Annotated in this window: 53 protein-coding genes and 1 pseudogene (2 of these 54 cut by a window edge); 31 read left to right on the top strand and 23 right to left on the bottom strand. The window is 25.9% G+C overall.

Annotation, left to right across the window (positions count from 1 at the left end; translation table 11 throughout):
• From BINT_RS01830 to BINT_RS01810, 5 genes are all read left to right on the top strand, one after another.
• On the top strand, positions 1–386 hold the 3' portion of the coding sequence (locus BINT_RS01830; RefSeq protein ID WP_041177169.1) for a DegQ family serine endoprotease. 1,126 nt of this gene lie to the left of the window's left edge; the window shows 386 of its 1,512 coding nt (coding positions 1,127–1,512); its start codon lies off the left edge, out of view; it ends in the stop codon at positions 384–386.
• Positions 387–602: 216 nt separating this feature from the next.
• Positions 603–3,206 carry an alanine--tRNA ligase gene (alaS, locus tag BINT_RS01825; RefSeq protein WP_014486858.1) on the top strand — a complete coding sequence of 868 codons (2,604 nt, stop codon included), beginning with the start codon at positions 603–605 and terminating at the stop codon, positions 3,204–3,206.
• A gap of 10 nt (positions 3,207–3,216) precedes the next feature.
• A complete protein-coding gene (locus BINT_RS01820) occupies positions 3,217–3,885 on the top strand; it encodes a HEAT repeat domain-containing protein (protein ID WP_014486857.1) in 669 nt (222 codons plus the stop codon).
• 30 nt (positions 3,886–3,915) lie between these two features.
• Positions 3,916–4,698 (top strand): hypothetical protein, encoded by a 783-nt coding sequence (locus BINT_RS01815; protein WP_014486856.1) that lies wholly within the window; start codon positions 3,916–3,918, stop codon positions 4,696–4,698.
• On the top strand, positions 4,698–4,955 hold the full coding sequence (locus BINT_RS01810; protein WP_014486855.1) for a hypothetical protein: 258 nt from the start codon (positions 4,698–4,700) through the stop codon (positions 4,953–4,955). The genes BINT_RS01815 and BINT_RS01810 overlap by 1 nt, the downstream gene beginning before the upstream one ends.
• A 107-nt stretch (positions 4,956–5,062) precedes the next feature.
• Here the strand turns inward: BINT_RS01810 and BINT_RS01805 are convergent, their stop codons facing one another.
• The 3 genes from BINT_RS01805 to BINT_RS01795 are packed head-to-tail and all read right to left on the bottom strand — an operon-like array spanning position 5,063 to position 7,137.
• Complete coding sequence (locus BINT_RS01805; protein ID WP_014486854.1) at positions 5,063–5,482, bottom strand: C-GCAxxG-C-C family (seleno)protein; 420 nt, start codon at positions 5,480–5,482, stop codon at positions 5,063–5,065.
• Positions 5,483–5,497: 15 nt separating this feature from the next.
• The gene (locus BINT_RS01800) at positions 5,498–6,475 is read right to left on the bottom strand and encodes a beta-ketoacyl-ACP synthase III (protein WP_014486853.1); all 978 of its coding nucleotides are present in this window, start codon (positions 6,473–6,475) and stop codon (positions 5,498–5,500) included.
• Between the two features lie 35 nt (positions 6,476–6,510).
• The gene (locus BINT_RS01795) at positions 6,511–7,137 is read right to left on the bottom strand and encodes a queuosine precursor transporter (protein WP_041177168.1); all 627 of its coding nucleotides are present in this window, start codon (positions 7,135–7,137) and stop codon (positions 6,511–6,513) included.
• Positions 7,138–7,300: 163 nt separating this feature from the next.
• On the opposite strand from BINT_RS01795, the gene BINT_RS01790 reads away from it, so the two are divergent.
• Positions 7,301–8,935, top strand: coding sequence for a tetratricopeptide repeat protein (locus tag BINT_RS01790; RefSeq protein ID WP_014486851.1), 1,635 nt, complete (start codon positions 7,301–7,303; stop codon positions 8,933–8,935).
• 83 nt (positions 8,936–9,018) lie between these two features.
• Here the strand turns inward: BINT_RS01790 and BINT_RS01785 are convergent, their stop codons facing one another.
• The 3 genes from BINT_RS01785 to BINT_RS01775 all read right to left on the bottom strand — a co-directional run bounded on the left by BINT_RS01785 (position 9,019) and on the right by BINT_RS01775 (position 12,630).
• A complete protein-coding gene (locus tag BINT_RS01785; RefSeq protein ID WP_014486850.1) occupies positions 9,019–9,951 on the bottom strand; it encodes a tetratricopeptide repeat protein in 933 nt (310 codons plus the stop codon).
• Between the two features lie 78 nt (positions 9,952–10,029).
• Positions 10,030–10,971, bottom strand: a complete 942-nt coding sequence (locus tag BINT_RS01780; protein ID WP_014486849.1) for an EFR1 family ferrodoxin — start codon at positions 10,969–10,971, stop codon at positions 10,030–10,032.
• 96 nt (positions 10,972–11,067) lie between these two features.
• The gene (locus tag BINT_RS01775) at positions 11,068–12,630 is read right to left on the bottom strand and encodes an NAD-dependent epimerase/dehydratase family protein (RefSeq protein WP_014486848.1); all 1,563 of its coding nucleotides are present in this window, start codon (positions 12,628–12,630) and stop codon (positions 11,068–11,070) included.
• Between the two features lie 181 nt (positions 12,631–12,811).
• Between BINT_RS01775 and BINT_RS01770 the strand changes: the two genes are divergently transcribed.
• A complete protein-coding gene (locus BINT_RS01770) occupies positions 12,812–13,639 on the top strand; it encodes a CAP domain-containing protein (RefSeq protein WP_041177167.1) in 828 nt (275 codons plus the stop codon).
• A 572-nt stretch (positions 13,640–14,211) separates the two neighbouring features.
• Positions 14,212–15,099, top strand: a complete 888-nt coding sequence (locus BINT_RS01765; protein WP_014486846.1) for a restriction endonuclease — start codon at positions 14,212–14,214, stop codon at positions 15,097–15,099.
• 609 nt (positions 15,100–15,708) lie between these two features.
• Here BINT_RS01765 and BINT_RS01760 read toward each other — a convergent pair.
• The 3 genes from BINT_RS01760 to BINT_RS01750 are packed head-to-tail and all read right to left on the bottom strand — an operon-like array spanning position 15,709 to position 18,738.
• Complete coding sequence (locus tag BINT_RS01760) at positions 15,709–16,383, bottom strand: SAM-dependent methyltransferase (RefSeq protein ID WP_014486845.1); 675 nt, start codon at positions 16,381–16,383, stop codon at positions 15,709–15,711.
• Positions 16,384–16,391: 8 nt separating this feature from the next.
• Positions 16,392–17,423 carry an N-acetylmuramoyl-L-alanine amidase gene (locus BINT_RS01755; RefSeq protein WP_014486844.1) on the bottom strand — a complete coding sequence of 344 codons (1,032 nt, stop codon included), beginning with the start codon at positions 17,421–17,423 and terminating at the stop codon, positions 16,392–16,394.
• On the bottom strand, positions 17,416–18,738 hold the full coding sequence (locus BINT_RS01750; protein WP_014486843.1) for a CHAT domain-containing protein: 1,323 nt from the start codon (positions 18,736–18,738) through the stop codon (positions 17,416–17,418). Before BINT_RS01750 ends, BINT_RS01755 begins: the two co-directional genes overlap by 8 nt.
• 418 nt (positions 18,739–19,156) lie before the next feature.
• Between BINT_RS01750 and rseP the strand changes: the two genes are divergently transcribed.
• The 13 genes from rseP (at position 19,157) to BINT_RS01680 (ending at position 31,514) form a co-directional block, all read left to right on the top strand.
• Entirely contained in the window at positions 19,157–20,521 is a 1,365-nt protein-coding gene (gene rseP, locus BINT_RS01745) for an RIP metalloprotease RseP (protein ID WP_041177166.1), read from the top strand.
• 155 nt (positions 20,522–20,676) lie between these two features.
• The gene (locus BINT_RS01740; RefSeq protein ID WP_014486841.1) at positions 20,677–21,369 is read left to right on the top strand and encodes a dTMP kinase; all 693 of its coding nucleotides are present in this window, start codon (positions 20,677–20,679) and stop codon (positions 21,367–21,369) included.
• The gene (locus tag BINT_RS01735; protein WP_014486840.1) at positions 21,366–22,055 is read left to right on the top strand and encodes a hypothetical protein; all 690 of its coding nucleotides are present in this window, start codon (positions 21,366–21,368) and stop codon (positions 22,053–22,055) included. The genes BINT_RS01740 and BINT_RS01735 overlap by 4 nt, the downstream gene beginning before the upstream one ends.
• Positions 22,055–23,038, top strand: coding sequence for a glycosyltransferase family 9 protein (locus BINT_RS01730; RefSeq protein ID WP_014486839.1), 984 nt, complete (start codon positions 22,055–22,057; stop codon positions 23,036–23,038). Before BINT_RS01735 ends, BINT_RS01730 begins: the two co-directional genes overlap by 1 nt.
• Before the next feature lie 30 nt (positions 23,039–23,068).
• A complete protein-coding gene (locus BINT_RS01725; protein WP_014486838.1) occupies positions 23,069–24,265 on the top strand; it encodes an aminotransferase class V-fold PLP-dependent enzyme in 1,197 nt (398 codons plus the stop codon).
• On the top strand, positions 24,258–24,677 hold the full coding sequence (locus tag BINT_RS01720) for a hypothetical protein (protein WP_014486837.1): 420 nt from the start codon (positions 24,258–24,260) through the stop codon (positions 24,675–24,677). The genes BINT_RS01725 and BINT_RS01720 overlap by 8 nt, the downstream gene beginning before the upstream one ends.
• Positions 24,678–24,835: 158 nt before the next feature.
• On the top strand, positions 24,836–25,549 hold the full coding sequence (locus tag BINT_RS01715; RefSeq protein ID WP_014486836.1) for a hypothetical protein: 714 nt from the start codon (positions 24,836–24,838) through the stop codon (positions 25,547–25,549).
• Positions 25,550–26,105: 556 nt separating this feature from the next.
• A complete protein-coding gene (locus tag BINT_RS01705; protein WP_041177164.1) occupies positions 26,106–27,044 on the top strand; it encodes a glycosyltransferase family 2 protein in 939 nt (312 codons plus the stop codon).
• A gap of 9 nt (positions 27,045–27,053) precedes the next feature.
• Entirely contained in the window at positions 27,054–27,884 is an 831-nt protein-coding gene (locus tag BINT_RS01700; RefSeq protein ID WP_014486834.1) for a hypothetical protein, read from the top strand.
• An 8-nt stretch (positions 27,885–27,892) separates the two neighbouring features.
• On the top strand, positions 27,893–28,291 hold the full coding sequence (locus BINT_RS01695; RefSeq protein ID WP_014486833.1) for a hypothetical protein: 399 nt from the start codon (positions 27,893–27,895) through the stop codon (positions 28,289–28,291).
• Between the two features lie 18 nt (positions 28,292–28,309).
• Positions 28,310–28,510 (top strand): adenylyl-sulfate kinase, encoded by a 201-nt coding sequence (locus BINT_RS01690; protein WP_014486832.1) that lies wholly within the window; start codon positions 28,310–28,312, stop codon positions 28,508–28,510.
• 57 nt (positions 28,511–28,567) lie between these two features.
• On the top strand, positions 28,568–28,909 hold the full coding sequence (locus BINT_RS01685) for a hypothetical protein (protein WP_014486831.1): 342 nt from the start codon (positions 28,568–28,570) through the stop codon (positions 28,907–28,909).
• 193 nt (positions 28,910–29,102) lie between these two features.
• Positions 29,103–31,514 (top strand): TIGR03960 family B12-binding radical SAM protein, encoded by a 2,412-nt coding sequence (locus BINT_RS01680; protein ID WP_014486830.1) that lies wholly within the window; start codon positions 29,103–29,105, stop codon positions 31,512–31,514.
• 166 nt (positions 31,515–31,680) lie between these two features.
• Here BINT_RS01680 and BINT_RS01675 read toward each other — a convergent pair whose 3' ends face one another.
• The 6 genes from BINT_RS01675 to BINT_RS01655 form a co-directional block, all read right to left on the bottom strand.
• Positions 31,681–32,196 carry a hypothetical protein gene (locus BINT_RS01675; protein ID WP_014486829.1) on the bottom strand — a complete coding sequence of 172 codons (516 nt, stop codon included), beginning with the start codon at positions 32,194–32,196 and terminating at the stop codon, positions 31,681–31,683.
• Between the two features lie 98 nt (positions 32,197–32,294).
• Positions 32,295–32,561 carry a hypothetical protein gene (locus BINT_RS01670; protein WP_014486828.1) on the bottom strand — a complete coding sequence of 89 codons (267 nt, stop codon included), beginning with the start codon at positions 32,559–32,561 and terminating at the stop codon, positions 32,295–32,297.
• A 113-nt stretch (positions 32,562–32,674) separates the two neighbouring features.
• Positions 32,675–32,824: a hypothetical protein gene (locus BINT_RS14770; RefSeq protein ID WP_014486827.1), complete on the bottom strand. Its 150-nt coding sequence runs from the start codon at positions 32,822–32,824 to the stop codon at positions 32,675–32,677.
• Positions 32,825–32,900: 76 nt separating this feature from the next.
• Positions 32,901–33,410, bottom strand: coding sequence for a hypothetical protein (locus BINT_RS01665; RefSeq protein WP_014486826.1), 510 nt, complete (start codon positions 33,408–33,410; stop codon positions 32,901–32,903).
• 22 nt (positions 33,411–33,432) lie between these two features.
• Positions 33,433–34,851: a UPF0164 family protein gene (locus BINT_RS01660; protein WP_014486825.1), complete on the bottom strand. Its 1,419-nt coding sequence runs from the start codon at positions 34,849–34,851 to the stop codon at positions 33,433–33,435.
• A gap of 19 nt (positions 34,852–34,870) precedes the next feature.
• Positions 34,871–36,295 carry a hypothetical protein gene (locus BINT_RS01655; RefSeq protein WP_014486824.1) on the bottom strand — a complete coding sequence of 475 codons (1,425 nt, stop codon included), beginning with the start codon at positions 36,293–36,295 and terminating at the stop codon, positions 34,871–34,873.
• Between the two features lie 475 nt (positions 36,296–36,770).
• Here BINT_RS01655 and BINT_RS01650 point away from each other — a divergent pair, with 475 nt between their 5' ends.
• The 3 genes from BINT_RS01650 to BINT_RS01640 are packed head-to-tail and all read left to right on the top strand — an operon-like array spanning position 36,771 to position 38,959.
• Positions 36,771–37,187 carry a secondary thiamine-phosphate synthase enzyme YjbQ gene (locus BINT_RS01650; protein ID WP_014486823.1) on the top strand — a complete coding sequence of 139 codons (417 nt, stop codon included), beginning with the start codon at positions 36,771–36,773 and terminating at the stop codon, positions 37,185–37,187.
• 10 nt (positions 37,188–37,197) lie between these two features.
• Positions 37,198–38,154 carry a S66 peptidase family protein gene (locus BINT_RS01645; protein ID WP_014486822.1) on the top strand — a complete coding sequence of 319 codons (957 nt, stop codon included), beginning with the start codon at positions 37,198–37,200 and terminating at the stop codon, positions 38,152–38,154.
• Between the two features lie 40 nt (positions 38,155–38,194).
• Entirely contained in the window at positions 38,195–38,959 is a 765-nt protein-coding gene (locus BINT_RS01640) for an HAD family hydrolase (protein WP_014486821.1), read from the top strand.
• Positions 38,960–39,118: 159 nt separating this feature from the next.
• On the opposite strand, the gene BINT_RS01635 is transcribed toward BINT_RS01640, so the two are convergent.
• The 3 genes from BINT_RS01635 to BINT_RS01625 are packed head-to-tail and all read right to left on the bottom strand — an operon-like array spanning position 39,119 to position 40,763.
• Positions 39,119–39,529, bottom strand: a complete 411-nt coding sequence (locus tag BINT_RS01635) for a hypothetical protein (protein WP_014486820.1) — start codon at positions 39,527–39,529, stop codon at positions 39,119–39,121.
• 24 nt (positions 39,530–39,553) lie between these two features.
• The gene (gene prmC / locus BINT_RS01630) at positions 39,554–40,426 is read right to left on the bottom strand and encodes a peptide chain release factor N(5)-glutamine methyltransferase (RefSeq protein ID WP_014486819.1); all 873 of its coding nucleotides are present in this window, start codon (positions 40,424–40,426) and stop codon (positions 39,554–39,556) included.
• A gap of 7 nt (positions 40,427–40,433) precedes the next feature.
• On the bottom strand, positions 40,434–40,763 hold the full coding sequence (locus tag BINT_RS01625; RefSeq protein WP_014486818.1) for a cupin domain-containing protein: 330 nt from the start codon (positions 40,761–40,763) through the stop codon (positions 40,434–40,436).
• 179 nt (positions 40,764–40,942) lie between these two features.
• On the opposite strand from BINT_RS01625, the gene BINT_RS01620 reads away from it, so the two are divergent.
• Both BINT_RS01620 and lgt read left to right on the top strand, forming a co-directional pair.
• Entirely contained in the window at positions 40,943–41,668 is a 726-nt protein-coding gene (locus tag BINT_RS01620) for a hypothetical protein (protein WP_014486817.1), read from the top strand.
• A gap of 290 nt (positions 41,669–41,958) precedes the next feature.
• On the top strand, positions 41,959–42,900 hold the full coding sequence (lgt, locus tag BINT_RS01615; protein WP_041177163.1) for a prolipoprotein diacylglyceryl transferase: 942 nt from the start codon (positions 41,959–41,961) through the stop codon (positions 42,898–42,900).
• Between the two features lie 512 nt (positions 42,901–43,412).
• Here the strand turns inward: lgt and BINT_RS01610 are convergent.
• The 5 genes and pseudogenes from BINT_RS01610 to BINT_RS01600 all read right to left on the bottom strand — a co-directional run bounded on the left by BINT_RS01610 (position 43,413) and on the right by BINT_RS01600 (position 49,625).
• Positions 43,413–45,662: a tetratricopeptide repeat protein gene (locus BINT_RS01610; RefSeq protein WP_014486815.1), complete on the bottom strand. Its 2,250-nt coding sequence runs from the start codon at positions 45,660–45,662 to the stop codon at positions 43,413–43,415.
• Between the two features lie 107 nt (positions 45,663–45,769).
• The gene (locus BINT_RS01605; protein WP_014486814.1) at positions 45,770–47,314 is read right to left on the bottom strand and encodes a tetratricopeptide repeat protein; all 1,545 of its coding nucleotides are present in this window, start codon (positions 47,312–47,314) and stop codon (positions 45,770–45,772) included.
• Positions 47,315–47,470, bottom strand: a pseudogene (locus tag BINT_RS15025) (hypothetical protein); the annotation flags it as partial.
• Between the two features lie 290 nt (positions 47,471–47,760).
• Positions 47,761–48,009, bottom strand: a complete 249-nt coding sequence (locus BINT_RS15020) for a hypothetical protein (RefSeq protein ID WP_014486813.1) — start codon at positions 48,007–48,009, stop codon at positions 47,761–47,763.
• A gap of 41 nt (positions 48,010–48,050) precedes the next feature.
• The gene (locus tag BINT_RS01600; RefSeq protein WP_014486812.1) at positions 48,051–49,625 is read right to left on the bottom strand and encodes a tetratricopeptide repeat protein; all 1,575 of its coding nucleotides are present in this window, start codon (positions 49,623–49,625) and stop codon (positions 48,051–48,053) included.
• A gap of 734 nt (positions 49,626–50,359) precedes the next feature.
• Here BINT_RS01600 and thiE point away from each other — a divergent pair.
• The 5 genes from thiE to BINT_RS01575 form a co-directional block, all read left to right on the top strand.
• Complete coding sequence (gene thiE / locus BINT_RS01595) at positions 50,360–51,061, top strand: thiamine phosphate synthase (protein ID WP_014486811.1); 702 nt, start codon at positions 50,360–50,362, stop codon at positions 51,059–51,061.
• Entirely contained in the window at positions 51,025–51,957 is a 933-nt protein-coding gene (locus BINT_RS01590) for a thermonuclease family protein (protein WP_014486810.1), read from the top strand. Before thiE ends, BINT_RS01590 begins: the two co-directional genes overlap by 37 nt.
• Positions 51,958–52,465: 508 nt before the next feature.
• Entirely contained in the window at positions 52,466–54,556 is a 2,091-nt protein-coding gene (locus BINT_RS01585) for a GmrSD restriction endonuclease domain-containing protein (RefSeq protein ID WP_014486809.1), read from the top strand.
• Positions 54,557–54,575: 19 nt separating this feature from the next.
• A complete protein-coding gene (locus BINT_RS01580; RefSeq protein WP_148258772.1) occupies positions 54,576–56,555 on the top strand; it encodes a DUF262 domain-containing protein in 1,980 nt (659 codons plus the stop codon).
• A gap of 886 nt (positions 56,556–57,441) precedes the next feature.
• On the top strand, positions 57,442–57,671 hold the start of the coding sequence (locus BINT_RS01575; RefSeq protein WP_014486807.1) for an O-acetylhomoserine aminocarboxypropyltransferase/cysteine synthase family protein. 1,066 nt of this gene lie beyond the right edge of the window; 230 of the gene's 1,296 nt are visible here — the first part of the coding sequence; it begins with the start codon at positions 57,442–57,444; its stop codon lies off the right edge, out of view.

Below are 57,671 nucleotides of genomic sequence, written 5' to 3'. Positions count from 1 at the left end.
GAAACGGAAGAGAAAGAAGCACTAAAATTACTATAGAAGCTAGAGTTGAAGATGAGGAAGTTGTTCCTACAAGACAATCTCAGAATAACTCACAAGGTAGCACTCGTTCTTGGATGGGATTAGATGTTTCTAATATCACTCCTGAAATATCTCAAAGACTTCAGATAAGAAGCAATGAGAGAGGAGTTGTAGTTCTTAATATGACTCAGAACTCAAAAGCATATCAATACGGACTTAGACCTGGAGATGTTATAAAAGCTATCAATGGCATAACAATATCAAATACTGATGATTATGACAACTTTGTAAAATCTTATGGTAATGATAAGTCCTTTACAATAACTATAAAACGAGCAAGAATGACTTATGTTATAATTATAGAATAGTGCTTTAATAAAAAGTTAATAGAAAGGAATTGCAGGCAAATGCTTGCAATTCTTTTTTTATGTTAAATACTTTATATTAATTATGTTAACTATTTTTATATTTTGTACTTGCATTCATAATTGATTTAATATATTATTAATGAAATATATTATTTGACAATTAAAATTTAAATTTTCATATATATAAATGTTCTTAAAAAATAGGAGTAGTTTATCATGACACATTTAGAATTGAGAGAAAAATTTAAAGAGTTTTTTAAAAGTAAAAAGCATGCTATAGAGAAATCATCATCTCTTATACCAATAGATGACCCTAGCCTATTATTTACAACAGCGGGAATGCTGCAATTCAAACCTTATTATGCCGGTATAAAAAAAGCACCTTATTCAAGAGTGGCTACTATACAAAAATGTTTCAGACTTTCTGACTTAGAAAATATAGGAAAAACAGCAAGACACCATACATTCTTTGAGATGTTTGGTAATTTCTGTTTTATGGGTGATTATTTCAAAAAAGAAGCTATAGAATTTGCTTGGGAATTTTCTACTCAAGTTATTAAACTTCCTATTGAAAGAATATATGTTTCTATTTATGAAAAAGACGATGATGCTTTTAAAATTTGGAATGAGCATATAGGTGTACCAAAAGAGAAGATTGTAAGACTTGGAAAGAAAGATAATTTCTGGGGACCTGCTGGAGATTCAGGAGCTTGCGGACCTTGCAGTGAGCTTTATATTGATATGGGTGAAGAGAAAGGATGCGGAAAGCCTGATTGTTTTGTTGGATGCGATTGCGAAAGATATTTAGAGTTCTGGAATTTGGTATTTAATGAATTTTTCCAAGATACTGAAGGCAATTTATCTCCTCTTCCTAATGTTGGTATAGATACAGGAATGGGACTTGAAAGATTATGCTATATTACTCAAGGTGTAGAAAGCAATTATCAAACTGATGTAATGAAGCCTATAGTTGATGCTATAGCTAAAAAATTGAATGTTAAATATGATGATAAAAATAAAACTAAAATCAATTTAATAGCAGATCACTTAAGAGCATTAGTATTCGTAATATCCGAAGGCTGTACTCCTTCTAATGAGGGAAGAGGCTATGTACTTAGAAGACTTTTAAGAAGAGCTTTAAAAACTGCAAGCGATTTAGGACATAAAGGTTCTTTCTTAAATGAAATTACATCATCTGTAGTTAATGTATATAAAGAAATATATGATTATCTTCCTAAAGAAGAAGAAAATGTAAAAAGAATATTAAAAGATGAAGAAAATAAATTCATAAATACAATATCAGCAGGTATGAATAAACTTTATGCTGTAATGGAAGAAAATAAAGAAAGCAAAGTAATATCAGGTAAAGATGCTTTCATGCTATTTGATACTTACGGACTTCCTATAGACATAACAGAAGAAGAAGCAGCCGATCATGGATTTACAGTTGATAAGGCTGGATTTGAAGAGGCTATGGAAGAACAGAAGAAAAGAAGCAGAGGAGCTGGAGAAGATAAAAGATCAAAATTCGGATATGTTGAAAATTATGAAACTAAATATGTCGGAGAAGAAACTGATAATTTAATAAACGGCGTAAATGCAAAAATAGTTGCTGTATATGAAGATAATGCCAAAAAAGATAAAACATCATCTTCAAATGCTGTTATTATCACAGATGTTTCACCTTTCTATGGAGAAATGGGCGGACAGATTGGAGATAATGGATATATAGAAAACAGCAAAAAAGAAATGATAAAAATAATAGATACTCAAAAGAAAGAAAATACTATTATACATATAGCAGACTGCAGCAGTAATTCTTTAAGTGTAGGTGAAGAAATAAAATTATTCGTTAATTTCGACAGAAGATGTGCTATAAGAAAAAATCATACAGCTACACATATACTTCAAAAGGTATTAGAGCTTACATTAGGAAGCCATGTTAATCAGGCTGGAAGTTTTGTAAATGATGAATATTTAAGATTCGATTTCACACACCCTGATTCAATTTCAGAAGATACATTAATAAGTATAGAAAATCAGGTTAATGAAGTAGTATTTAAATCAATGCCTGCTGTAATAAAATATATGCCTAAAGAAGAGGCTATTGCTTGCGGTGCTAAGGCTTTATTTGGAGAAAAATATCCCGATACTGTAAGAATACTTGATATAGGAAATGGTTTTTCAGTAGAGCTTTGCGGAGGAAGCCATTTGACAAATACATCAGAAGTTGGTTATTTCCATATAGTGAGTGAAGGTTCTGTAGCTAGCGGTGTAAGAAGAATAGAGGCTATCACAGGATTAAAAGCTGCTAATGAAGCTAGTAAATTATTCAGCAAAGTTAAGAATTTAGCACATATACTTAATGCTTCAAAAACAGATGAGCTTACTGTAAGAGCTGAAAGTCTTCAAAATGAAGTGAAAAAACTTCAAAAAGAAATTAAACAGCTTAAAACTTCAGGTGCTTCTGCTGTTTCATTTATGGATAATTTTGAAGATTTGAAAGGAATTAAATTCTATAATTTAGAGTTTAATGAAGATATTAAAGAAGTTAGACTTTATGCTGATACTATAAAAGAGAGAGTAAAAGACAGTATTGCTGTAATGATAAGTAAAACTGATTCTTCCAACTCTATATTAGTACAGATAACAGGTAATGCTTTAAAAGAGAAGAAATTATCTGCAAATAATATAATAAAAGATATTATTGCTGCTGCTGGAGGACGCGGAGGCGGAAAAGATACTTTTGCTCAAGGTTCTATAGAAAATATAGAAAAAGCTAAAGAAGAAATTAATAAATTAAAGAGTAAATGGTTATAAAAATTTTAATATGAAGAAAAATATTATACTTTTCATATTTGCAGTAAGTTCTATGCTTATTATTTCATGCTCTGCTAAAGATGTTACATTAAGAAGAATCGAAGATGTACATAAAGCAGAGCAGAAACTTGCAAAAAATCCTGATGATGAAGAAACTGTATTAGAAGTACTTAATGCAGCACAAAACGGAGGAAGAGAGGTACGTGCTGAAGCTATATGGGTACTTGGAAAAATAGAGGCGGATATAGCATACAGTGATTTTCTTCGTGCTAGTGTAGAAGATCCTGATTTTAATGTGAGATGTTTGGCAGTTTTAGGACTTGGAAAATTAGATGCAAATAATCCTGAAGCTATTGACAGAATAAAAAGGGCTATATCAGATACTGATTTGCAGGTTCAGATAGAAGGTCTTAAAGTGGCTGGAAGAATGAATGCTAAGACTCTTTTGAATTCTATACTCGATAGCTTATCAAGTAAAAATAAATGGGTAAGAATGGCTGCTGTTGAGGCTTTAAAAGATTATGATGATGCTAGAGTTGATAGGTCTTTAAATCTACTAGCTTCTACAGATAAAGATTATGCTGTAAGATCTACTATCAATCAGGTAATAGAATACAGAAAAAATAAGAAAAATTCAAAAGCTGAAGAAGAAATAAAAGAAACAGCATCAGCAGAATAATAATATACGTAATAAAGGAAAATATATTGAATGAATAATAAAATCAATTTTCTTTTTATATTAATATTGTCTTTATTTATTACAATATCATGTGCATCAAAATATTCTTATGTAAGAGTAGATGATATAATAGACAAAAATAGAACTATTGCTGTTGCTTCTTTTACTTTTCCAAAGAGCATGACTAATGAGTATTGGGATAGATTAAAATATTTAAATACTGAGATATATACTGATTTTGTATTAAACAGTTTCATTAGTAATTTTAATTCTCAAAATGAAATGGTTAAGCTTGTAACTTTGCAGGAAGCTATAGGAAATAAAGAATTTGCTAATCTTCCTCATCACTCTATATTGGGGGCTGATTATGTTGCTGCAACAGGTACACTTGCAACTAATAGATTAAGCGAAGAAACTTTAGCATTGCTTGCTGATAAAGTAGATGGAGTAATGTATGCTGAATCTGCTATGTCTTTCTGGTCTCAAAAAGTTAATATAGATTTTGAGATTTACGATATGGATGGAAATTATTTATGGATAGATACTTTGAATGGGGCTTCTTATTATATAATAGGAGATACAGGAGCACCTACCAGACAAACTGCTTATGAAATAGTTATAGCCGATGTCATGAAATATCAAAAAAAGCATGCTGAAGAATTATACATAGTTATAGATCAGGCTATATCAAATGGTGTGAGCGGTTTAAAAGGAAAAGTTCCTTATGCATTCAATACCAATGATATTATATTCACACAAAAAACATTTAGTTTAACTAATGAAGATTATGCAAAAAAGGCGGGTATATATTAATGGCACAAAAACAAAAAATAGAATTAAATTTTAGCGATGTAGATGATTTTCATTTTAAAAAACCACTGAAAGGTTATATGCTTAAAATAGCAGAGGATCATTATGTTATAGGCAATGAGGATTTAGCTATCAAATCTACAGGAAAAACTCCTAAAGAGGCTGCTGAAATGGTTAAAGAGCAGTTTATAGTACTTGCTAATGATATAATGTATAAATCGAAATATGCACCTTTAAGCGAAAGAGAAAGAAAAAAGTAAATATTATCAATTCTATATGTGATATTGTTTAAAAGTATTTATATTAAGTTTTAAAAAGTGAGTATTGTTTATTTAATACTCTATCTTTTTAAAACTTTATAAATTAATTATATTTTTCTATAGTCTTTATATTTTTCCATTAATTCATCGAATATTTTAGCAGCTTCAAATATAAGATAATCGCATCCTTTTTCTTCATCTCTGTAATGCTCTACCAAATAATCGCAATTAATGCTGTTCATTTTTTCATTAAACTTATTTATATATTCTGCTTCTATTTCTTTTAATAGAGTACCCTCATGTCCTCTATCTTCTATAAAAGCCTTAGCAAAAGCCATTATTCCGCCTGTTAATATACCGCAAGTTATACCAACAGCCATACCGCCACCGAAACCTGCCGCCAATTTCAAATCATTTCTATTTATACCAAGCTCATAAACCTTATTAGCTCCATAAAGCATTTTCTCAGCACAATTCAAATCTTCTGCCTTACCAAATCCAGAATATAAATACTCATATAATGTCATAAAATACCTCCTTAATTAGAATTTAATTAAAGTAGATCCCCAAGTAAGACCAGCTCCGAAAGCAGTAAGAAGAACATAATCACCTTCTTTTATAGCATTAGATTCAAAAGCCTCTGTAAATGCTATTCCTACGCTTGCTGCAGATGTATTGCCGTACTTTTGTATATTAATATAAAATTTATCATCATTCAAACCTAAAGTTTTAGCAACAGCATTCATTATTCTAGTATTAGCCTGATGGGTTATTATAAGTGATAAATCTTTTAACTCTAAATCAGCATTTTTAACAGTTTTATTAATAGTTTCATCGAAAGTCTTAACAGCCTTTTTAAAAACTTCAGTACCTGCCATACTTATGGTATTTGTATTATCTTCAACATTCTCCTCTGTAATAGGATTAACACTTCCGCCGCCTTTTACTATAAGTATTTCATCATTAGATTCAGAACCTATATCTGTTGAAATAATGCCTTTAGAATCATCTGAAGAAGCTTCTAATAAAGCACTGCTAACCCCATCTCCAAATAATATAGCAGTAGTTCTATCTTCCCAATTAAGTATATCAGAACATTTTTCAGCAGCAACTATTAAAACCTTCTTACATTCTCCGCTTTCTATAAGTGAAGCAGCTGTATTTAAAGCATATATATATCCTGAACAAGCAGCAGATATATCAAAAGCAAGACATGAATTTTTTATATTAAATGCCTTTTGAACAAGTCCAGCAGTAGAAGGAAAAGTATATGATTTTGTAGAAGTAGCAACTATTACAGCATCAGCATCTTCTATTACAGCACCTTTATCTTTTAATTTTGATACAGCTTTAACCGCCATATCTCCTGTACTTTCTTTTTTATCTGCTATTCTTCTCTCTTCTATTCCTGTTCTTGAAACTATCCAATCATTATTAGTATCCAATTTCTTTTCTAAATCATAATTAGTCATTACATTTTCAGGTAAATATGATGACAAATATTTAATACTAGCTCTCATATTAATTAAACTCTCTCTTTATTTATTTTCTAAAATCAATTTTTATCTTTTACTAAATATATCATAGGAACACTTATCACTGTAACAGCATATTTTACTATGAAATTAAATATAAATATTCCTACCAAAGCATCGAAAGGCAAAGCTCCCCAGAATGCTATAGCAACAAATACTAAATTATCTACAGGTATACTGAAAGCATTACTTACTAATACCCTAAGCCATTGATGTTTCTTTGTTATCTTAGTTACAAAAAGATGATATATTTCTGTATCAACAAGCTCTGATAATGTAGAACCCAATATAGATGCTATTGCTATTCTTAAAACAGGACTTAAAGTTAATTGAAAAGCCTCATTAAACTCCCAGCTTGCATCTGCAGGTATTTGAGATATTATATAGAAATAAATAGGAGAAAAAATATTAATAATTGCTGATACTATTATAAGTTTCTGGGTATTTTTCTTACCTATAGTTTTATGTGCCATATCCCTTATTGTAAAAGCTAATGGATACAAAAATGTACCTCCATCAACGGCAAGACTTAAAACATTGGCTATTTTAACACTTGCTATATTTGATATCATTTGACAAGCTATATAAGAACAAATAATCAGTATAGTAATAAATGAAATACTAAAATCTTCTTCCCTTTTTTCCATATTGAAAACCTATTAATTTGATATATTTAGTTGATATATAATATACTAAAAAAATATTTTAGTCTATAGTTTTTTTATAATAAAAAAATTGATTTTATGTAAAAAAATTATATAATTTTTATTATATTTATTGTATATAAATATAAGTAAAAGGTTTGTTAAAATGGTTTATATTATATTATCAGCAATAGTATTATTAATTTTAATTATTATTCTTATAAAGAAAATTCTTAACAACAAGAAAACTTTATCGCCAAAATATGTAAAAAAGCAAATAGAAGAATTGACAAAAAAAATTAATGAAGATGAAAAAGATTATGTATCTATTTATCAATTAGCAAAACTTAAAGAAGAAATAGGCGAAATAGAAGAAGCCTTAAAAATGTATGAAAAATTACTGCAGGTTTCTTTCTTTAAAGAAAAAGAGGAATTAGAGATATGTCAAAAACTTGAAAGCTTTTATGAGAATTTCGATAAAAATGAAGAAGCTTTTAAATATACCATAAAAATTGCCAGATTAGATTCCAATAATATGCCTTGTAATATTAAAACAGGAACTACTCTTTGCAATGAAGGATATTATGTACTTGCATGCGATTATTTTAATAAGGCTATACTAAATAAAAATGAATTTGATACAGACAATCTTAAAGCAGCTGCTTTTAGTTTTTTTAAAACAAAAGATTATAAAAAATCTATTGTATTTTTAGAAGAACTTCAAAAAAGATTAGCAAAAGAAAATGATAAAGATATAGATAACATTAATCAAACTTTGATATCTATGTATATGCTTTCTGATGAATTAAATATAGCCAGAGGTTTTATAGAGCAGATTATAATTAGTAAGCATATTAATAATCCGTTATATATAGATAGAATTTATTTGCATATATTGTATAAAGTTCTTGATAATGAAAAGTTTAGAGAATTATATGATAATCTATATAAAAAATATAATATATCAAACCCTAATAAAAAAATATCAGATTTAGTATTAGACTATTCTTTTTACTCATATTTTTTAAGAGACATAACTTTATCCAAAAGATTATTTGAAATTATAAATGATTTAAAATTACCTGAATTAAATACTTATAATTTTGATCTTATAATAAAATATTTATCAGATATAAGTAAAGCCACAGAACAGCTTAACAAATTAAGAAATCTAATGAAATTAGATAATTCTAAAAATGATAATTATGAAAAGTATGTAGAAAAAGAAGATATTCAAAATTGGGAGAGAGCTGTTGATTTATGGGAAGGTTCTTTTATAGATATAAGTTATTTGAGTTCTCTTATAACAATACAAAATAATATAAATGTTAAGAAAATATTAGATGAATTAAAAATAAACGATGATAAAAGCAATAATGAAATGAGTTTAAAGATTGTACAGAAAGTAGATAAAATTTATAATATGAATATCATAGACTTCAAAAAATTATGCCAGAATTTAATACGCACAAAATTATCATATTCTATAATACAGGAATATACGGATGCTGCTTCTAAAAGTGATTATGGTGATGAGGTTAATTATATAACATACAATACCAAAGGTAATAAAAAAGATACTACTTTGATATCTTTCAAAAGATGGAAAAAAATTGAAATAGGAGAATTATTAATAAGAGATTTCCAAATGATGATTAATGAATCAGGTGCTAAAAACGGTATTTTAATAGTTCCTGTAACTTTAAGTAATAGTGCTAAAAGCTATGTTTCATACAATGACAAAATAACAGTTTATTCAAGAAATCAATTTAATAATCTTCTTAAAGATGAAAAACTGTAATAAGAAATAATCATAAAAATAAAAAAGTGATAGTCTATTTTTATATAGATTATCACTTTTTGAAAACAAAAATAAGCGAAAATTTATTTTAACATTTCTCTATCTACTAAATCATTAGCAGGAACATAATCGTTTATTACTTGTGAGAAAACTAAAGTATCAACAAAACCGCCTCTTTTTATAGAAAGGAAAAGATCATTATATTCATTTTCAGGCATACCTAATTTCTTCATAGTTACAGCCTTATAGAATACTGCATCATTAGCAAATCTAGTTCTAGGATATTCCGTAATAACTCTGTCAAATAAAGCAATAGCTTCCTGAAGTTCATTCTTATCACTTGAATAAGTTTGATAAAGCATACCATTCCATAATAATGAAAGAGGTTTAAATTTCTCTATAGAAGTTAATCCTGCTACTTTCTTAAAGCATTCATCAGCTAAAGTAATATGATTTTTAGCTACAGTATTGTTTGATTTTCCCTCTTTAGCAAGGAAATAATGAACTATACCCTTAAATTGATATAAATGTCCTACATCAACATCTTCAGGTAAATTATTAAAATCTAATTTATTTATATAATTTAGAGCCTGAGTATACTCTTTATTAGCTATCATAACTCTTATTTCTCTAATCATCAAAGGATCATCATTAGAAGTCCAAGGGCTATAAAAATTATATATAGTAGCTTTCAATGGTCTTTTCTTAGCAGGTGCTGCTGCTGAAGAAGACGATGAAGTATTATTATCTGTTTTATTTATATTTTGATTAGGCTTGTTATTTACAGGCTGATTATTAAAATTATTATCTAATGCAGATGACATATTATCTGATGTATTATTATTAGAAACACCATTATTAGTTTCAACAACAACATCATTGCTTGATGAGTTTTGATATTCCTTTTCTATCTCATTGATATAATCATCTTCTATATTGCCTTCTGCAGGTTTCTTACATGATATTGTAAAAACTAACAATAAAGCTATTAATATTGCTAAAGACTTCTTTATCATTTTCCGCTCCAAACTTATTTTTATATTGTTTTTTTATTTTCGGAAATTATAAAAAAAGCGTTAGAATAATATTTATTGTTATGATATATAATTCTCTATGTTTTTATAATATGATTTTTGTTTATATTCTTCTTCAGCATTATCAATGTAAGAATGTATTTTTTTGTCGGCATCTGCAAAATATCTGTCATAGGCTTTTTTGCAGTAATTGTCATGTTTGCCTTTTATTCCTGTAGGAGGATTCTCAAATTTATAAACTCCATTAACTCTCCAGAAATTTAATATACCTATACTAATGGCATCAACAGGACATCTGAAGGCACAGCTTGTACACATTACGCATTTATTTTTGAATTTGATATTTCCTTTTTCATCATTATAAATATTATTAACAGGACATTTTTTCACGCACAAATTACAATGAGTGCAAATCTTTTTTACTCTGAACAAATTACCATTAACTTTCATGGCAGGATGCTCTATTCTGAATAAAAATGCTATTAATCTGCCGAATGGAAATTTCTTTAAAAAACATTCTTTGCCTTGTAAAACTTCATTAGCCTCTATAACGCATAAAGCCTTAGCAGTTTTCCACATCTTAGCGGCAAACTCATCAGTATGTCTGAATATTATATTATAAGGCATTATATAATGATATTCATTAGTAAGTATATAACCTTTTGGTTTTAATCTTGCCATTAAAGGCTCTGAAGAAATGTTATTAATTGTTAAAGGCTCTCCGGAAGTTTTTATAATAAATATCTTCTTTTTATCTAGCTTTGGAAATAATTTTATTAAATCAAAAATGGGATAAGGTGCATTGAAGCCATGTATAGGATAAGCAAGTCCTACATAATCATAATCTTTAGGATTAGGCATATTATCAAAATTATCGCCTACATTATAAAGTAAAGTTTCAACACCATTTTCTTCAAATATTTTTTTATATTCTTTAGCTGCCTTTTCAGTGTTTCCGGTTCCTGAAAAACAATATATCACAGCTTTTTTATTTTCTGACATATTATTATCCTACTATAAGTTTTCATTATAAGTTTTTATATGCATTCTATATTAACTATAATTTAATCATAACAAATATAATTAAAAAAATAACTATTATTGATCAATTTTCTTATGATGTGCCTTAAAATCCTCATCAAAATAATAAAGCATATTCTCATCTTCTTTATGTGAGTCATACCAAACCTGAGCAAAGAAAGGATTTTTCTTAGCAAGCATATCAAAATTCCAAGTATAATCAGGCATACATTCTTCACACCAATGACCAGCCTTTATAACTGTGAATGGAGAAGCCTCAAATTCATGACCTTCTGCACAAGCCCATTTTAATTTTGTATGCAAATCGCCTTTAGTCATGCTAGTGCTTAAAAGTTTTCCGCCTCTGAACTCTGCCGCTTTTTTAAGATCTTCTAAATCAATCTCACTGTCTTTTTTACTTTCATCATAGCCATGATTAAGAAGTTTGGCATTCTTTATATCAAGCAAAGCCTTATAATCTATATAATTTCCTTCTGAGTCTTTATTCTCAAATAATAAATTAAAATTCTCCCATTTCTTTGGCAGATTATCAAAATTTTCTAAACTTCCGAATGTAGCTATGATCTTACCGTCTTCTCCGTTTCTTCTCCAATATGTAGGTGAATTAGGATGAGGTAAAAGCCTTTGTATAGCAAAGAATGATATTAAAGAAGGAGGTACTATCTTTCCTAATGAATAATACCAATGAGTTTTTCCTATTTCATTCCAATAATCTGTAACTGACTCTTTCTGATAAGAGAATAATTCTTCAAGTTTGTATCCATCATAATACCAAAGTCCATGGAAATTTCTTGTAGCATTCCAATTAGGCTTCATATATGTTTTAGTTGATCCGCCTATGAGTTTGAATCCGTCATTAAATGTATCATAACCAATAAGTCTATTTTCTGCCTTGCTTCCCAAATTGAAACAGCCTTTCCAGAAATAATCATCTAAATTGCCTTTTATATCCTCTTCAATAATTCTTTTCATTAATAAACCGCTGTCTCTTGCAGTAGCCCATTCAAGCGGTGCATTATAGCAAGTATGGAACATTAGTCCGTCGCTCATATTATCAGTAAGCATTCTGCTATGAAGCATTGCAGTTTGTCTTATTATTGCTCTATTTTCTAATGATGAATCAAGTACATATCTTTCGCCTTTTAATTTTGAAAAAGAATATGCATCATAAGGACTTATTAATAATGGATCACCTACTCTGCCCCAAGGGTGTTTTTCATTTCTATTGCCATAAAGTGCTACTGTTGATATATGTACAAGTTTAGGGCGTTTATTTTTATCCATCGCCTCTAATATATCTACTATATGCTTAACTCCAACAAAGTTTGTAAGATGTGCTAGTTTTGGGTATTTATCAGATTTTGGAGGTATCACTGCAGCAAGATTAAGTACATAATGACAATCTTTCAATAATTTCTCGCAGTCATCTCTTTCATATAAATAACCTGGTATTATCTCTACCCTTTTTCCGTATTGTTTTTTAAATTTCTCTCCTGCTTTTTTACTTTCCTTTCTTACAAGAACCTTTACAAGCTCAATATCTTCTATTTCCATTAATTGTCTTAAAGTTTCAAGTCCCATATTTCCTGTGGCACCTGTTAAAGCTATTATATATTTCATAGATATTCCTTTGTCTTTAGTGATAAATCTGATTGATATAGTTATCACTTACTAGTTATAAAAAATTATCATTTAAAATTTACTATTATTTTACATACTTTAAAAATAAACAGTTTTTATTATATGTAGTATTATATAAGAAATATAATTTTTGTAAATAATGTATTCAAAAGGACTAAAAATGAAATATTGTAAAAAAGCATATTTAATATTATTAAGTTTGATACTTTTTACTCAAATATCTTTTGCTCAAAATAATGATGAAGCCAATCAATTATTTAAATTAATAAATGATGAAAGAAAAAAATCAGGCCTTAATGAATACAAAGCAGAAACTCAATTACAAAATGCTGCTAATCAAAGAGTAAAAGAAATAGCAAATGGAATAAGAAAATCTACTGCTTTAAAAGATAATAATATACAATTTGCTTCATACTCTGAAGGTTCCATAATTGCAGATATGACAGCTGATGAAGTATTTGCTCAAATGCTTAAATCACAAAGAAATTTAATACTAAACAATAAATTCACTCATGCTGCTGCTTCTGTATATGAGAATAATGGCAAAAAATATTGGGTTATGATTTATGTAGTATCAAGAAATGACAGCATAGTAAAACAGGAATTAAATATACAAAAAGAGAGAGAAAGAGTTGTTGAATTATGCAATGAGGCTAGAAAGCAAAATAATATATCTGTTAATTTAGTCTTAGATACTAAATTAAGCGAAGCTGCACAGAAAAGAGCCGAAGAATTAATAAAATTATTCTCGCATACAAGACCGAACAGAACAGACTTTTCTACAGTATTAAAAGAATATAATATCACTTACAAAACAGCAGGTGAAAATATAGCCAACGGACAATTTGATGCTGATGATGTTATGAAGTCTTGGCTTAAATCACCCGGACACAGAGCAAATATACTTCAAAAGAATTTCGGTAAAATAGGTGTTGGTGTATTTGAATATAATGGCAGATTATATTGGGTGCAGGTATTTACTAACTAATATTTTATAACTTATAGAAAATAAATTTTATATCAACTTTTTAGTGCAATACTAAAGTTATTAAATGCCATTTCAATTATAACATTTGTATTTTTGCGGCTTTGATGAAGTCAAAAAAGTTAATGTAATTTTTTAATTTATCTAAAAATATAATAATTTTACTTTTTTGTTTTATTTTGAAATCCCACCCTTCTATATTTACAACTTTTATTTGTTATTTTTACTTTAATACTTCTTTAAAATATTTTATGCAATTACAAAACCCACCCAAAATTTTATTTTACTTTATAATCTACACACCGCACGCAGAGTAAAATTATAAAATATATATAATTCTGAATTCTAATTTTTACTATATTTTAAATTTCTCTTATCGTGCGTAGAGTAAAGTTTTAAAATTTAAAAAAGCTTGGGTGGGTGCTAGAATTTCTAATAAAGCAATGAAAATAATAGAAGTTAAATATTCTGTATAAGGCAATAAATATAAAAGGGTGGGGATTAGAATAAAATTAAAAAACATTGTAAAAAAGCAATTATTAAAGTATGATTTATATAGTATAGGAGTTTTATAAATGGCACTTTTAAAGACAAGAGAATATTTTAAATATGTATTAAGATTTTTCTATGAAATTAATGAAGCAGTACATAGAAGTAAAATATATGAAAAAATAAAAGAATATACTAATCCTTCTGAAGAAGATTTAAAACTAGTAAAAGGAAATGGATATTTCAAATTTAATGATAGAGTTGATTGGTCATTGACTTATCTTAAAAAAGCTCAATTAATAGAAAATATAGAAAGGGGCGTATATCAAATAACCGACTTCGGTAAAAAATTCTATGAAGAAAATCCGAACTTTGATTTCAAAACATTAAAAGAAAAAACTCCTTATTTAGAAAACAGCAAAAATAATTCAGATGATGATGACATAGAGGAAATAGAAGATGAAAACAGAAATGAAATAGAAAAGAGTATCGAAGAGTATTATGAAAGTGTAGAGAAAGATATACTTGATCGTTTGCAGTCTATGGGTGATAACAATGTTGATAAGGGTACTAAATTTGAAAATATATGTTTAGAACTGCTTGAAAAAATGGGGTATGGTAAAAAGTACAGAACAGGCGGAAGCGGCGACAGAGGAATTGATGGCACTCTTACTATGGATAAATTCGGTTTTGATATGATAGGAATACAATGCAAATGCTACAAAGAAAATAATAAAGTTAATGATACCGAAATAACTAAATTTGCTCATGGGCTTAAAAATGTTAATGGTATAAACAGAGGAATTTTTATAACCACTTCAGATTATACTCCTCAGGCTAAAAAAGTTGTAGAAGAATTAAAAGATGTAAAAATAATTTTGATTAATGGATACAGACTTGCTAAATATATGCGTGAATATGAAGTGGGAGTGAAAGTACTTGAAACAAGAAATATTTATGATGTTATAATTTAGTATTAAATATATACCTATTTTGCTTTTATTATATAATATTAGTTGAATATGTTTTATCTGTAAGATAAATTATTAATTTTTAAAAATAATAAGTAATCAGCCGCACGTATAGTTGGCATTTTATAATATGAGACAGTACCGTGCGGTAAGGTGCCGCAGCTCGCGGTTGACAAACTTAAAAATTTTTAGTATATACCTAAACAATTATATTTTATCAATTTTATTTTTTATATTTTTATTATTTTCGGGGACTAGTCCCAAAACCCCCACTTCTTTTGGTGCCCCAAAGAAGCAAAAGGGCTATATTTTAGCTCAAATTAATAACCTATCTTACATGTAAAACAATTTTAGTATTATTTAGTACTAATTTTATACTTGCACTTTTTGCAACTTTTTGCGGCGGGAAAAAGTTGAATAAAAAAATGACAAACTCTAAAATTTTTAGTATATATTAAATGCATAATTAGAAAAATGAATGCCCACCCAAGCATTAATTAAATTTAAAAATTTTTTAAACGCACGGTAAATACATTTTTACATATTATTTGAATTGTATTTATAATCAATTTTATATTTTTAGCATCACTCAGCGTGCGGTTAAGAACATAATCAGCTTATAACTATTACAAATTCTCTTTTTTTGTTTTCCTGATATTTACTGCATATATCTGATACTCTATCTATAATGATTTCTTCGCTTTCCATTGTGATATCCAAACATAAAGCTATTTCTTTATCTTTGGAATATACTTTTTTGATTGCATTAAGTACTTTGCCTAATCTGTATGGTGTATCTAATATGATAACAGGTACATTTAATCTTTTTAAATATGATAATTTTTTTTCACGTTCTCTGTCATCACGAGGCAAAAGACCAGCATAATAAAATTCTTTAAAATTAAAAGGCAAGCACATAATAGCTGCTGTAACACTGCTTACACCTGCTACAGGACGTACCTTTATATTATGAGCATAGCAATATTCAAGCAAAAGCCTTCCGGGATCTTCTAATATTGGAGTGCCGCAATCACTTATAAGGGTAACAGTTTTGCAATTTATAATCTTTGTAATTATTTCATCAATATCTTTAGATTTTTTTGTATGTTCGCTAAACTCTATTAAGCATTCTTTATTTTTATTTATATTAAGTGCTTTAAAAAGTGTAGTGGCCTCTCTGAAGCTTTCAACTAAAACAATATCGCTTTCAATTAAAACCTCTTTTAATCTTTCGGTATTGTCTTTATAGTTACCTATATCTCTTGCAGCAATGTAAACAGTAAGCATATATAATCCTATTTCCTGAATGATCTATTTGTATTGTAGTTCCAATTTGTACTTATTATGTTATTGCTTATAAATATATTAGTAAAGAATGTATTAGTAAGAAAGTTATTAGCTTTAGAACGTTCATCCATTTCATTAATCTTTTTTACTTTAAGATTCAAAGCTCTAATAACAGCATAAGTTTCATTGTCAATATTTCCGTCTATTTTTTCAGGTCTGAAATGACATTGAAAAGCATAAATCACCTTTCTGGAATCAAGATCCCAAACATTATTTGTAGGCATACTTGTATATCCGTATTTTATAAACTCTTCTTTTATATCCATTACTTTTGCTTTTTTATATTCATCATCATTTAAAAAGTTGCTGTAATCATATTCATCATACCAAATGCCCAAATTATATTCATCATGAAGTCTTTTCCATGGGAATTTAGGACCTGGATCTTTTTTTCTATATGGCGCTATATCAGAATGGCCTAATATATTATAAGGTTTTATTTCATATTTCTCTATTAAGTCTTTAAGTAAGTATGCTACTTTCTCTATTTGACTTTCTTCAAATTCTATATATTCATCATAAGAAGTAAAGAATAATTCATCTCTTTGCTTTTGCGTCATTCTATTTAATTCTTCATAAGTATTAGTAACTTTTTTTAGGAATCCTAAATTCACTATTTCTATACCGATTGAGGAATCATTCATACTATATCTGTTATCAAACATAGTAATACCAGCATGCCAAGCTCGGTCTCCATCATCTACAAGTTTATATATAGGCTCATCTTTTTTTGTAGTTATGAGATAATGAGCAGATACTCCGGGATCAGTCAATACTTTGAATGATAAATCATCATTTAAAGCAGTGTAATGAAGTATAATATATTTTATTCTTAAATTATATGCTGGAGATTTGAAAGCACTTGAAACTTTCGGTGCTATTTTTCTAGTTCTTATAGGTGTTATATTCTCATTATTATTACATGATGTAAATGCCAATATTATTATTAATAAATATATAAATCTAATCAATTTAAACATATATAGGAACTCCATTAAATCTATATCGTATAAAACCTTTATAAAACTCTTTAACTTCTACATAAGCAAAATAATATGCTTGTGCTGTATTGATTCGGGCATATTTATGAAGTAAATTACTGTAAAAACTATAAATAAAATCTAAGTATTTACCGTCAGCTAAAGAACCAATTCCGGAAATAACTGTAGCTACTCCAGAAGAAAGCAGTGATTTTGTAAGTTTATTATCAGCTTCTTCCATATTGCATGCATTAATAAAAATAAGCGAAGGAGGATTTTGTAATGCTGTTACTGAATTTAGTATATAATCCTCGCTTAATTTTATTCCGTCTTTATATCCATGAGTTATAATATGTACTATATCATAGCTTTCCAATATTTTTACAAACTCAAAATAATTATGCTCTTTTTTGTATAAATCTATTTCTATATTTTTTATATTATTTTGTAATGACAGAATAGAATCAATTTCTTGTTTATCATATGATATATCATCATTTGGTATTGAAATAATAGCCATTTTTAATTTTTTATTATCTGATTTTTTATTGTGTAAAATGTTGGATGCATTGCTATATGAAAAAATTATATTCTCTGATAAAAATTTACCGTCATAAGAAAGTATATCCCAAGGAATACTATATGTTTTATCATCAAGATGCAAATAAACTATTCTAAATCCGTCAAGCAAATGTACCCTAAAGTCTTTTTCAGGAATGAGCATATTCATTAAATAGCTTCCAAGCTCTATATATCTATCTATATTATTATTTTCACTATTTGAATATTTTAATAAACGGATATATTCTTTATATATGCTTTCATAAGCTTTATTGTCAAAATGTTTTTCATATTCTGCTACATAAAGTGAAGGATATGTTTCTATAGCTTGGTATTTGAAAATATTATTATCTATAGAACATGAAAAAAATGTCTGAGATATATTATCATTTAAAAGTATTAATCTGTCTTTTAATTTTGAAAATGTTTTTAAATCTATTTCATATATTGAAAAATCAGAGTATTTATCTTCTAATTTATAATATATTCCGCGTCTTCTTTTATAATTATCGCTTATATTTATGCTTATATAATTATCATCAATTTGTTTTCTATTATTAAAATCTATTTCATAATAACCATATAATTTATTTTTATCATTATCATAAAGGAATATATTTATTAAACTATTATCTTTTTTATTATTTTTTAAAATCTTTTTTATAGAAGAATTCTTCAAATTAATATATTCCATATTATGAGATAAAAAATAATCTCTATTTTGTGTTACTATATATGATTTATATTCTATCATTAAAATATTATTTAAGTAAATTTATATTAATTAGTTTAGTGTATTATATAGTAATTTTTACATATAATCAAATTAACAGTATTATTTAATTGATATAAACTTTATAACTATTTAATTTCAAAACTGTTAAATGTAAATTTATATATTATTGTCGGGATATAAAACTATTGATATTAAAGCCACATTGCTAATTTTGAACCTTTATTCTTTTTATAAAAAATGAATAAATTTAATATCCTTTGTTAATATTTTTCTTAAATTTAATAGATATAATTGTAAATGTATTGTAAATTCTAAAATTATGATATATTATGTTTATTATTTTTATAAAACATATTGAAATAAATTTATATTAAATATATACTTATTAGTAATAATTATCAATAAGTATTATAAATACAATTTTAGGAGGATTAATTTGAGTTGGATAGGCGCTATTATACTATTAAGTGTGCTTGTATTTGTTCATGAGATGGGGCATTTACTTGCGGGCTTAGCGGTTGGAATAAAGGCTGAGGCTTTCTCTATAGGTTTCGGCCCTATACTTTTTAAAAAAGAAATTAAAGGGATAGACTTTAGATTTTCTGCAATACCTTTCGGAGGATACTGCAAATTTAAAGGTGAAATTGCTGAAGACGGAAAAGTAGAAGAGGGAGATTTTTTAAATATGTCTCCTTTAAAAAGAATAATAGTTTATTTTGCAGGTCCTTTCTTTAATTATCTATTTGCTTTTGTACTTTTAGCTGTATTGGTTTCTATGCCATCAAAGATAGATTTATATTCGCCTACTGTATCAGTATTCAAAGACGGAAGATATATGCATTCAAAATCAGGCATAACATTAGCTTATGAATACGGAATACAAAGCGGAGATACTATAACTGCTATAAACGGTATAAAAGTAGAATCTGATAATGACATATTAAAAACAATAAATGATGAAGCTATACAGAAAGCTGCTGAAAATATAACTTTCACATTAAACAGAAACGGTGAAACTTTAGATATAGTAATACCTTCTGTAGAAATGTTAAAGGCATTAAGCGGAGAGAGAGCATTAGGATTATATTTTGGAAATGACCTTATAATAAAAAATGTAATTGCTGATTCTGCTGCTTCCGAAGCAGGGCTTATGGCAGGCGATAAAATAATATCTATCAATGGAATGAATGCCAATAATATAGCGGATTTTAGACCTATAGTAATGGATAATGCTTCTCAAAAAATCAATATCACAATTCTTAGAAATGGTGAAGAGATCACAAGAGAGGCTATACCAAGACCTGTAACTTCAAAAGCACTTGGAACTTATGGAAGTTTGGGAGTAGAGTTTGACAGCACTCCTATGAGAGTTGAAAAAGTAGCAGGAATACCTTTTCCAAAATCTATACCGGAGGCTTTCAAAGAAACAGGTAATTATATTGTTTCATATGTAAATGGATTAAAACTTCTATTCACAGGTAAATTATCAGTTCGCGAGAATTTGGGAGGCCCTGTTAGAATAATACAGATTTCTTCTCAGGTTATTTCTGTTGATATAGAGTACAGACTTAGAACTATACTCTCATTCACAGCTACTATAAGTTTGATACTTTTCCTTATGAATCTTCTTCCTCTTCCTGTAGTAGACGGAGGTATGATAGTATTTTCATTTATAGAGCTAATTATGAGAAGACCTATAGACAGAAAAGTTTTAACTAAGATACAGGCTGTAGGTGCTGCTTTCTTAATAACTTTAGCTATATTCATCACTATTAATGATATAACACAGTTGTTCAGATAAAATATTTATAAAAATAAAAAATATAAAGAGGCTTGTTTTTTAGAGCAGACCTCTTTTTATTTAATTAAGCATAACTAATATCATTATTTCAGGATAAATAATATTACATATAAATATACTTGACATAATTTACAAATTATTTTATCATTATAACAATGAATGTTTTTGATGAGCTATACAAAGTCTTTAATAGTATTATAGATAATAACAATATTAAATCACCTATTCCAATATTTTCTTTTGAAGGATTGCCAGGAGTTGGAAAAACAACTCAAATTAAAAAAGTTTCAAAATATTTAAGTGAAAAAGTAGGTAAAGTACATTATATAGATTTACCAACTTCATCACCTATAGGAAGCATTCTTAAATCACTATATTCAGATGAGAAAAAATGGAATGAAATAAGAATAAAAAATCCTTGGCTCAATCCTGTTATGCTTTCAACGGATTTAATAATATCTATTAATAATGCAGTGGAAAATGGCGCTAAATATGCAGTTATGTCAAGAGGAATTTTATCCACATATTATTATAATATCGATGCTTATGGGGAAGAGGATATAAATATAATATGGTCAAAAATGCAATATCATATGAAAGCTTTTTATAAACCTACTGCAATAATTTTTATGAACCTACCAGAAGAAGAGGCTCATAAACGTATCTTAAAAAGAAATAGAGGTCCTTTAAGAGAAATGGACAAGATAGAAAAAATGAAAAAAGATAGATTGGTATTTGATGATTTCATAAAACGTTTAGAAAATATACCAATTCATTATATAGATGCATTAGGCAGCGAAGAAGAAGTAACAGATAAAATTATAAAAGAGTTAAAAATATATCTATGAATAATATTATATATGGGCAATATGACTCAAATAAGTATCAATTAAAAAGATTTTATATTAATGATGTACCTTCATATATATTAAATATAATAAAAGAATTATCATATAAAAAACTCGCGATTATTAGAGGCGGAATGTCATTCATATTTCTACTATCAAAAAATGATTATATGCTAAAAGATATTGATATGATAGCATATTATAAAAATCAAAATGATATATTAAAAATTTTATCTAATAATTCAGAAATTATATATGTTAATAAAAATAGTTTTGGAAATACCGTAATTACTAGTTTTTGGAAATGCAGTTATTTTCACTTGGATGAATATTATAAATTGGATATATTATTAACTGAAGATATTATAGATTATGATGAATGCATATGGAATGGAAATAAATATTATTGCATTACAAAACAATATTTATTAACAGATAGAATATCTAAAATAAGAGAAAAGTTTCAAAGAAATCATGATGACAATAAAACTAAAAATCATTTTTATGTTTCTTATTATCTATCTGAATATATGATTAAAAATAATTACATCATAGATAAAAAATATAAAGATATAATTAGAGAAAAACTTATTGGAATAGATGATATATTAAAAAATATAGTTTCTGATAATGAAATTGATTTATTTTTTAATATGCAAAAGCAATTAATAGGTAGTTTTCAATAATGAGAATATTATTTTGTCAATTAAGAAATCATGGAGATATAATTAGAACTTTTCCTTCTATAGAAGCAATAAAGATCAATAATCCAAATTATTTTATAGGATATACATGTTTTGAAGAAATGCAAGAAACTTGTTCTCTTTGTAAAAGTATAGATATTATAATACCACAGCCAAAATTCTCACCAGTAACAGATACACAGGGAGGAACTAGAATATTAGACTGTTCAATATTTTATGAAACAATTGAAAAAGTCAAAAAAGAAAAATTTGATTTATATATTGATTTTCATGGAGTTTTTCAAAGTGCAATATTTGGCATGATGTGTAATATAAAACATAGATTAGGAAGAAGTAAAGAAACTTCAAAAGATGGTGCTAGTTTATTTTATACGGATATTTACTCTATAAAAGAGAAAAATATTAATAGAATGTTTAGGCATTTTGATTTATGCCAAAAGATTTTCCCAAATATAAAACCTATAATTAATAATTATGCCCAAAACAACAATAATATTATAAGTATATTTCCTGGAAGCAGTAAAATGGGAATATTAAAAAGATTAAATATAAATAAATATCTAGAGTTGGCAAATTTGCTTTCAAAAAAATCAGAAGTACAGTTTGTGCTTGGAAAAGAAGATGATGATTTGATAGAAGTTGTAAAGAAATCAGGATTTAATTTTATCATCACAAATTATTTAGAAATTATTTTAGATAAAATTATTAATAGTAAAATAGTAATAGGTAATGATTGTGCTTATACACATTTAGCTATTTGGAAAAATATTCCCACAATAATGATATGTGGTCCTACATCTGAAGTTATAAATGGAGTTTGGAAATTCGGAAAAGGAAAAACTATAAAAATAGAAAGTGATTGTATATGTAGTGATATATGGAATAATAAATGCCATAATAATCATAAATGCATGGAAAATATTACTATAGATTATATATTAGATAGTATTGAAGAATTTATTTAAAATACTTTTTATTAAAATAAATAAAACATTATGAAGAATTTAAGAAATGATTTTCCTATATATAGGAACAACACAAAATTAGTATATCTTGATTATGCTGCTACAACTTTTATGCCTGATAATGTAATATCGGCTTGGCATGATTTTCATTCCAATATTGGAGTTAGTATTAATAGAGGAAGCGGAATACTATCAGATAAAGCATCCGAAATATATTATAATAGCAAAAAAGAATTATTAAATTTTTTTGGTGCCTCAAGCAAATATGATATAGCCTTTACCAAAAATGCAACAGAAGGATTGAATTTGATGGCAAATACTATATCTAACTTTTTAAATGCAGGTGATTATATTCTAATGAGCCCATACGAACATCATAGTAATATAATACCTTGGAATGAGATAGCAAAATTAAAAGAAGCAAGCATTATACAATTTCCTATATTAGATGATGGTTCCTTAGATTATAATTTTATATATAATATTGATTATAAAAGGATAAAGATTATCAGTTTATCTTTAATATCTAATGTTACAGGATATCTGCTAGATTTACATACAATAAAAGATATAGCTAAACTAACAAATGCATATACAATATTAGATATATCTCAAGCTTGTGGACATATAAAATTAAATTTTGATGCCATAGATGCTGATGCTTTTGTCATGTCAGCACATAAAATGTATGGTCCCAAAAATATAGGCGCTTGTTTTATAAAAAAAGACTTAATTGATATTTTACCTCCATTTTTATTAGGAGGAGGTATGGTATGGAATACAATAGGCGGTAATATACAATGGCATTCTGGAGCAAGGAAATTTGATGCTGGAACTTTTGATATAGGATTAATTTATGCTTGGAGTAAAGCCTGTATATATTTAAACGATATAGATATGAAAAATATACAATCTTTTGAAGAAGATCTATTTGATTATACTAAAGATAAATTTAATGATTTAAGTGATATTTTGGATATAATACCATACGTTAATAAAAGTTCTATTTTTTCTTTTGATATACATTCCATACATACACATGATATAGCTGAAATACTTTCTAAAAACAATATAGAAATTAGAACAGGACATATGTGTTCCCAAAATACATTAAATATTTTTAATAAAACTAGCTTATGTAGAATTTCTTGGGGTATTGGCAGTTTTCATTCTGATATTGATAAATTGGTAGAAATAATAAAAAAGGAAACTAAAAGATATGAATAACAATATATTTAACAATTCTATTTGGGCTGCTGATTATATTGTGGAATCTAGCGGAATAGCATGTGGTGATCAATTAAGTATTTATATCTACAATAATAATGGCAAAATATTTTTCACTTTTTTATGCTTTTCTTGTAGTATATCAAAAAAATTTGCTGAATATTTGGAAATATCATTATCTGGAAAATCTAAAGAAGAGATATTAATAAATATAGAACGATTAAAAAATAAAAAGTATTTAGATTGTGAAAAGTGGATACTTGATATACCTAGACATAGATATGCATGTATAGAATCAGTAATAAATACATTAGCATCAATATTCAAAGAAGATAAAATATGCAGTATTGAAGAAGCTGAAATAAAGAATGAACCATTAGCTTGTGATGCATGTGTTAGTGTAAAAAAATAAATTGGCAATCTGATGATAATAACACAAAAAAAAAGTCATCTTTTATAGAAATTATACATAACTTCATTAAAAATATTGAAGATAAAGATGAAATACTACTTCAAAAATATGCTGTAGCTGTACTTAATGATAATGAAATAGATGAATTCAAAAAGCTTATGAATAATAATATTTCAGAAAAAATATATAAAAAAATAAAAAAGTTAAGGCTTGCTGCTCCTTATTATAATAATGCTTTTAAATATGGTGTAGAGTTAAATAAAAAGCTTGACATATTAGTATCTAAACAAATTGCAAGTATGATGATTTCTAATGAAGAAATTAAAATAATAGAAAAATATATAAAAAATAATAATCTAAAAATAGATTCTGTAAAAGGAGGCAAAACCAATATATTTTATCCTAAAAACATGTATAGGACACATATGGATTATGATTTCTTATCTTCTAATATAAAAGATGCTTTCATATTGATTAACTATTTAATAAATATTAGGGGATTTCGTTTGGTTGTAGGAGGATCAGTTCCTTTTTCATTTAAAACAGTATTTGACAATCAGAAAAATGAAACATTAACAGGACATATACATTTAGAAAAAGTACTTCAAGATAGATACCAAGTTATTATTGATATTAATATGGGAGGATTTCCATTAGGAAGAACATCATTAATAAAATGTAATGATAATGGAAAATTAGATTTAGAAGATTTAATTTGTATTACATTAGCACATCTATTTAAACATGAGCATGCATTTATAAAAGATATTAATGATTTATATTATTTATTAGAAAGCAGTGAAGTTAACAAAGAATTATTATTAAAAAAATCAATGATTATAACCTTAAAGATTTATTTTTTTAACTTATAACTTCCTTCGCAAAAATATGAAATTAAAAAATAAGTATAAGTCAAGTGGAAATAAACTTATGCTTCATATATCTAAAAACAATTGGCCATACTCTAAAAAAAGACATTTTTTAATCAAACTATTATATATGTTTAATTTATGTATTAAACAGTATGGACTTATAAATGGAATAATAGAAACCAAAAAACAGTTATGCGGATTTACGAATACAATAAATACTAAAAAATATAAAAAGATATGTAGTTTTTTTAATCAAAGAACGTATCTTTATCCCATTATTTTTTTAATAAATATTTTAATTTTGATAAAATAGATAATAATATTGAATTTATAGATGATATAATAGGTATTTATAATAATATAGCTATATTTCCAATAGGACTTTTTATTATCCAAACCAATGATAATCAAAAAGAATCAAGGGAGAATATGCAAAGAGATATAAATTACATATTCAGTATTTTTAATATATCGGAGAATGATTGTAATTATCATTATATTATGGAAGCAAGAAAAGATATTTGGCTTTATTAATTTTAACTATTGGATATTAATTATGAAAAAACTTTGTCTAATAACATACACTTTATTAGGTGAAACTTTCACAAATGAATTATATAAAATATCAGATAGATTAAACTTTAAATTAAACGGTAATTTTAAAGTAGTAGTTTATTGTGAAGAATTATTTCAACTTGAATACAGAGATTATGAAATAAAACTTATCAAAAAATCTTCTACTAAATATAAAAGACTAATAGACTTAATTGATACAGATGATTCTGAATATTTTATTAGTATAGATAATGATATAAGTGTAAATATGGAAAATATAGAAAAATTTATAGACATAGCTATTAATAATAATTATGAAATAGCTTGGGGAAAAATATACTCTAATACTCATAATAATTTTATTTCAAAGATAATAGCCGTAGATAAATTATTATCACATAATATTATAAGACCTTTATTATGGAAATTAAATATAGGTATATCTGTACCAGGACAACTTTTTTGTATAAAAGTAAATTCATTCAAAAATAAATTGATATACATGGATACTTATTTAGATGATTTAGCATTAGGTTTATATGCTAATACAAATAAAATTAATAAGTACATTACTTCAGATATTTTAGGTTATGAAAAGCTAAATACAAAATTTAAAAAACTTTGCCAACAAAGAAATAGATGGGCTATAGGGTATTCTTCTATTTTGAAAAAAGTATATAAAAACTACAGATACCTTATACTAATTTTAATACATGGTATAAACTACCATGCTTTATGGATATTACATTGGATTATTATAATATATATATTTAAATTATGTTATCAATTATCTTTAATATATGTATTATTAACTGCTTTTATAATAATAAATAAAAAAGTTGAACTATTTATATACTCTATAATATATCAATTTTTTTTCCCAATACTACATATAAAATGGATAATTAAAGTTTTTACTGAACTTATCAAAAAGGAGTAATTAGAAAATATGTCAATTAATATTAATTGTAAAGATGGTTTATACAATATAAAAGAAGAAACTTTTTTAAAAGCTTCAATTTTAACTTCAGGCATAATATTTTCAAACAATACTATAAAATTATTAAAAGATAAAAATATAAAACTGCAAAATATGGTTTATAATATGCCAATCAATAGTTCTAAAGATAGGCCTCAGGAATTAATAATAACAAATATAGATGATAACTATAAAACTGTTGTATCATGTGTAGCAAATAACAATGACATAAGAGAAGTAGAAATAGATGTGGATAATGAAGGAAATTTTATTGCCTTAGTAGATGGTAAAAAAATTGATAATATTAATATAGACTTTGTAAAAGAACCAAATTACTATAAAGCTTTATTAAGTAATGGAGAATATGCTAAAAAATATATATCTTCATGCGGTCTTGATGAACTTAATATAATACCATGGAAAGGATGTGCTATATCAAAAATGTGCCGTTTTTGCGGGGTAAATAATTTCATAAATGATGGAGAAGTTTCCGCATTTACATTTATAGAAAATAATAATTATTGGGAAGAATATAAAAAAGAATATATTAATAATCTGAAAGAAGCCATTTTAGTAGCTAAAAATGAAGAATGTTTTAAAGAACATATGCATCTTATTTTAATAGCTGGAAATTTATCTAATTCACAATTGGATTTAGAATCAAAAATATTTGCCGAAATTGCTAAAGAAATTTTTCCTTTAGTTAATGATAAAACTACAGAAGGAATTGTACTTGTTATAACACCTCCAAATGATTTAAATTTGATAAAAGAATTTAAAAAATCTGGTATAAAAAAATAGTATTTAATATGGAAGTCATTAATAGAGATTATCATAAAAAATATTGCCCCGGTAAATTTGAAATAGGATATGATTTTTTTGTAAATAGATTAAAGGAAGCTGTTAATATATATGGGAAAGGAAATGTTTGGAGTAATTTAGTATTTGGATTAGAGCCTATTGAATCTATGTTAGAATTATGTAAGGAATTTGCAAAAGAAGGCATAGTAATAAGTGCTAATATTTTACATTTAGATAAAGGAAACACTTTAGATTGTAAAATGCCCAATATATATGATGCTATTTATTTCTTCTACAATTTAGAAAAAATAAATAATGAGTATGGTTTTTTACCTTTCTATTGTTCAAAAGCATTAAGAACTAGTTTATCAAATGAAGTTTATGATAAAAGAATAATAAAACTATAAAATAATTAAAGGTAAATTATGAATATTATCATATTTACAGGGCTTCCTGCCAGCGGTAAAACATCTATATCAAAACATATATCTAATATTCTTGGAATTAAATGTATATCAAAAGATGATTTAAAAGTGGAATTATATGAAAAATATGGTTTTACTAGCAATGATGAAAAAAAATATTTAAGCACAATAGCTGATAAAAGAATGTATAAAAAATTATAAATATATTTTTAAAAACGTAGATTTAATTATAGATAATTATTTTAAAATTTTTATATAATGAAAGATATATTAAAAAACATAAGTTATAATAAAGTAACTATTATATGTATTTTTTGTTATGCTGATTACACTATATTAGCTAATAGATATAATGATAGAATTTTTAATAAAAAAAGACATATATCATTATCCATTAATAATCAATATCCTATAATAAATAATATTACAAAATTTCATGAAAAAATAAATATTAATAATGTTTTGCAATCATATAATCAAATAGAAGAAGAGGTCTTTGGAAATCACACATTAAAAATAAACACAAATAATATTGATAAAGATTTTAATATAATTTGCAATAATATAATTGAATTTATAAAAAATATTAAACAGTCATAGATTATATTTATAATACTTTTATTTAGTCAATAATAACAATAAAAGTATTTATTAATATTTACATATTTTCAATAATAATAAATATTATTAAATCATAAACTAATATTTTTCATAATATTATAATAAATTTGTATTATAATGAACTTTACTATATAATAATCATTCAAAATAATAATCGGGACTATATAAAATAATGAGCGAAAATTTGAAAAACGAAATACTAGAACTTGTTAAAAGTGAAGATATAATAAAGCCTACTAGATATTTAGGTGGTGAAATAAATGCAATAATAAAACCTGATATGCCTTTTAAATTCATTATGTGCTTTGCAGATATGTACGAAATAGCAATTAGCAATTTAGGGCTTTCTATACTTTATGAAGTTATTAACTCTATAGAATACGCTTCCTGTGAAAGAGTATATGCAGTAGCTGAAGACTTTGAAAAACTTTTAAAAGAAAAAAATATACCTCTTTATACTTTAGAAACTTTCAGCAGAGTAAAAGACGCTGATGTTTTGGGATTTACTTTGCAGTATGAACTTATATATACAAATATACTTCAGGTACTCGAATTAAGCCAAATACCTATACATAGAGATGAAAGAGGAGAAGATGTTCCTATAATAGCTGCAGGCGGACCAAGCGTATTCAATCCATTTCCTTTGGCTGATTTTATCGATGTATTTTTATTTGGTGAGTTTGATTTTGAGATGAAAAACTTTGTTGATATAATTTATAATCTCAAAAAGAATGGAGCTAAAAGAGATGATATTTTAAAAGAGCTTTCAAAACTTGAATATGCTTATGTTCCAAAATACCCAAGAGAACATGTAAAAAGAATATTCGTTGAAAATATTAATGAAATGCCTTATGTGAAGAAGCCTTTAGTACCTCTTGTAGAAGGCATTCAAAACAGAATATCTGTTGAAATAGCTAGAGGCTGTACTCATAGCTGCAGATTCTGTTTGGCTGGAATAACTTATCGCCCTGTAAGAAACCGCACTATAGAAAAAATTGTCGATATAGCAATGGAATCATTAGAAGCAACTGGAGCTAATACTTTAAATTTATTTTCTCTTTCCGCTGATGATTATCCTCATATTGGAGAATTAATTGAATATTTACAGACATTAGGAGAACATAAAGGATTTTCTCTTTCTCTTCCTTCATTAAGAATAGATTCATTTGATAAGGACACTGCAGACAGAATAGCACAGTTTAGAAAAACAGGCTTAACATTTGCATTGGAAGTAGGAAGCCATGAATTAAGAGAAAAAATCAATAAAGAAATGGACGAAGATGCCATATACAATATACTTGCAGATGTTCAGAAGATGGGTTGGAAAATAGTAAAAATTTATTTTATGATAGGATTCACTGATAATCCAGATAAAGAAGCTGATGAGATAATAGAAGCACTTGAAAAAATGATAAAGGTATCAAATAATAAAGTAAAAATAAATGCCGCTATCAATGTATTTATTCCAAAGCCACATACACCTTTAGAAAATAATAATCAGCTTACAGATGAAGAAGCAATTACTTATATAGGAAAGGTACGCGATCATTTCAGAGGAACTAAAGTAGCTATAAAATATCACCCTCCTAGAATGGCTGAAATTGAAGGCATAATTTCTAGAGGCGATGAAAAAATAGGAGATATTATTTATAAAGCATATAAGAAAGGTGCAAGATTTGATGCTTGGGTAGAATATTTTAAATATGATGTTTGGAAAGAAGTAATAGAAGAAAGCGGATACACAATCAAAGAATTATTAAGCAAAAAAATAAATACTCCTTGGAAATGCATTGATACTCTTGTAAGTCAAACTTTCTTTGATAAAGAATACGAAAGATTTCAAAACGGTAAATTCACAGATTACTGCTTTACAGGAAATTGTCAGAACTGCGGTATAGATTATAAAAAATACTGCCACAAATACAAAAAAGAAGTTTTAAATACAAATTTCACTCAAATGGTTGAAGAATTAAAAACTCTAAAGAAAAGAGATATATTCGCTGTAAACTATAAAGTGTTAATGAAATTCAAAAAAGAAGGTATATCATCACTTTTAGGAATGCATGATTTATCAAGGGTTATGATTTGTGCTTTAAAGATAGCAGGTGCAAGCATAGCATTAAGCAAAGGTTTTCACCCATTAGAAAAAGTTGTGTTTACTCCCCCTACTCCATTTGCATGCGAGAGTGAAGCAGAATATATGGAAATAAGTTTAACTGACTCTATGGACATAGACTTATTAAAAAACAAAATAAACAATTTACTTTCTCATATAGGAATTGAAATAATTAATGCAGTATCTACTCCTTTAAATGCTAAAAATATTCAAGCTCTTCCAAAAAATACTATTTACAAAATCGAAACCGATAATGATGAAGAAGCATTAAAAACACTATCAAACAAGGAAGATTTAAAAACAAGCGAGGAGAGAAAAGGCGATTATTTAGCTATAAAGAAAGGAGATGAGTTGCTCATAACACTTTTAGAAAGCAATGAAAAAGCTATAAGGGTACGCGACATAAAAAGCTATCTTTCAAAGAATAATATCAATATAAAAAATATTAGAAAGCTGGATCTAGTTTAACATTTGATTTTTTATTTATAATGTTTTTTAATATTTAATTTATAGAATCACTTTTTAATATTTGCTTTATTTTTTGCATTATATTATTTAAATGCTTATTAAAAATAAAAAACCCGCCTTATAAAATAAAGCGGGTCTTTTTATAAAATATGATTAATTCTAATATTTACTGCCAAAAATTTGCATACAGATAAATGTATATATATTTGATTGTATTTGGTAAATTATAATTTAAAGAAGAAATTGAAACTCTTAAAATATAATAACCAGAAGTAATATTATCTGGACTACTAATCCAATTAGCATCAGGAGTAAATATTACTTCTCCATTATAAGATTGTAATGCCGTCTTAAGATTATTCAATATTTCAGCTTCTTTTACATAGGGAGTATCTACTCCTGTTTGGTTAAAATTTAAAAAAAATACATAACGACGATTACCATCAAAAGTTAAAGAACCCACGCTAAAATTAAAATATCCAGTTTTTAATGTGTCATCATAAATCTTTCCTAAACTATTTAAAGCAGAATTTATTTTTACTTTGGCTTGTTCTTCAGTTAAAACTTCTCCTCCAACTATTCCAGTAATACTATCAGGAGCAGCTACACTTTTAGCACAGCTCATTGTAAATAATGATAAGCTCATCAATATAGATAAAATTAATAATAATTTTTTATTCATTTTTTATCTTCTTTTTATTATAAAAATAAATACCCGCCTTATAAAAATAAAACGGGGCTTTTTATAAAATATGATTAATTTAAAAAATATTATTCAATTTACGGCTGAGCAGTACCCCAATTTGCCATTAAATGAATTTTTACTGACTTTAAATTTTCAGGAATAGTAAGAAACTTAGAACTTATATTAACAGTTAAATAAACACTTACCTGACCATTAGGAGTAGTACCGTTATCCCAATCAGTATTCGGAACCAATTCCATTTTTGTACTACTCAATGCAGATATTCTTTGCCTAAGTTCGCTTAATACATAATTAGGATCGCAAGTATAACTCCACCAACCACCTGTTCCATCATTAGGCATCCTAATAACTGTGACACTATATGTTTCATATTCGCTGCCTATTTGTAATCCAGAAAAATCTATATATTGTTCAGGATTTAAAGTGCTAGCTTGAGAATTAGCATAAATAACACCTATTTTTTTAATTCTGTTTCTATATCAGTTTTTGTTATACCTTGTCCTGTTATAGGTATATCAGGAGCAGCTACACTGTTTGCACAGCCCATTGTAAATAACGATAAACTCATCAATATAGATAAAATTAATAATAATTTTTTATTCATTTTTCATATCCTTTTTTTATAAAATAGGAGGGAAAAGATGATTCCCCCCTCCTATGATAAAGTCAAAGTCAATTACTTACTGCCAAGTAATGTTTCCGCTTGTAGTAAGTACAAAAGTAAAATCTAATTTATTACCATATTTTCCTATAGCTTGTGCTGTTAAAATGTAATTAACAGTTTGTGCACTAGAACTAGAGTATTCATATTTTGTCCAATTACCAACAGAAATAGAGGATACACCATTTGCATAATAAGTTACACTTTGAAGAGATTCAGCTATCTTATTTAATATACTATTTTCATTAAATACAACAGGCTGTGTAGATGTAGTTGTAGGAGAGTATGTAAGAGTTACTGTATTTCCATTCATAGGGCTATATTGAACATTTTTTAAATCAATTTGAACATCACCATCTGTAATTATACTACCATAATTATAAGTGCTTATAGAACTTCCTACTTTCGAAATATCTAATGTTGAAGATTGATCAATTTGATTAGGAGCAGTTACACTTTTGGCACAGCTCATTGTAAATAATGATAAGCTCATCAATATAGATAAAATTAATAATAATTTTTTATTCATTTTTTATCTCCTATTTTTCGTATTAATTAAATCTGTAAGTTAATTGACCGCCAAAATTAAGATTATTAACACTTAAGCTATTTACTTCAGCATACAAGTCAATATCAAAATCTTCTCCTACCATAAAGCCCATACCAAAGAATCCTGCTATTCCTGCTTTAGTAGTTAATTTAGTAGTAACAGTTTTTAATGTTTCATCTAATGAACCATCTGCTTTTGCAGGTACATAAGTAGCCCAAGTAGTTTCTGCCTGTATCATCAAAGCAGTACCCATTCTTAATTGCCACCATTCAACCGGCTGCCAAGTAGTACCTATAGGAAGTTCAGCATAAGGAATGAATTTTACTTCACCGTTATATCCTGCATATCCTGTAGTTTGACCATTTCCAATTTTTTGAGAGCTATTTCCTGTATTAGTTACTGATAAACCTAAAGAAAGTTTAGGCTCCATAGCTAATTTTACCTGATCATTAGCCAAGCTCCAAGACAATGGGAAGCTTGCATATACATCCATAGCAAAACGATCTTTACCTTGTTTGCCTTCATATTTAGTTTCTGTACTGCCGCTTGCTACTGTACTTGTACCATTTTGACCGAAATTGTTATTAACACCAAAACCTATATTAGCACCTACAGTTATACCTGTCATAGGTCCTGAAGTAATACCCAAATTAAATTCAGGATTCAAATATAAAGATATATAATCTTCTCCTAAATAATCTACATAATCTTCTTTTTTATCTAAATATTTTCCTTGATACTTCCTATTATTTGCATGGAAAACTATTCCTATAGGTATAGTTAATTTATGCTCGCCGAACTTTATAGAAGCAGCTATTTCATGAGTCCAGATACCATCATTATAAATTGTAGCATAGTCTGTTTTTTGATCTTTATTTATTGTTTGACCTACAGAATATATATAAGAAGATGTTCCAGTATTAGGCCCCATTCTAAAATAATAATGTATAGCAGCCATATCATTTATTCTGAAAGCAGCTCTTAAAGCAGCCTGAGAATTGATAGTCCATAAATTGTTACCAGTTCCTGTTGTATTTCCATTTTTATCTTTTGTTATATTAGCACTATCATTAAATTGATATCTTGCCACAAAACCTAAATACATATTATTAGGCAAAGCTACACCGAAAGCACCTTGTACTCCATTATTAAAAGGAGGAACACCTAAATCCTCTGTACCGCCTCCATTAGCAGAAAAAGAAGTTCCTCCTAAATATCCTGCTGTAAAGAATGATCTTTGTAAATCGAATATATCTTTTGATTTTACTTTATCAGAATCTGTAGAAAACTGACCTGCTGTTGCTCTTTTTACTGCTGAATTATCTAATACCCAAGTATCAGTACCTTGAGCAAATACATAAGCTGAAATTAATAAAGAACCAAATAATATAAATTTTATTTTATTAAAAACTTTTAACATAAGTTATCTCCAAATATTATTAATTAAATCTATAAGTTAATTGACCGCCGAATCCCATTGTAAAGAAGTTCAACTGCTGAGCTTCTGCATACAAGTCTAAATTAAAGTCGTCTGTAACAATGAATCCCATACCGAAGAATCCTGCTATACCAGACATTGTTTGATATGAAGTAGTTTTATTAGCTTTTCCATTTGCATCTTTAGCTTGACTTATAGTGATATCAGCACCTAATAATAAAGCTGTACCGAATCTTAATTCATACCATTCAACAGGTCTCCATAATGTACCTATAGGAAGCTCAATTACTGGCATAATTGATAAATAATCACTTCCGTAAATATTATTAATAACTGTTGCAGCACCTCCATTAACGCTTTGCTCCATTTTATCAGTATTATTTATAACAAACTCTAAATTGATTTGAGGCTCCATAGCCAATGATACCTGATCATTAGCCAAGCTCCATTCCATAGGGAAACTAGCCCAAACACCTAAATCAACTACTGCTGCCTTTTGAGTAGTTTTATATTCATTTTTTGTATATGTTGGTGTTCCAGTACCACTTTGATTTTGATCTGCAAATACACCATTTTTACCTACATTATGAGTAAGTTTTGCTTCTAAATTAAGCCCCATGTTTATACCTGTCATAGGTCCTGCAGGAAGACTTAAGAAAAACTCAGGCTCTAAGCCCAACCAAATACCATCACCTTCTACATAATTAACATTATCAACATTTATTTTACTATTAGCAGTACCAGTATTTAGATATTTACTACCTTTTTCTTTTGTATTCATAGCATTAAATGTTACGCTTACAGGTATAGTTAATTTATGCTCACCGAATTTGATAGCTGCTTCTATTTCATGTCTCCAGCTTCCATAATTATTATAAGTTTTATAATCTTCATTAGGATTTTTAGTATGATTTTCATTATAAATAAAAGGAGTACCTGTAAATCCGTATAATATAAAATTATAATGTACTGCTGCCATATCATTTATTCTTAAAGCTGCAATGAAATTAGCTGTTGAGTTTATTTGCCATTTTGTTCCGCTTATAGTATCTTTTCTTGTTTCATAGTTAGCACTATCATTAAGATTATATGCTGCTCCTATACCTAAATACATACCGGCAGGCAAAGCCACACCGAAAGAACCTTGAACACCGTTGTTTATTCCTTTAGCAGTTGCTGTACCATTTCCATCACCGCTAATAGCTCCTGATGCCTGACCTAAATATCCAGCTGAAAAGAATGATCTTTGCAAGTCGAATATATCTTTTGCATTTACTTTGTCAGAGTCTGTAGAAAACTGACCTGCTGTTGCTCTTTTTACTGCTGAATTATCAATAGTAAGCTCAACTGCAAATGCCGATGTTGAAATTAGCAAAGAACCTAGTAGTACAGCTAGGAACTTTACTTTTTTACTAACTTTCTTCATAAAGTTATCTCCTAAAATTATTCTTTATTTTTTATTATATATTAAAATTCTTAAAAATAAGAATATTAACATCTAAAGTATGCTGAATAAATTTAATTATTCAGCAATATAATAGAAAAAAGTTTTATTAACCGTATATTAATATAATACAAATATATAATATCATACAATATAATATTGCATATGATTTTATCAAAAATAATTACATTATTCAATAGTTATTGCATATTTTTTTTAAAAAAATAATATTTTTTAATTTTTATAAGAAAAATAAAGAAATGTATAATAGCTTTGTTATTTTTCTTTACGGAATTATTTTTTATATAAAAAGAACATATAGATTTTGTAAGTTTTATTAAAAATACATTGTAACAAATATTAATAAGTCGTAAAATATTAAATAACTATCATTAAAAAACTTGTCATACTTAATATTTTACTATATCATGATCATAATATTTTTTAGGAGAATAAAATGAAATCTTATAGAAAAGTTTTGGAAATAAATTACCCTAAAAGGAGAGGTTATATAAATATCACTCCTGAAGTTCAAAAATGCTTAAATGAAAGCGGTATTAAAGAGGGACTTGTTTTATGCAATGCTATGAATATAACAGCAAGCGTATTTATTAATGATGATGAAAGCGGACTACATCAGGATTTTGAAGTATGGCTTGAAAAATTAGCACCTGAAAAACCTCATAGTCAATATAATCATAACGGCTATGAAGATAATGCTGATGCTCATATGAAAAGACAATTAATGGGAAGAGAAGTTGTTGTGGCTGTTACAGATGGAAAACTTGATTTTGGAACTTGGGAGCAGATTTTCTATGGAGAATATGACGGAAAAAGAGTTAAAAGAGTATTGATAAAAATTATAGGAGAATGATATTAATTTTATGATAAAGCCAAAAAGATTAGAAAAAGGAAATACCATAGGAATAATAACCCCTTCAAGTGCATGCCCGAAAGATAAACTTGATGAAGGAATAGAATATTTAGAAAATAGAGGATACAAAGTAAAATTGTCAAAACATGTATTTGATAATTATAATGGATACGGCGGAACTGATGAAGCAAGGGCGGAAGATTTAAATAATTTTTTTAAAGATGATGAAGTTGATGCTATTATATGCTCAAGAGGCGGTTACGGAGCTGTAAGAATACTTGATAAATTGAATTATGATATTATAAAAAATAACCCTAAAATATTTGCAGGATACAGTGATATAACTTCTTTTCATTTGGCTTTTTATGAAAAAACAGAACTCATCACTTTTCATGCCCCAATGGTAAGCATAGATATGGTAAAAGGAAAATCATTCGATGAGGCTTCATTAAATAATATGTTCGATGTTTTAGAAAGCAGAGAAAAAATCATTTATAAAAATCCTGACGGCTCAGAGTTTGAAAGCATATCTTATGGAAATGACTCAAAAGCAGAAGGCATATTGATAGGCGGAAATTTCATTGTAATGATGTCTAGTTTCTGCACAGAATATTTTCCAAAATTAAATAAAGATTATATCTTATATATAGAAGAAGTAGATGAAAAACCTTATAAGATTGACAGGATTATATCTACTTTATTTAATTCAAAAGAAATAGGAAAATCAATAAAAGGAATCGTAGTAGGAGATTTTGAAAACTGCGATTTAGTTGAAGGTGAAAAAGAAACAGGTTTTAGAACTGCTAAAGAAACTATAATAGAAAGATTAAGCAATTTAAATATACCTGTACTCACAAATGTAAAATGCGGACATGGAAAAACTAAACTTACTATGGCTCATGGTGCCATGGTAAAGATTGATGCTAAAAATAAAAGTTTTGAAACATTAGAAAATGTACTGATATAAAAAGTTTAAACAATAAAAATAAAAAATTAAGAGAGTTATTATGAAATTGTTTTTTAGCGATTATGATATGACTATATATATTCATGAAAAAATTGATGAAAGTGTTTTTGATGCTGTGAAAAAATGGAGAGAAGCTGGAAACATTTTTACTATAGCAACCGGAAGAAATAAATTTTCTATATTTGAACATATTGAAAGACATGGATTAGAGTTTGATTATTTAATAGCTAATAACGGAGCTTTGGTATTCAATAATAAAAGAGAAGTAATATTTAAAGATACTATAGATGATGAAGTATCATATAAGGTTATAAGATTTTTGCATGAGAAGTTCGGCGGTACTGTAGAAATAGCAAATGATAATTATATAATATCCGTAAAATCAAAAGACGGAAATGATATACTTCCTTTTAGAGTGGATAAAAAAATAAATATAGAAGAAATAGAAACTGTAAAAGATATTATACAAATAAACAAAATGACTCCTAATGCAGAAACTACTGAAATTGTAGCAAATACCATTAATAAAGAATTTGAAGAAGTAATAGCTTTTGCTAATATTAGAACTGTTGATATAGTAAAGCATACTGTTAATAAAGCTAATGGTGTTGATTTTGTATATAAACTTCTTAAAAATAATAATAAGGCTATAGATAAAATATTGGTTGCAGGCGACTCTAATAATGATATAGAAATGATAAAAAGATATGATGGTTATGCACAGATTAATGCAAATGAAAAAATAAAAGCTATAACAAATAAATATTTTAATTTTATTTCTGACATTATTTACAAAGAATTATAAACTATTGCTTTAAATACCGTATTAGGGTATAATCATACATGCCAATTATAAAGGAGTATATATGTGAGGAATATTTTGTATAATCGGTCTGATTATAGCAGGTATAGTAAGTTTATTTGATAAATTAAGAGGAAAAAAAGAATAAACGAACCTTTAATATTAATTTGAATATTTTTCTAATAATTCATCTATTAATTTTATTTTGTCTTTATTTTTTATATGATAGAATTTACCTATTGTAGTAGGAAAATAATCTTCCTCTTTTAATTTATATATTTTAACTTTGGCAGCTATTACCCAATCTGAAACATTAACCCTATCAATTTCATTTTTATTAAATTTAATATTGAACTTATCAAGAGAATCTGAATCAGTCAAAGCCTCAGCAATAGCAACAGCAGTTAAACCATCTGCTATCATTATTCTAGTACCTTTTAAAAATTTCTTTTCTTTTACTTTTTCTGACCCTGCCTTCACCTCGGCAAATACAATATTATGCTTATAAAATATATCTAAAAGTTTAATATCACCATGCTCCCCTCTTCTGCTTCCAAACTTAACATACTGCATTATTATATTCTCCTTAAAATTAAATTAACAATTCTTAATATTCTCACAAATAAGAAATCTATCCTTACCGCTTAAATCTTTTTTTACAGATACATTTTTTATATCAAGAGAATTGCATATATTAATCAATGCCTCTCCCTGATCATAGCCTATTTCAAAAAAGAAAGCTCCATTATCTTTTAAATATTTTTCTATTATACTTAAAAAACTCTTATAAAAATCAAGTCCGTCATAACCTGAATATAATGCATTTTGAGGCTCGAAGTCCAAATCTTTTTGAAGAAAATCTTTATCTCTTAAAGGCACATAAGGAGCATTTGAAACTATTATATCAAATTTATTTTCTGGTGTAAAACTTAAAGCATCAGCATTTATTATATTTATAATTTTTTCATCTCCTAATATATTTAAAGCATTTTTCTTTATAACTTGAAAAGCTCCATTACTAATTTCAATAGCTGTAATATCTATATTTTTATTCCAATCTAAAAATAATTTTTTTAATGTTATAGGTATATTTCCGCTTCCTGAACCAATATCGCATATTGAAATATTATCTTTATCCTTTGCATAGCACAACAATAAATCAATAAGCTCTTCAGTTTCAGGTCTTGGTATAAGCACATTATTATCAACATAAAAATCGAATCCGTAAAATTCTTTTTTATTTATGATATAAGACAAAGGTTCATAATTAAGACGTCTATTTATAAAACTCTCTATTTTATTTATATCACTCTCTGTAAGCTCCCTCAAACCTTCTGATATTAATTTTACTTTAGATAGGTTCAAAGTATGCATTATAATAGTTTGTGCCTCAATATATGATACTTTATAATCATCATTGATTTTTTCTAATTGTTTAGTGTAATTGATTATTGCCTGACTTATATTCATATTCAAATTAATTATTCAAAAAATCTTCTCTTTTAGGTGTAAAAGTATCTAATAATTTACCTTTCTTAACACACTTACAGCCATGACTCATATTTTTAGCAAAATGCAAACTATCTCCTGATTTACATAAATATTCTTCTCCATTAACTGTAAACTCAAACTCTCCATCTATAATATATGTTATTTGTTCATGCTCATTATGAGAATGAGTTTCAGCTACAGCACCCTCATCAAATTCCATATAAACAGTCATTAAATTATCAGAATAGGCTAATATTCTTCTTTTAAGTCCGTTTCCTAAATTCTGTAAATTAGTTTTATTAAAATCCTGATACATCGATATAATTCCTTCTATAAATTATGAATAATAATATATAATAATTTGAATAAAAAAGATATATATTAAAAGCTATAATATCACTTTAACAATCAAAAATTACACATTTAAAACATAACATATGCTATACATATAATAATTATTGTTGCATAATATTAAAAAAATAATATTATTAATATATGAAACATGATTTAAAATCTGATTTGGATAAATTAGAAAACAGAGGAATGGCATTAGATGATGATATCAATATGCTTAAAAATTATTCTTTAGAAAAGCTTATTGATTGTTTGAATAATGACAATGCTATAATAAGAACATCGGCTTCTATCAATCTGATGCCGTATATATATGAAGATAATGTGCAAAATGAACTATTAATGCAATTATCTAAAGAAAAAAGCTTGTATACTAAAATAGCAATATGTGAAACTCTTCAACATGGAAATATTGATACTGCAGAAAAAATGACTGAATATCTTGGTATAATAGGAAATAATCAATATAAAAAATTACCTAAAAAAATATCATCAAAAAAATCGTACCCTCTGCCTAGAGATATAATAGCAAGAACTTTATCTAAAATGGACATAAGCATTCTACCTGTCTTAATAAGAATACTAAAAAGTAATAATTTAATAAAAATTTATGAAGCTATAGATGCTTTCGGATATATATGTTTTTATAATAAAACTTTACAAAATGAAAAAAATCTTGAATGTATAATAAAATTAATGAACAAGTATAAAGATGACAAACTTCTTTTATGGAAATGTATAACTTGCCTATCAGCATTTAATCTTGATAAAAGCAAAGAAATAATAAATAGTTTTATAAATGAAGATAATAAATATATTTTATCATTAGAAGCTAAAAGATCTTTGTCTATACTAAATAAAAAATAAATATTTAAATGATATATACTAAAAATTTTTAAGTTTATCAATTTTTTTGTTGTTCTTTTTCCGCCGCACGCTTACCTAAAGGACTTCCTTCGGTCGCATGCGGGCTTCGTCAAAGAACCTTATATCCTTGACAAACTCGGATACGCTTCGCGAAAGTGCAAGTGTAAAATTAGTACTAAATAGAAATTATCCAACATATAAACACTTGATAGATTAACAATTTCAATGTATTATCTTATATTAAAAATCTTCTATTATAAAAATAATTAATAATTTTTTAAGGAAAATATATGACTTATCCAGAATTTTTCACGCCTTATGTGTTTCCGCCTAATATACCAATACTAGGTGCTATAAGATGGTATGGGCTTATGTATATTGTAGGCATTTTAGTATCATGCATAATATTGTATTTTGTCCAAAAAAGGGGTTGGATAAAATTCAATCTTAATGAAAAAAACGGCGGTATATATGATATGGTATTCTATGCTGCTGTAGGTGCTATAGTAGGAGCTAGAATTGGTTATTTTCTTTTTTACTCACCAAAAAGTTTTTTAACACCTTGGGAAATAATAGGTATTAATCTTGATAATGGATTTACTTTTACTGGTTTCGCTGGAATGTCATTTCATGGCGGATTTATAGGAATGTTTATAGCATTATTTATATTCAGTAAAAAATATAAATATGATTTTTATAATATCACAGATAACGGAACGCTTCCTGCTAGTTTATGTTTATTCTTTGGAAGGATTGGAAATTTTATGAATGCCGAACTTTACGGAAGAGTTACAGATTCTTTTTTAGGAATGAAATTTCCATTATATGATGCAGTAGGCGGATATGATAGATGGGCTTCTATGTTTCCAGCAATAAGACCATATACAGAATTAAGGCACCCTTCACAATTATACGAAGCATTTCTTGAGGGTATTGTTCTTGCTTTAGTATCTTTTTTAATAGGTTATTTAAGCGAGAAGAATAAAAATATAAGACCGGGTACAAGACTTTGGGTTTGGATTTTTCTTTACGGACTTTTCAGAACTTTAATAGAACAGTTTGCAAGAGATATTACAGAATGGACTGTAGGCCCAATCACTGCAGGTGCTATTTATTCTATGCCTATGATGTTAATCGGTATTGTTATGCTTGTTTATATTTACACAAGAAAAGATTATAATCCTGCACTTGAAGCAAATACAAAAGAAGCAAAAAAGAATAAAAAGAAATAAATTGATTAACAATCAACTTAATAATAAAGCCTAGTATGATAAATAAAAACATATTAGGCTTTTATTTTTTTATAATATTATCAAATATATACTGAAAATTTTTAAGTTTGTCAACCTATGCACTTTATATAAATGTTATCTACTTTTTTGACGCACACGCTCTGCGGACTTCGTCAAAGTAGCTATATCCTCGACAAGCTCGGATACGCTTTGCGAAAACGCAATTGCTAGAACTTTATATTAAAAACATGCCTATTAAATATAGGATATAGCCTAAAAATGCAGTCTTTTTGGTTCTCGCCGTAGGCGGGCTTTGCCTGTGCCAATACCACAGGCACTCCCTACGGTCGCAAAAGAACTGGGGGGGTTACGAAGTACGCAGAGCGGTGGGGCAAAGCCACCACAAACAATAAAATAGAAAAAACTAAAATTGACAAAGTATAGTTGTTTAGGTATATATAATTCATTTTCATCAATATTTTATTATTTAAATACGTTTTTGTTTTACAATGCTATTTGTATCTATTATACGATAATCCAAATATACATGCTGTTTCTACCTCTTTTCCTGATTCTATATCTTCTATTTTTTCTTTTGCTTCATTATTATCTTTATCTATTTCTAAAATCCTTTTATATGTTTTTAAAGCATTATCTTTTTGATTTAATTTTATATAAAGCTCTGCAATAGATTTTAAATAAAATATATTATCTTCATCATCTGTTATATTTTCTTCATATATTTTTATAAGTTTTTCATAAATATTAATACAGTTTTCTGGTTTTGAAACTTTTTGATAGAAAAATGCTAAATATGATAAATCTTCCATATAAGAACTTATTTTATTTTTATCATCATTATCTGAAATCGATATTTTTTTATTTTCAAAACTTTTTATATTTTTAAGGCATACTTCTATAGCTTTATTGTATGTTTCTAATGCCATTTCTTTATCATCAATTTTCAAATATAAATCTGCCTGTATTTCAAAAAGCCCGCAATTATTTTTATTTCTTGATATTTTTTTATTATAGTTTTTTATTAAGTCATTATATATTTCAAAGGCTTTTTCTTTATTTCCTATTTTTATATAAATATATGCTATTTCTTTTAAATATCTTTTTTTGTTTCTCTTATCTTTTTTTATAAGTTTTCTGCATTTTTTTATGGCTTTTTCATAATATAAATTTCTATTTTCTATATCATTAAGTTTATCATATAAAGAAGCAATCTTTTTTAATGTATCAAGTTTACTGCTGCCAATTGTATATATATCATATAAGAATAGTTTATAATCTATTTTTAAATATTCTTTATATGCTTCTATAGAATTATTGTATTTTTCAAGACTTTCATAACATTCTGCTAATTTTTCATGATATTCGCATGGCTCATTAAAAATTTCTATAGCTTTATTATAATAATTAACAGCTTCTTCATAGTTTTCTAATTTTTTATATATTTCAGCAATATTAACATAATAGCATGAATTTTCACTGTCAATTTCTATAGCTTTATTGTAATAATCAATAGCCTCATTATAATTTTCTGCATTTTCATAAGTACGGGCAATATCAATATAATAATTCAATGCATCATCAGGATACATTTTTATAATCATTTTATATGTATCTATTGCCTTTTTATAATTTTTAGCTTCTATATATGTTTCAGCTATATTTTTATAATTTTCTATAGATATTTGATTATATAATTCTATAGCTTTATCATATTCTCCATATCTTATATAAAGATCTGCAAGCTCTTCACGGCATGCATTTGACTGACAATAATGCCAACTACCATCTATAATATCAGTGTATGCCTGAACTATATCATTATAAGTTTCGCTTCCTTTAAAATCCTTATCACCAAAAGTTATAATCATAAATGGTGCTGATATATCTTTTTCTATACTGTCTTTCAAGGCGTACAAAGCATCATCATTTTTACCAAGTTTTTTATATAAATCATACAATGATTTTAATGCCTTTAAACAATCATAAAAATAATCATCTAACTCGCTTCTTACATCTATATCTAATGCCATTTCATAACTTTTCAAAGCTTCATCATACTGTCCGTTTTTTTCATAGCTTAAGCCTAAATAATGCCAATAATCAGATGCTTTATAAAAATCATTAAAACAATCTATCGAATCTTCTATAGCTTTTTTAAAATTTTCTATAGCCTCTTGGCTTTTTCCTAAATATAAATTTATTTGTCCTAATCTATAATAATAATATTCTTTATTGTTACAAATTGTTTCTGTATAATTTATTTCAGCTGCTTTTTTATGAAACTCTATAGTTTTATCATAATCTTTTATAACAAAGAAATGTGCTGTTCCAAGTAAATACCAATATTCAGAATCTTTATTATTTAATTCAATAGCATTTTCTAATAATTCAATAATTTCTTTTTGTATTTTTTTATTATTATCATAATCACTGTCATAATAATATGATGCTGCTAAATAGTATAATACTTTATCTTTTTTATAATTAAGATTTAAAAGTTTTTTTAATGTTGCTATTACTTTTTTATATTCATCATCAATATATGAATTATCATACTGCACCAAAGCTAATAAAAATAATAATTCTTTATTATTAGGATCATTTTTTAAATGCTTCTTTAATATTTCTTGAGCTTCTTTATAGTAAAGTACATCATCATCTTCAAGTTTTTCATTATTTATTCTTTTATTTATTAATTCTTTTATTTCTTCTATTGTGTAATTTTTTTTATTATCTTGCATTTTATCCTCCTATTTTTTCTAAAAAATTAATTAGCTAATAAAGCCTAGTATGATAAATAAAAACATATTAGGCTTTTATTATTTAAATACGTTTTTGTTTTACAATGCTATTTGTATCTATTATACGATAATCCAAATATACATGCTGTTTCTACCTCTTTTCCTGATTCTATATCTTCTATTTTTTCTTTTGCTTCATTATTATCTTTATCTATTTCTAAAATCCTTTTATATGTTTTTAAAGCATTATCTTTTTGATTTAATTTTATATAAAGTTCTGCAATAGATTCTAAGTAAAATGTACTCTCTTCATCATCTGTTATATTTTCTTCATATATTTTTATAAGTTTTTCATAAATATTAATACAGTTTTCTGGTTTTGAAACTTTTTGATAGAAAAATGCTAAATATGATAAATCTTCCATATAAGAACTTATTTTATTTTTATCATCATTATCTGAAATCGATATTTTTTTATTTTCAAAACTTTTTATCTTTTTAAGGCATACTTCTATAGCTTTATTGTATGTTTCTAATACACTTTCTTTATCATCAATTTTCAAATATAAATTAGCCTGTTTTTCAAAAAGCCCATAATTATTTTTATTTCTTGATATTTTTTTATTATAGTTTTTTATTAAGTCATTATATATTTCAAAGGCTTTTTCTTTATTTCCTATTTTTATATAAATATCTGCTATTTCTTTTAAATATTCTTTTTTGTTTCTCTTATATTCTTTTATAAGTTCTCGGCATTTTTTTATGGCTTTTTCATAATATAAATTTCTATTTTCTATATCATTAAGTTTATCATATAGATAAGCAATATTTTTTAATGTATCAAGTTTACTGCCTCTTATATATATGAATAGTTCATCATCAGCTATTTTAAAATATTCTTTATATGCTTCTATAGCATTATTGTATTTTTCAAGCCTTTCATAACATTCTGCTAATTCTTCATGATATTTGCATGGTTTATTTAAAATTTCTATAGCTTTATTATAATAATTAACAGCTTCTTCATAGTTTTCTAATTTTTTATAAATTTCAGCAATATTAACATAATAATCTGAATTTCCGCTGTCAATTTCTATAGCTTTATTGTAATAATCAATAGCCTCATTATAATTTTCTGCCTCTTCATAAGTACGGGCAATATCAATATAATAATTCAATTCATTATCAGGATACATTTTTATAATAATTTTATATGTATCTATTGCCTTTTTATAATTTTTTGCTTTTATATATGTTTCAGCTATATTTTTATAATTTTCTATAGATATTTGATTATATAATTCTATAGCTTTATCATATTCTCCATATCTTATATAAAGATCTGCAAGCTCTTCACGGCATGCATTTGACTGACAATAATGCCAACTACCATCTATAATATCAGTGTATGCCTGAACTATATCATTATAAGTTTCGCTTCCTTTAAAATCATTATCATCAAAAGGTATAATCATAAATGGTGCTGATATATCCTTTTCTATACTGTCTTTCAAGGCGTATATAGCATCATCATTTTTACCGAGTTTTTTATATAAATCATACAATGATTTTAATGCATTTAAACAATCATAAAAATAATCATCTAACTCGCTTCTTACATCTATATCTAATGCCTTTTCATAACTATCCAAAGCTTCATCATACTGTCCGTTTTTTTCATAGCTTAAGCCTAAATAATGCCAATAATCAGACGCTTCATAAAAATCATTAAAATAATCTATTGAATCTTTTATAGCTTTTTTAAAATTTTCTATAGCTTCTTGGCTTTTTCCTAAATATAAATTTATTTGTCCTAATCTATAATAATAATCTTTTTTATGGTTACGAATTGTCTCTGTATAATTTATTTCAGCTGCTTTTTTATGAAACTCTATAACTTTATCATAATCTTTTATAACAAAGAAATGTGCTGTTCCAAGTAAATACCAATATTCAGAATCTTTATTATTTAATTTAATTGCATTTTCTAATAATTTAATAATTTGTTTTTGTATTTTTTTATTATTATCATAATCACTGTCATAATAATATGATGCTGCTAAATAGTATAATACTTTATCTTTTTCATAATTAAGATTTAAAAGTTTTTTAATGTTATTCTTAATTTTTTATATTTTTTATTAAAATATGATTCATCATACTGCACCAGAGCTAATAAAAATAATAATTCTTTATTATTAGGATTATTTTTTAAATGCTTATTTAATATTTCTTGAGCTTCTTTATAGTAAAGTACATCATCATCTTCAAGTTCTTCATTATTTATTTTTTTATTTATTAATTCTTTTATTTCTTCTATTGTGTAATTTTTTTTATTATCTAGCATTTTATTCTCCTATTTTTCTAAAAAATTAATTTATAACTTTATTATTCATCAAAATTATTTGTATTAATTCCTATGTCTTTTGCTATATTCAATATTTCTTTTGCCAAATCATGTTTATTTAATTTTTTATAACAGCTGTAAAGTCTATGATAAATGCCTATTTTTTTATCATAAGAATATTTATTTAGAACATCAAAATATATAAATAAAGCTTCTTCATACATTTCTAATTCTTCAAATATTTCTCCAATTTCAATAGAAGTTATATAACCATCATTATAATGAAATTCATTCATGTATTTTTTTATATTTTTACTTTCAAAAAAATATATATCTTTTTTATTATTATCTTTTTCTCTGTATATGTAATCATTAAAAACTTCTTTTATTTTTTGATATTCTCCTAAATCTTTGTAGCTTAATAATGTGTATAATAATTCTTCTTCATCAAGTCCTTCATGTTTCCAATCTGTATTATGAAAATCTTCTTTTTCTTCTTCTGTTTCACAGTACTTATACATATTTTTATAATAAAAGTTTTTTAATATTTCCGCTCTGTTTTCAAAATTACTTATTAATTTATTATATATTTTATAAGCCTTTTTATCTTTTCCCTGTTTTTTATAACTTGCAGCAAGATAATATAAAGGAACTCTATAGTCTTTATCTATTTTTAATGCTTCTTTTGCTGCTTCTATTGCTCTGTCATAATCATTAGATAAAAATCTGTATTTTGATAAATAAGCCCAGTTTATTTCTTCTTTTTTATCTATATTAGCCATTTGTTCTCTCATATATGCTGCTTTGGAATATTTTTTAATAGACTCATAAATTTTAGCTAATCTTTCCATATAAGCTAGCATATAAAAATGTTTATCATTATCTTTCGCCAATTTCAGTATTTTTATTGCTTTTTTACTGTATCCTAAAAATAAATATATATCAGCTAATTTATATCCGTAATCGTAATAATCCCTGTATATATTTTTTCTGCAAATTTTTGCTGCTTCTTTGAATTGATTTGTTGAGTATAGATATATATTTAAAAGTGATTTTTCATCATATAATAATTTATATAACTCTACAGCATTATCATAACTATGTACTGTTTCATAAATATATGCTAATTGTTCAGTTAAAGATTTTGAATAACAGTTTTGATAAAAATTTTCAAGCAGATTAATAGCTTCATCATATTTATTTATCAAACATAGAATATTTGATATTTCTATTGTAATTTTTTCATCACTGCTTTTTAATTCAATAGCTTTTTGTATAGTTTTATAGGCATTATCTTTATCATCTAATTCAATATAAGTTCTTGCTAAATTAGCAAATACTCTTATATCTTTATCATTAATTTCAAGAGCCTTCAAATATGCTTTTTCAGCTTCTTTAAAATTACCATACATATCCAAGTAATTACCTAATATTTTCCAAGCATTATAATTATTTTTTTCTATCTCCAAATATTTATCTAAATATATTTTTGATTTTTTATAATCTTTAATTTGCATATATGATGTGTATAGTGTTTTTAATGCTTCTTTATTTTCTGATTCATTTGATAATATTTCTTTTGCTTCTTTAATTTTTTCTTTTATAGTTTTATACATAAGCAGTCACTCCTATTAACGATTTATTAATAGTGTATAATAAGTATATGACAGAAAATGTCGCAAAAACTGCTTGTTTTTATATATCTAAAAAACAAAAATTTATTAACAAGATTTTATTTAACACATGGTAAGCTACATTTTATATATAATTTAAATGTTATTATCATCAATTTATATTTATAAAAAATTAAAATAATATGTTCTTTTACAACTTTTGCCATTAGAATTTCTTCAACGCACGGTTAGCAAAATTTTTAATATAATAAAATTTGAATTGCAAAGTAATTTATATTTTTAGTTTTGTTCTGCGTGCGGTGAGTATACAATAAATTTAAAAAAATCTTGGGTGGGCAGCTAAAATAACTATTAAAAGTTTAAAAGAAAAGTAATAAAAAAATATCAGAAAAAATTAAAAAGCCTAAAGGGTGGGCAAGTGTAATTAAGTTTTAAAACTTTATTTACATATCCCGCCCTTTATTCTTCATTACTTTATTTTTATGTTTTAACTTTTATTTATTTTGCTGCTTTTATTAGAATTTTAAGCACCCGCCCAAGTGTTAATTAAATTTAAAATTTATTTAACGCACGGTTAACAAAATTTTCAATATAATAAAATTTAAATTGCAAAATAATTTATATTTTTAGGTTTGCTCTGCGTGCGGATAATTTTATACTTTACTTAATATTTGAAAAAATATAAAATGTAATTAAATAAATTTTAGGAATTATTTATGAAAGGTATACAAGATATAATAAATACAAAATATATAAATAAAAGAAGAGAAATTTTAAAAGAGAAATATTTTAAAGATTCAATATACTGCGTAACAGCAGAAGATTTTTCAAACGGCAGAAATAATATTGAAGTTGTAAAATCAATGCTTGAAGCCGGCATTAAAATTATTCAGTACAGAGAAAAAGACAATCCTAATAAATATATGCGTGAAAAGTATGAAGAATGCTTAAAGATTAGAGAGCTTACAAAAGAGCATGATGCATTATTTATAATAGATGATTATGCTGATTTGGCAATTGCAGTTGAAGCTGACGGAGTTCATATAGGGCAGAAAGACATGCCTATCGAAGTAGTAAGAAAAATTGTAGGGTTTGATAAAATTGTAGGGCTTTCTACTACTAATGAAAAACAAGCAGAAGAAGCTATTCATACAAGTGCCGATTATATTGGTATAGGACCTATATTCTCAACTAACACTAAACCTGATGCTAATGAAGCTACCGGTATTGATTATCTTGATTATGTAGTTAAAAATTTAGATGTTCCTTTCGTTTGTATAGGCGGAATAAAATTAAGTAACATTGATTTGCTTATAGAGCATAAAGCTATGAGTTTATGCATGCTTACAGAGATAGTATCTTCTGAGGATATAAAATCTAAATGCGAACTTCTAATCAAAAAAATGAAAAGATTATAAAAACTTGTATTTATACTATCATAATAATATTTGCTTTTATTTTTATTATAAAAACTTCTAATCTTAAAGAAAGCAAAGATTTAATTATTGACTCAAAATCAATAATAAGCATGCTAGAAAATAATAAGACAAGCATTATTCATGATTATATAAAAAACAGAGATAAAGTTTATGTATTGTATGCTGAAAATGATGATGACAAAAAATATATAGAAACTCATTTTCCAAGCATAAAATTTATAGGCAGATTCAAACTAATTTTTTATACTTTATTTTTTAAAGACAAAATTATGTTTTATGCTAGCGATGATAAGCTGATTGATAAACTTAGATTTTTTAAAATTCATTATAGCCATGTAGTTTTGGATATTAACGATATAAACAGCGATGAATATTTAACTCTAAAAGATTCTTACAATACAAAACTTTTTCTCTCATTTACAAATAAAGATTTTTATAATATAGATTCCAACTATAATAAAGAGCTATCAAAATATTTAGCAGATTTAGACAAAGACCATATAAGAGTGGTAGACGGAGACACTATAAAATACAAAGATAATTATTACAGATTCATAGGACTCGATGCCCCGGAATTAAAGCAGAACTATGGCACCAATGTTAAAGCCTATGTTGAAAACAAAATTAAAAATGCTTCAAATGTCAGTATGCTCGTAGGCTCTTATGATGCTTTCGGACGTATACTATGTCATTTATTTATAGATGATATACCATTAGCATATCCTATGATGAAAGACAAGCAAGCCAAAGAAACTATAATGAAATACGGAGATAACGGGTTTGTAAATATAGCAAGCAATATAGTTTATTTATCGAAATTTCAAGGCAGACGCCCATTCACAGACCCCGCCAAATTCAGAAGCGAAAACAGATAATTATTTAATTTTTTATCATAAATATTTATCTATTATTATATATACTGAAAATTTTTAAGTTTATCATTTTTTATTGTTCTTTTTCACGCCGCAAAAAGAACCAAAAAGTGCAAGGATAAATTAGTACTAAATTATACTAAAATAGTCTTACATGTAAGATAGATTATTAATTTAAGCACACCTAAAGGTGGACTTAGTCAAATATAGCCTTTCGTGAAGCGTATCCGAGCCTGTCGAGGATATAAGCTTCTCGCCGCAGGCGGGCTTCACCTGTGGCAATACCATACCTACACTTACAGTGGACTTCGTTAGGTACTCCTTTCAGTCGCAGTACTTCCTTTGGTCGCAAAATAAATGTGGTGCGGGCAAATTCATGCAGATATTTAAAAATTAAAAAAATTATTTCTGACAAAATATAGTTGTTTATATATAAATCAAATTTTATGACAGTTTTTGTCATGAAAATGTGTTATACTATATAGTATATATTTAGTTTAAGGATTATTATATGACAGAAGAAATTAAAAATAATGATGATATAATAGAAAGCGTAAAAGAAATATTTTCTAATGGACGCATTTATAACATTCCAGAATATCAAAGGGGATATAAATGGAGTGAAGAAGATGTTAATGCTTTATTAAATGATATTAATAATTTTCAAGCAGAAGGAGATAAATTTTACTGCCTTCAAAACATAACTATAAAAAAACAAAAAGATAGTGAAAATATTTATGAAGTTATAGACGGACAGCAGAGATTAACTACTCTGTCAATATTATTATCATATTTAGGAAAAACAGATTTATTAAAACAAGATAATAATAATAATAATAAATATAAAATAAAATACTCTATCAGAAAAGAAAGTCAGGAGTTTCTATATAAATTATTAAAAGAAACAAATAATGACTATTTAAATGATAATCTAAGTTATAATGATAAATTTGATAAGGCAGTAAAAGATCTTAAAAAAGAAAATAAAGACTATGATAGACAAGATGTTTTTCATTTTTGCCTAGCTAAACATACTATAATAAATTTTTTTTATAAATTTGATGAAGATAAAAAGAAAAGTTTTACAACTAAATTATTAAACAATGTAAAACTAATAGTAAATGATGTAAGCAGCGGTAATGATGTAAAAGGTGAAACCATATTTAAAAATCTTAACTCCAATAAAGTAGCTTTAGAGTATTATGATTTAATAAGAGCTATATTTATAACAAGAGTAGCAAAAAAAGGAAACGATATAGATTTAGCAGAAAAAAGAATAAAAATAGATATTGATATAGATAATATGAATATATGGTGGTCAGATGAAAATGTGAAAGAAAAAAGTCATACAACTACATTATTAAACAATGCACAATTAATACTAAACTATTTGGACAATGGTAATAATACCAAAGCTGAAACTATATTTATATCAAAGGAAAAAGAAGCAAATGATATAGATTTAGCAGAAAAAAGAATAAAAATAGGTATTGATATAGATAATATGAATATATGGTGGTCAGATGAAAATGTAAAAGAATATTTTAAAATGTTTTCTAATGAAAATAATATATCAATGCTTTATGATTTATATTGGAAATGCAGAAATAATGAATCAAATAATAATAATGAAAAATCGGATGCTTATAAATCACAATCAAATAATGAAGCATTATTTAAATATTTAGACAGTAATACAGATAAGGCAGAAGTAGTATTTAAAGAAGTTGTAAGATTTCATAATACTATGGCAGATTGGTACGAGGATAAAGAAATATATCATTTGCTTGGTTTCATTGGAAAGCAAAATATAGAAGATATAAAAATTATTTGGGATATATGGGAAAGAGCTAATACTACAAGAGAAAGTTTTAAAAAAGCATTAAAGCAAATTATAAAAAATAATTTAATAAAAAACATTGAAAATGAAAATTATCTTGAAACTATAGGAGATCCTAATAAAAATTGGTATTACCAAGAAAATAATACAATAAAATTATTGGTACTTATGGATATAATAAAAATACTTAATAATAAAGATATAAAGTACAAATTACCAGTAAATTATTTTAATAGGAATGAAGAAGATATTGAACATATATTTTCTAAAACTCCTAATGATGAAACAACTATAAAAGAGGCTAAAGAAAATATTGATTTGATAATTAGTTCACTTGAGGAATATAAAAGAGAAAAAATAACGGAAGATAATGATTTAAAAAAGTTTATGGAAGATAATGATTTAAAAAAGTTTGAAGATAAGCTCCCCAAATTAAATAATGAAAATAATAAACAAACACTCAAAGATTTGGAGTTATTAGATGAATATAGAAGAGTTATTAGAGAAGTTCCTTATGTACATTCAATAGGCAATTTAGTTTTATTAAACTCAAATACCAATAGAGGTTACGGAAATTCCTCTTATATTGAAAAAAGAAGGATAATAATAGAACTGTATGAAAGCGGAAATAAATATATAAGAAATCATACTTGGACTGTATTTTCTAAAAATATAAATGAATGGACTATTGATAATATAAAAAATACAGCTGAAGATATTAGAAAAGAAATAGAAAAGTTTTTTGATGATAATAATAAGTAAGGAGTATAAATATGGCTGAATTGATAAAAAAAGATTTATAGATATATTAAAAGATGAAAATATTATTGTACCAGAAATACAAAGAGAATATGTATGGGGAAGTACAGAAAATATCGAGAACTGTAAAAACTTATTAAATGCTATTATTGATAATACAAAGAATACAGAGAATAATTATAATATCGGTTTTTTATATTCTTATGAAAAAGATAATAAAGTTTATTTGATAGATGGTCAGCAGAGATTTACTACTTTATATTTAACATTACTATACTTATCTGTAAAAGAAAATAATAAATATAAAGCTTATTTAAAAAACTTCTCTTATAAAGTAAGAAATTTAACAAAAGAATTTATTGATTTGATGATAGAAAAAATTGAAAAAGAAGAAGATTTTTTTGATATTGAAAATAAAACTTGGTGCTTATCAGTTTATAAAAAAGACCCTACAATAAAAAATATTATAAACTTTTTTAAGATTTTCAATATAGATGAAGAAAATCAAGAATATAAAGATATTTCTTTAAAAGATATTGAAAAAGCAGAATTTTGGTACTTTAATACTTCAAATACTTCTCAAGGCGAAGAACTTTATATAACTATGAACTCAAGAGGTGAAAAAATAGCAGAATATGAAGATATTAGAGTTTCTTTATTATCAGAAATAAAAGAAGATTATAAAGATAAAGCAACAAAATTTAATAAAATAGAGCATTTCTTTTGGAAGCATAGAGATAATAATAAAAATAATGCTGATGAAGAATTTAATAAATTTTTAAAGCAAGCAATAGCTTTATCAAAATTTGAAATTGAAGGAAATACGTCAAATTCAATTGGGAATGTTGATAGTATAAATATTATTGAAAATAAAAACTATTTAAAATTAGATGATATAATTTATCATCATTATTCATTAGAATTATTATATGAATTATTAAAATTAGAAAATACTGATAATACTAAATATTTAACTAAATTTATAAATAAAGATAAAACCATAAATAATGCTAATATTTTAAATATATCTACAATAATTATCCCATTTTTATATATAGTTAAAAATATATTCAAAATAGATGAAGATAATTTTAAGAACAAAGAGAATTTTAACAACATAGAAGAAAATACAAAAAAAGATTTATTCCAATGGCTTAGATTTTTATATAATATAAGGTTTAATCATAATAGTACAAGTATTACAAATATTTTAATGGAGATAGAAAACAATAATAAAAATACTTATACTAATATATTTGATTTTTTTGAATGTAAAGATAAAAAAGAATTACTTAGTTACTATGAAAATTATAATGGGGAAAGAGATAAATTTGATTTATTAGAAAGCGAAGTAAATAAAATTAAGTTCTTATCTATTTATAATGATGATATTTCAAAAAGAAATGAATTACAAGAATTATTTTGGAAATTAGAAAATCATGATATTTTGAAAGGAAATATTGACTATATTATAAAATATTCTTTGGAAAATATTAATAATAATTTAGAAGCTATAAAAGTTGAAGATATAAAAGAACACTTCTTTGATAATTTTAGTAAGTATAAAAATATATTTGAAACCTGTTTTAATGAAATACCAAGAGATATTTTAATAAGGGCATTATTAACTTTTGCTGAAAAATTTGATAAAGAAAAAAGTCCTTATTTTAAATCGCATGCTGTATATTATGGCTGGGATAACCATAATAAATTACATAAATTTTCTTTATGTGAAAAAGAAGAAGATTTATATAAATCATTTCAAAATAAAGAAAATAGATATAAAACTAATCCATATTATGCTCAATTATTTAAAATATTGTTTGATGAAATTAAAAAAAATTCAAATAATGAAATAAAAGATATATTAGAAAAAATAATAAAAGATTTTAAAGATGAACAGAAAAAAAATCCTTTCTATTTAATAATAAGAGATGATTTAAAATCTTATATTATTAAATACAATACTAATATAGACAACAATATAACATTACAACGTTAATTTATATTATAGAAAATTAATATTTATTAATAAAATACAAAAAGGAGTTTAACTTAATTAAAAGCTAAGCTCCTTTTTTATATGGGGTTATAGTATTTGCACTTTTTGGTTCTTTGACGAAGCCCGCAGAGCGTGTGCGGCAAAAAAGTAGATAATTGATAATTCAATTTTTTTAATATGTATACAACTATATTTTATCAGAAATAATTTTTTTAAATTTTAAATATCTGCAGGGTTTTGCCCCGAACCCCAGTTCTTTTACCAAGTAGGTACCTTTCGGTATTGGTATAAAAGAACCAAAACAACTGCATTTTTAACCTAAAACAATGGTATTACCCATATATTTAATACATATTCTTAAAATATAAAGTTTTAGCAATTGCGTTTTTTGCTACTTTTTTGTGCGGCAAAAAAGTAGATAATTAATAATTCAATTTTTTAATATATATAAACAACTTTATTTTATCAATTTTATATATTTTTCCACATATGCTATCAACTTTTTCACACAGAACACTACAGGTGACTTCATTGGCACACTTCGCGAAAACGCATATACTGCAACCTTATATTTCTTTAATGAAATTAGAATCTAAAAGATTATAAAGTGTAACGATACTATATAAGAAAAATAAAATTAATTACTATTGACAATAATTTTATATTAATATATAATCTATAGTTAATTATTAAATAAATATATTAGGAAATATTGTAAATGAAGACAATCATCGTTATGAACAAAATGTTTTGCCTCATGCAAATGTGTATGTTTAATAATGATGGCTGTAAATAATAATTTATTTTTTATTTTGTACTTTAAAGCCGTCAAAGTTATTTGGCGGCTTTTTTTATTTTAATCTATTAATATAAAGGAGTATTAAAGATGTCAAGAGAATTGAAATTTGAAACATTAGCTGCACATGCAGGACAGGATTATAATGATACATTCGGAAGCAGAGGAGTGCCGGTATACAAAACTACTTCATATTTATTTAGAGATTCAAAACATGCTGCTGACTTATTTGATTTAAAAGAACTCGGGTATATTTATACAAGACTAGGAGATCCAACAGCAGATGTATTAGAAAAAAGAATTACAGCTATGGAAGGCGG

Origin of the sequence: Brachyspira intermedia PWS/A, assembly GCF_000223215.1 — a bacterium.
In the GTDB taxonomy this organism is placed as follows: Bacteria; Spirochaetota; Brachyspiria; order Brachyspirales; family Brachyspiraceae; genus Brachyspira; species Brachyspira intermedia.
This window is presented reverse-complemented; position numbering and strand designations above follow the sequence as displayed.

Excerpts from the sequence above, each read along its gene's own strand:
- BINT_RS01725 (WP_014486838.1), top strand. The coding sequence starts at position 23,069 with ATGAAGAATTTAAGAAATGATTTTCCTATATATAGGAACAACACAAAA.
- BINT_RS01635 (WP_014486820.1), bottom strand. The coding sequence starts at position 39,529 with ATGCAGTATGTTAAGTTTGGAAGCAGAAGAGGGGAGCATGGTGATATT.
- BINT_RS01670 (WP_014486828.1), bottom strand. The coding sequence starts at position 32,561 with ATGCCTAATGATGGAACAGGTGGTTGGTGGAGTTATACTTGCGATCCT.
- BINT_RS01620 (WP_014486817.1), top strand. The coding sequence starts at position 40,943 with ATGAAACATGATTTAAAATCTGATTTGGATAAATTAGAAAACAGAGGA.
- BINT_RS01715 (WP_014486836.1), top strand. The coding sequence starts at position 24,836 with ATGAATAATAATATTTCAGAAAAAATATATAAAAAAATAAAAAAGTTA.
- BINT_RS01795 (WP_041177168.1), bottom strand. The coding sequence starts at position 7,137 with ATGGAAAAAAGGGAAGAAGATTTTAGTATTTCATTTATTACTATACTG.
- BINT_RS01585 (WP_014486809.1), top strand. The coding sequence starts at position 52,466 with ATGACAGAAGAAATTAAAAATAATGATGATATAATAGAAAGCGTAAAA.
- BINT_RS14770 (WP_014486827.1), bottom strand. The coding sequence starts at position 32,824 with ATGAATAAAAAATTATTATTAATTTTATCTATATTGATGAGTTTATCG.
- BINT_RS01790 (WP_014486851.1), top strand. The coding sequence starts at position 7,301 with ATGGTTTATATTATATTATCAGCAATAGTATTATTAATTTTAATTATT.
- BINT_RS01765 (WP_014486846.1), top strand. The coding sequence starts at position 14,212 with ATGGCACTTTTAAAGACAAGAGAATATTTTAAATATGTATTAAGATTT.
- BINT_RS01640 (WP_014486821.1), top strand. The coding sequence starts at position 38,195 with ATGAAATTGTTTTTTAGCGATTATGATATGACTATATATATTCATGAA.
- BINT_RS01610 (WP_014486815.1), bottom strand. The coding sequence starts at position 45,662 with ATGCAAGATAATAAAAAAAATTACACAATAGAAGAAATAAAAGAATTA.
- BINT_RS01695 (WP_014486833.1), top strand. The coding sequence starts at position 27,893 with ATGGAAGTCATTAATAGAGATTATCATAAAAAATATTGCCCCGGTAAA.
- BINT_RS01625 (WP_014486818.1), bottom strand. The coding sequence starts at position 40,763 with ATGTATCAGGATTTTAATAAAACTAATTTACAGAATTTAGGAAACGGA.
- BINT_RS01655 (WP_014486824.1), bottom strand. The coding sequence starts at position 36,295 with ATGAAGAAAGTTAGTAAAAAAGTAAAGTTCCTAGCTGTACTACTAGGT.
- BINT_RS01750 (WP_014486843.1), bottom strand. The coding sequence starts at position 18,738 with ATGATAGAATATAAATCATATATAGTAACACAAAATAGAGATTATTTT.
- BINT_RS01780 (WP_014486849.1), bottom strand. The coding sequence starts at position 10,971 with ATGTCAGAAAATAAAAAAGCTGTGATATATTGTTTTTCAGGAACCGGA.
- BINT_RS01645 (WP_014486822.1), top strand. The coding sequence starts at position 37,198 with ATGATAAAGCCAAAAAGATTAGAAAAAGGAAATACCATAGGAATAATA.
- BINT_RS01590 (WP_014486810.1), top strand. The coding sequence starts at position 51,025 with ATGCGAACTTCTAATCAAAAAAATGAAAAGATTATAAAAACTTGTATT.
- alaS (WP_014486858.1), top strand. The coding sequence starts at position 603 with ATGACACATTTAGAATTGAGAGAAAAATTTAAAGAGTTTTTTAAAAGT.
- prmC (WP_014486819.1), bottom strand. The coding sequence starts at position 40,426 with ATGAATATAAGTCAGGCAATAATCAATTACACTAAACAATTAGAAAAA.
- BINT_RS15020 (WP_014486813.1), bottom strand. The coding sequence starts at position 48,009 with ATGCTAGATAATAAAAAAAATTACACAATAGAAGAAATAAAAGAATTA.
- BINT_RS01760 (WP_014486845.1), bottom strand. The coding sequence starts at position 16,383 with ATGCTTACTGTTTACATTGCTGCAAGAGATATAGGTAACTATAAAGAC.
- BINT_RS01755 (WP_014486844.1), bottom strand. The coding sequence starts at position 17,423 with ATGTTTAAATTGATTAGATTTATATATTTATTAATAATAATATTGGCA.
- BINT_RS01650 (WP_014486823.1), top strand. The coding sequence starts at position 36,771 with ATGAAATCTTATAGAAAAGTTTTGGAAATAAATTACCCTAAAAGGAGA.
- BINT_RS01735 (WP_014486840.1), top strand. The coding sequence starts at position 21,366 with ATGAATAATATTATATATGGGCAATATGACTCAAATAAGTATCAATTA.
- BINT_RS01705 (WP_041177164.1), top strand. The coding sequence starts at position 26,106 with ATGAAAAAACTTTGTCTAATAACATACACTTTATTAGGTGAAACTTTC.
- lgt (WP_041177163.1), top strand. The coding sequence starts at position 41,959 with ATGACTTATCCAGAATTTTTCACGCCTTATGTGTTTCCGCCTAATATA.
- BINT_RS01785 (WP_014486850.1), bottom strand. The coding sequence starts at position 9,951 with ATGATAAAGAAGTCTTTAGCAATATTAATAGCTTTATTGTTAGTTTTT.
- BINT_RS01740 (WP_014486841.1), top strand. The coding sequence starts at position 20,677 with ATGAATGTTTTTGATGAGCTATACAAAGTCTTTAATAGTATTATAGAT.
- BINT_RS01805 (WP_014486854.1), bottom strand. The coding sequence starts at position 5,482 with ATGACATTATATGAGTATTTATATTCTGGATTTGGTAAGGCAGAAGAT.
- BINT_RS01685 (WP_014486831.1), top strand. The coding sequence starts at position 28,568 with ATGAAAGATATATTAAAAAACATAAGTTATAATAAAGTAACTATTATA.
- BINT_RS01665 (WP_014486826.1), bottom strand. The coding sequence starts at position 33,410 with ATGAATAAAAAATTATTATTAATTTTATCTATATTGATGAGCTTATCA.
- BINT_RS01775 (WP_014486848.1), bottom strand. The coding sequence starts at position 12,630 with ATGAAATATATAATAGCTTTAACAGGTGCCACAGGAAATATGGGACTT.
- BINT_RS01800 (WP_014486853.1), bottom strand. The coding sequence starts at position 6,475 with ATGAGAGCTAGTATTAAATATTTGTCATCATATTTACCTGAAAATGTA.
- BINT_RS01690 (WP_014486832.1), top strand. The coding sequence starts at position 28,310 with ATGAATATTATCATATTTACAGGGCTTCCTGCCAGCGGTAAAACATCT.
- BINT_RS01820 (WP_014486857.1), top strand. The coding sequence starts at position 3,217 with ATGAAGAAAAATATTATACTTTTCATATTTGCAGTAAGTTCTATGCTT.
- BINT_RS01810 (WP_014486855.1), top strand. The coding sequence starts at position 4,698 with ATGGCACAAAAACAAAAAATAGAATTAAATTTTAGCGATGTAGATGAT.
- BINT_RS01730 (WP_014486839.1), top strand. The coding sequence starts at position 22,055 with ATGAGAATATTATTTTGTCAATTAAGAAATCATGGAGATATAATTAGA.
- BINT_RS01675 (WP_014486829.1), bottom strand. The coding sequence starts at position 32,196 with ATGAATAAAAAATTATTATTAATTTTATCTATATTGATGAGCTTATCA.
- BINT_RS01700 (WP_014486834.1), top strand. The coding sequence starts at position 27,054 with ATGTCAATTAATATTAATTGTAAAGATGGTTTATACAATATAAAAGAA.
- BINT_RS01720 (WP_014486837.1), top strand. The coding sequence starts at position 24,258 with ATGAATAACAATATATTTAACAATTCTATTTGGGCTGCTGATTATATT.
- BINT_RS01600 (WP_014486812.1), bottom strand. The coding sequence starts at position 49,625 with ATGTATAAAACTATAAAAGAAAAAATTAAAGAAGCAAAAGAAATATTA.
- BINT_RS01660 (WP_014486825.1), bottom strand. The coding sequence starts at position 34,851 with ATGTTAAAAGTTTTTAATAAAATAAAATTTATATTATTTGGTTCTTTA.
- BINT_RS01770 (WP_041177167.1), top strand. The coding sequence starts at position 12,812 with ATGAAATATTGTAAAAAAGCATATTTAATATTATTAAGTTTGATACTT.
- BINT_RS01815 (WP_014486856.1), top strand. The coding sequence starts at position 3,916 with ATGAATAATAAAATCAATTTTCTTTTTATATTAATATTGTCTTTATTT.
- BINT_RS01680 (WP_014486830.1), top strand. The coding sequence starts at position 29,103 with ATGAGCGAAAATTTGAAAAACGAAATACTAGAACTTGTTAAAAGTGAA.
- thiE (WP_014486811.1), top strand. The coding sequence starts at position 50,360 with ATGAAAGGTATACAAGATATAATAAATACAAAATATATAAATAAAAGA.